The 55,283-nt window shown below is 52.3% G+C and carries 33 protein-coding genes; 8 read left to right on the top strand and 25 right to left on the bottom strand.

Annotation, left to right across the window (positions count from 1 at the left end; translation table 11 throughout):
- Positions 1-2,945, bottom strand: a 2,945-nt coding sequence (locus tag CRP01_RS38385) for an HYR-like domain-containing protein (RefSeq protein ID WP_222845923.1), incomplete at its 3' end; no start/stop codon positions are given.
- A gap of 1,157 nt (positions 2,946-4,102) precedes the next feature.
- The gene (locus tag CRP01_RS38380) at positions 4,103-9,838 is read right to left on the bottom strand and encodes a T9SS type A sorting domain-containing protein (protein WP_170110728.1); all 5,736 of its coding nucleotides are present in this window, start codon (positions 9,836-9,838) and stop codon (positions 4,103-4,105) included.
- 835 nt (positions 9,839-10,673) lie between these two features.
- On the opposite strand from CRP01_RS38380, the gene CRP01_RS38375 reads away from it, so the two are divergent.
- A complete protein-coding gene (locus CRP01_RS38375; protein ID WP_099155412.1) occupies positions 10,674-11,279 on the top strand; it encodes a DNA-3-methyladenine glycosylase in 606 nt (201 codons plus the stop codon).
- 58 nt (positions 11,280-11,337) lie between these two features.
- Positions 11,338-12,624: a type IX secretion system plug protein gene (locus tag CRP01_RS38370; RefSeq protein ID WP_099155411.1), complete on the top strand. Its 1,287-nt coding sequence runs from the start codon at positions 11,338-11,340 to the stop codon at positions 12,622-12,624.
- A 24-nt stretch (positions 12,625-12,648) separates the two neighbouring features.
- Here CRP01_RS38370 and CRP01_RS38365 read toward each other — a convergent pair whose 3' ends face one another.
- The gene (locus CRP01_RS38365; protein ID WP_099155410.1) at positions 12,649-13,581 is read right to left on the bottom strand and encodes a retropepsin-like aspartic protease; all 933 of its coding nucleotides are present in this window, start codon (positions 13,579-13,581) and stop codon (positions 12,649-12,651) included.
- Positions 13,582-13,818: 237 nt separating this feature from the next.
- Here CRP01_RS38365 and CRP01_RS38360 point away from each other — a divergent pair, with 237 nt between their 5' ends.
- Entirely contained in the window at positions 13,819-14,277 is a 459-nt protein-coding gene (locus CRP01_RS38360) for a hypothetical protein (RefSeq protein WP_099155409.1), read from the top strand.
- Between the two features lie 59 nt (positions 14,278-14,336).
- Here CRP01_RS38360 and CRP01_RS38355 read toward each other — a convergent pair whose 3' ends face one another.
- Positions 14,337-15,977 carry a S8 family serine peptidase gene (locus tag CRP01_RS38355; RefSeq protein WP_099155408.1) on the bottom strand — a complete coding sequence of 547 codons (1,641 nt, stop codon included), beginning with the start codon at positions 15,975-15,977 and terminating at the stop codon, positions 14,337-14,339.
- A gap of 28 nt (positions 15,978-16,005) precedes the next feature.
- Positions 16,006-16,842: an aminotransferase class IV gene (locus CRP01_RS38350; RefSeq protein WP_099155407.1), complete on the bottom strand. Its 837-nt coding sequence runs from the start codon at positions 16,840-16,842 to the stop codon at positions 16,006-16,008.
- 401 nt (positions 16,843-17,243) lie between these two features.
- On the opposite strand from CRP01_RS38350, the gene CRP01_RS38345 reads away from it, so the two are divergent.
- From CRP01_RS38345 to yaaA, 3 genes are all read left to right on the top strand, one after another.
- Positions 17,244-19,370, top strand: coding sequence for an elongation factor G (locus CRP01_RS38345; protein WP_099155406.1), 2,127 nt, complete (start codon positions 17,244-17,246; stop codon positions 19,368-19,370).
- Positions 19,371-19,680: 310 nt separating this feature from the next.
- Positions 19,681-20,763 (top strand): zinc-binding metallopeptidase family protein, encoded by a 1,083-nt coding sequence (locus CRP01_RS38340; protein ID WP_099155405.1) that lies wholly within the window; start codon positions 19,681-19,683, stop codon positions 20,761-20,763.
- A gap of 143 nt (positions 20,764-20,906) precedes the next feature.
- Positions 20,907-21,668: a peroxide stress protein YaaA gene (gene yaaA, locus CRP01_RS38335; protein ID WP_099155404.1), complete on the top strand. Its 762-nt coding sequence runs from the start codon at positions 20,907-20,909 to the stop codon at positions 21,666-21,668.
- A gap of 14 nt (positions 21,669-21,682) precedes the next feature.
- Here the strand turns inward: yaaA and CRP01_RS38330 are convergent, their stop codons facing one another.
- From CRP01_RS38330 to CRP01_RS38295, 7 genes are all read right to left on the bottom strand, one after another.
- Positions 21,683-23,005, bottom strand: a complete 1,323-nt coding sequence (locus tag CRP01_RS38330) for a TlpA family protein disulfide reductase (protein WP_099155403.1) — start codon at positions 23,003-23,005, stop codon at positions 21,683-21,685.
- A 67-nt stretch (positions 23,006-23,072) separates the two neighbouring features.
- Positions 23,073-24,023 (bottom strand): magnesium/cobalt transporter CorA, encoded by a 951-nt coding sequence (corA, locus tag CRP01_RS38325; RefSeq protein WP_099155402.1) that lies wholly within the window; start codon positions 24,021-24,023, stop codon positions 23,073-23,075.
- Between the two features lie 50 nt (positions 24,024-24,073).
- Positions 24,074-24,805: a hypothetical protein gene (locus CRP01_RS38320; RefSeq protein WP_143473730.1), complete on the bottom strand. Its 732-nt coding sequence runs from the start codon at positions 24,803-24,805 to the stop codon at positions 24,074-24,076.
- 72 nt (positions 24,806-24,877) lie between these two features.
- A complete protein-coding gene (locus CRP01_RS38315; RefSeq protein ID WP_099155400.1) occupies positions 24,878-25,840 on the bottom strand; it encodes a nucleoside hydrolase in 963 nt (320 codons plus the stop codon).
- Positions 25,841-26,086: 246 nt separating this feature from the next.
- The gene (locus tag CRP01_RS38310; RefSeq protein ID WP_099155399.1) at positions 26,087-28,492 is read right to left on the bottom strand and encodes a TonB-dependent receptor; all 2,406 of its coding nucleotides are present in this window, start codon (positions 28,490-28,492) and stop codon (positions 26,087-26,089) included.
- 517 nt (positions 28,493-29,009) lie between these two features.
- A complete protein-coding gene (locus tag CRP01_RS38300; RefSeq protein ID WP_099155397.1) occupies positions 29,010-29,546 on the bottom strand; it encodes a hypothetical protein in 537 nt (178 codons plus the stop codon).
- Between the two features lie 960 nt (positions 29,547-30,506).
- Positions 30,507-32,141 carry a sodium/sugar symporter gene (locus CRP01_RS38295; RefSeq protein ID WP_099155396.1) on the bottom strand — a complete coding sequence of 545 codons (1,635 nt, stop codon included), beginning with the start codon at positions 32,139-32,141 and terminating at the stop codon, positions 30,507-30,509.
- Positions 32,142-32,272: 131 nt separating this feature from the next.
- Here CRP01_RS38295 and CRP01_RS38290 point away from each other — a divergent pair, with 131 nt between their 5' ends.
- Positions 32,273-32,848: a uracil-DNA glycosylase family protein gene (locus CRP01_RS38290; protein ID WP_099155395.1), complete on the top strand. Its 576-nt coding sequence runs from the start codon at positions 32,273-32,275 to the stop codon at positions 32,846-32,848.
- A gap of 50 nt (positions 32,849-32,898) precedes the next feature.
- Here the strand turns inward: CRP01_RS38290 and CRP01_RS38285 are convergent, their stop codons facing one another.
- The 13 genes from CRP01_RS38285 to CRP01_RS38230 form a co-directional block, all read right to left on the bottom strand.
- Positions 32,899-34,722 carry a metallophosphoesterase gene (locus CRP01_RS38285; RefSeq protein WP_099155394.1) on the bottom strand — a complete coding sequence of 608 codons (1,824 nt, stop codon included), beginning with the start codon at positions 34,720-34,722 and terminating at the stop codon, positions 32,899-32,901.
- Positions 34,723-34,910: 188 nt separating this feature from the next.
- Entirely contained in the window at positions 34,911-36,404 is a 1,494-nt protein-coding gene (locus tag CRP01_RS38280; RefSeq protein ID WP_099155393.1) for a Do family serine endopeptidase, read from the bottom strand.
- A gap of 360 nt (positions 36,405-36,764) precedes the next feature.
- On the bottom strand, positions 36,765-39,884 hold the full coding sequence (locus CRP01_RS38275; protein ID WP_099155392.1) for a caspase family protein: 3,120 nt from the start codon (positions 39,882-39,884) through the stop codon (positions 36,765-36,767).
- 44 nt (positions 39,885-39,928) lie between these two features.
- Positions 39,929-41,128: a hypothetical protein gene (locus CRP01_RS38270; protein WP_099155391.1), complete on the bottom strand. Its 1,200-nt coding sequence runs from the start codon at positions 41,126-41,128 to the stop codon at positions 39,929-39,931.
- Positions 41,125-42,258: an AAA family ATPase gene (locus tag CRP01_RS38265; protein WP_222845922.1), complete on the bottom strand. Its 1,134-nt coding sequence runs from the start codon at positions 42,256-42,258 to the stop codon at positions 41,125-41,127. The genes CRP01_RS38270 and CRP01_RS38265 overlap by 4 nt, the downstream gene beginning before the upstream one ends.
- Entirely contained in the window at positions 42,251-43,885 is a 1,635-nt protein-coding gene (locus tag CRP01_RS38260) for a caspase family protein (protein WP_099155390.1), read from the bottom strand. The genes CRP01_RS38265 and CRP01_RS38260 overlap by 8 nt, the downstream gene beginning before the upstream one ends.
- Complete coding sequence (locus tag CRP01_RS43250) at positions 43,886-44,020, bottom strand: hypothetical protein (protein ID WP_262510349.1); 135 nt, start codon at positions 44,018-44,020, stop codon at positions 43,886-43,888.
- Positions 44,021-44,089: 69 nt separating this feature from the next.
- Positions 44,090-47,704 carry a caspase family protein gene (locus CRP01_RS38255; protein ID WP_099155389.1) on the bottom strand — a complete coding sequence of 1,205 codons (3,615 nt, stop codon included), beginning with the start codon at positions 47,702-47,704 and terminating at the stop codon, positions 44,090-44,092.
- A 182-nt stretch (positions 47,705-47,886) separates the two neighbouring features.
- Complete coding sequence (locus CRP01_RS38250; protein WP_099155388.1) at positions 47,887-48,477, bottom strand: hypothetical protein; 591 nt, start codon at positions 48,475-48,477, stop codon at positions 47,887-47,889.
- 44 nt (positions 48,478-48,521) lie between these two features.
- Positions 48,522-49,736 (bottom strand): TCR/Tet family MFS transporter, encoded by a 1,215-nt coding sequence (locus CRP01_RS38245; protein WP_099155387.1) that lies wholly within the window; start codon positions 49,734-49,736, stop codon positions 48,522-48,524.
- A 28-nt stretch (positions 49,737-49,764) separates the two neighbouring features.
- The gene (locus CRP01_RS38240; protein WP_099155386.1) at positions 49,765-50,607 is read right to left on the bottom strand and encodes a hypothetical protein; all 843 of its coding nucleotides are present in this window, start codon (positions 50,605-50,607) and stop codon (positions 49,765-49,767) included.
- Positions 50,591-51,391 carry a UDP-2,3-diacylglucosamine diphosphatase gene (locus tag CRP01_RS38235; protein WP_099155385.1) on the bottom strand — a complete coding sequence of 267 codons (801 nt, stop codon included), beginning with the start codon at positions 51,389-51,391 and terminating at the stop codon, positions 50,591-50,593. Before CRP01_RS38235 ends, CRP01_RS38240 begins: the two co-directional genes overlap by 17 nt.
- Before the next feature lie 261 nt (positions 51,392-51,652).
- Positions 51,653-52,165, bottom strand: coding sequence for a DUF1573 domain-containing protein (locus tag CRP01_RS38230; protein ID WP_099155384.1), 513 nt, complete (start codon positions 52,163-52,165; stop codon positions 51,653-51,655).
- Positions 52,166-52,696: 531 nt separating this feature from the next.
- Between CRP01_RS38230 and CRP01_RS38220 the strand changes: the two genes are divergently transcribed.
- On the top strand, positions 52,697-55,111 hold the full coding sequence (locus CRP01_RS38220; RefSeq protein WP_099155382.1) for an alpha-ketoacid dehydrogenase subunit alpha/beta: 2,415 nt from the start codon (positions 52,697-52,699) through the stop codon (positions 55,109-55,111).
- Positions 55,112-55,283 lie beyond the last annotated feature (172 nt).

Here is a 55,283-nt window from a genome sequence, read left to right as displayed (position 1 = left end):
GGTGCTACCGGAGCAATCTCATCTTTTACCTTAATGGTTTGAGAAACACTGGAGGTGTTACCACAGATATCGACAAAGGTCCACGTGCGCACAATCGTGAAGTCGTTGGCACAGGCCCCTTCCGTAGTCACGGAGGTCGGACCAACCGTAATATCGCCGTCGCAGTTATCCGTAGCCGTCAGTTCAACTTCCGCCGGAACATCAGATGCACAAGAAACTCTTACATCTGCCGGAGGATTCGGCGCTACGGGAGCAATCTCATCTTTGACCGTAATGGTTTGAGAAACACTGGAAGTGTTACCACAGATATCGACAAAGGTCCAGGTGCGGACGATCGTGAAGTCATTGGCGCAGGCTCCTTCCGTAGTTACCGAAGTGGGATCAACGGTAATGTCCCCATCGCAGTTATCTGTAGCCGTCAATTCGACTTCCGCCGGTACATCTGAGGCGCAGGAAACCGTCACGTCGACCGGAGGATTGGGTGCTACCGGAGCCGTCTCGTCTTTTACCGTAATGGTTTGCGAGACACTGGAGGTGTTGCCGCAGATATCCACAAAGGTCCAGGTCCGTACGATCGTGAAGTCGTTGGCGCACGCGCCTTCCGTAGTTACCGAAGTCGGACCAACGGTAATATCGCCGTCGCAGTTATCTGTAGCAGTCAGTTCCACTTCCGCCGGTACGTCTGATGCACAAGAAACTCTTACATCCGCCGGAGGATTCGGCGCTACGGGAGCAATCTCATCTTTGACCGTAATGGTTTGAGAAACGCTGGAAGTGTTTCCGCAAATATCCACAAAGGTCCACGTGCGAACGATCGTGAAGTCGTTGGCACACGCTCCTTCCGTAGTCACAGAGGTCGGGCCAACCGTAATATCGCCGTCGCAGTTATCTGTAGCCGTCAGTTCAACTTCCGCTGGAACATCTGATGCACAAGAAACTCTTACATCCGCCGGTGGATTCGGTGCTACCGGAGCTGTCTCGTCTTTCACCGTAATGGTTTGGGAAACACTGGAGGTGTTGCCGCAGATATCAACGAAGGTCCACGTGCGTACGATCGTGAAGTCGTTGGCACACTCCCCTTCCGTAGTTACCGAAGTCGGGCCGACCGTGATGTCGCCATCGCAATTGTCTGTAGCCGTCAGTTCAACTTCCACTGGTACATCCGAGGCGCAAGAAACCGTCACATTGGCCGGAGGATTGGGTGCTACCGGAGCCGTCTCATCTTTTACCGTAATGGTTTGTGAGACACTGGACACATTTCCACAGGCGTCCTCGAAGGTCCAGGTACGCAGGATCACAAAATCATTGATACACTCACCCGGCGTTACCGCATCTTCGGGGCTGACCGTGATCGTTCCTTCACAACCGTCGTCAGCGGTAAGATCCATGCCCGGAGGCACTTCGGACAGACAATCGACGGTTACATCTTCCGGCGGTTCGGGCACCAGGGGAGCCGTCTCGTCCACTACAGTGATCAATTGCGAAATGCTGGAGGTATTTCCACAATCATCCACAAAGGTCCAGACCCGCTCGATCGTAAAATTATTCACGCAAGTTTCGCCGGTGATACTCGAACTGGGCAAAGCTGCAACTTCTCCCATGCAGTTGTCCATCGCTACCAGGTCCGGCATCTCCGGGATCAGGGCAGCACAGGAAACCGTTACATTTTCGGGGGCCTGAGGCGCCAGGGGTGCCGTCAGGTCCTGCACGGTGATCGTTTGTTCACAGATCGTTTCATTGCCGGCTTCGTCAGTAGCCGTCCAGGTCCGAACGATCACGCTTTCCGAAGCGCACAGCCCACCGGTAACCACATCCGAATGGCTCAGGCTCACTTCGCCGCATCCGTCGGTGACTTCCGGCGTACCGACCAGAGCCGGATCGATGGACGATTCGCAGGAGATCGTCAGATCCCCCGGACAGGTCAGCTGCGGCGCTTCGCAGCAAACCGGCGCATCACCCGTGATCGTCGCCCCGCAGTTTTCCGGAACAATCGGATCAGGACAATCATCGTCCGGATCGGCATCGATTGCGATCTGAATATTATAGGTGGCAACGTCTTTTGGGTAAGTCATGAGAATGGTGCCGGAGGTAACGTCCGTAGTACCGGAATTGGTCAGACATACGGGATCGGAATAAGGCGGTGTAGCATTGGGATCATAACCGACATAATTACCGTTGATCCCCATAATGGGCACGGCTACGGTGTAGGTTTCAGTCTGGCATTCGGTCGTTTCGGGGCCGGTCTCCAGATTACAAACTAAAATATCGGCGTCTCCACAGCCAAAGCGGGCTTTGAAGTTATTGACCGACAGGTCGCCGTCCGCATCCTGGTCCCAGATCGCCAGATAATAGTTCGTCGGTTGCGAAAAACTGGGAACCGGCAGGGTATTCCAGGTATTGGAGCTTTCCACTCCACAGGCGGCCAGCACCAGGGTATTACAATCTCCACTGATCCCGTTTTCGTTCAGGCCGGCCTCAAAGCTCAGGGAATAGTACAGTGCCCAGGCGATCTTATCGCCGGAGTTGTCATTGATCTGCACCTGAAAAGATCCAGCGTTAGGCCGGACATCGAGATTCAGCCAGATAATAGGCTCTCCCGCGGTTGGATTGACCGCGGCTACCTCCTTCTGGGTACTGGGATCAATACACGGATACAGTTCCACATCGATGGTAAACTCATCCGGATTATAGACACAATTTCCCGGTTTGATATTGGACTGTGTTTCGGCAGAGCTTCCGCACCGGATGATACCCAATGGATTGGGAGCGTTCGGAGCATCGTTAATGGTACCGTCCTCATTCCAGTGGGCACCTCCCTGCCAGCGCTGAACGCATTCGCAGGGACTGTCATTTTGTGCGAGGAGGGGAGAAAAAGATATGGCAAATAGCAGAGAAAGAACAGAGAAAGATCGTGACAATACGCTGGCCGGTAAATGCCAATGCATTTTCATTTGATTGGAATTATTCATGTGATTAAAGACTTTTGGATTTAGTATGTGATAAGCCAGACCCCTCCCGGCCCAGACGAACTGAGACAGCAGGCCCCATCCCTATGCAACAGCATAGGAATAGCGATCATGGATCAACACGCTTTCGTCCGTTGACCGGACCAAAGCCGTAAGCATTACTTAACTTAAAGACGGGAAGGTAAGCGTGTGGTAACGGCGACAGGAGGCATAATCCTCTGAAAGTCAGCAGAACGCACCGGGAGCATAATCCGTAGGTTGAAACGCATTAGCACCGGATGAACGCAACAATGGTTACCTAAATAATTGTTTTTCAGAAAATTAGCGCCCGAGATGGCCGCGGCTTTTACCTTGCCCTGTACCGTGTTCAGGGCGAAAAGCCGCTTGTGTTCAATTTTCTCATAGTAAAGTTTTTTTTAGTATGTAGTATGTTTAAATCCAATTCAGTCACGATTCCGAAGGGAACCGCCAATAGTTGCTATAAGAATATCCAGGGCATCTAGTGCCATTAGAGGGGGGATCGGTCGTGAAGTAGTGTGTGGATGATGTAGTTAATGATAGCAAGCAGGAGCCGTGTGGCTAACGCTAGTATAGGACATTTAGTAACGAAGGGACTTTTATATATCTCTGTATCGTCTTCCAAAGATAAGCCGAAATCACTTAAAAATCAAAAGTTTACCTGCCGACGGATGATATATTTATTTTTTCCATTCAATTCTTTCACACTTTTGATCAGCACTTTTTCAACTGGATCCCGGGGTTCCGGAAGTGCCGTGAAATGCATAATCCTATCCGGATTTGTGGATCAGTGCGGCGCCGGGATCGTAGTTTGTCACGGACTTCATCCGGAGCGCTATCTACCAATATCCCCTATATCCTTCCAACTAAGCCAACATTACGTACGTTAATCACCTCCAAAGTATTCATCGGAGCTGCCTATCCGGAGGACCAAACCGCTCAAATCCCTCTCCTATTCGGCCACAGTGATATGCTGTGCTGCTCCTTCAAAAGATCGAGGATGTAGACCTCCCCCTGCTCGGAAGCGACCACTGCTTTGCCGGGACAAAAAAAGGCTCCCCGGCAAACCGGGAAGCCCTCTCTTATTTCGAAATCGAATTTACAAATTATTCATAGCGTCATTTTTCCATGATCACGATCCGGTCCTGGAGCATTACTTTGTCCTTTTGGGTGACAATGTAATACATTCCTGAACTCAGTCTTTCCGTGATCAATTCCAGGTAATTCAGACCTTTGACCACCTCGAATTCTCTGAACTTGATCAATTGACCATTAGCGTCCATGATCCGAACCATCAAAGTGCCGTCTTCCTGGGCTTCGTACTGTAATTCTGCGTGGTCGGTAGCAGGATTGGGATAGACCCGGAACTGATCCGGCGCCGTAGCATCCGTTTCCGGAAGTACCGAATAAGCAGCACCGCAGTTATTGAATTCCTCGTTGATCTCAGCAATGGCTTCCGTCAGTTTACCCGCTACACTTTTATCGGAACCGATCTGACCGCTCAGATAAAGATTCGCAAAATCCAACAGGTCCTGAACCAGCAAAAGTTGATGATCATCCATGGAGTGTCCCAGATCAATATCCAGACATTTTCCATCGAGTTCCAGACCACCGAGATTAATGCCTTTCAGTGCGAGGTTGTACCAGAGGTTCAACTGGAGCGCAACAGTCTGGGTAGCCAGATTATTGAGCTTGTCGTCACCGTAAGGTTTACAGTTGCCTCCGTCAGCTACCATATCTCCTTCCGGCAGGACACCCGGTTGACCACCGCCCGGCAACAGATCGATCACACACTGTGCATTCTGGATAGAGAGGGAGTTACCCTCCGGATCTCCGAGCAGAATGTCCCCGTAGGTAGTCATCAGGGCACTGATGATATCCAGAGTACCGGCCTTGCCGTTATCGTTGGACCACGGATACTTTCCGCCGGCATTACCCCAGCCACCCTGCGTCAGGGTACAGAAATCTTCGCAATCCGGATCCGGCACTTCACCTTCGCATTCGTAAACCGGCGTCATTTCACACCCGGTGAAATACTGGTTTACCTTGGTCAGCGCTTCGGCAATAGCGTACATGCTGTTGTAGCTGGAGCCACCCGCACCGGCCAACTGGAGGTTGGCGTAAGTCAGCAGATCATCTACCGTCTTAATGATAGAAGGCAGATCCTTGATCTTCAGGTCAAGCCCTTTGTCGCCGATCCGCAGTTCACCAATACTCTTTCCGTGCATCTTCATACCGTACCACAGGTTGAGCTGCAGTGCAATGGTCTGGGTAGCCATGCTGTTATTCAGGCGACCGTCCGGTGAGAGTGCGTCTCCACCGTAAGGGGCACATCCTTCCTCAGACTTGGATACTTTATCGCCGGACGGCAGGCGTCCCGGTTTGCCAGTACCCGGCAACAAGGCCATCACACAGTCGGCACTCTGGATGGTCAGTGAACTACCGCCGTATTGTCTACCGATAACGATATTACCGTAGGTAGCGATCAGTTCGGCAATAATATCCTTACTGCTGGCCATACCGTCGTAATTGTTCCATGGCAGGTAAGTTCCCTGATTGCCCCAGCCACCCTGGGTAGTGGTGCAATAGGAAGTCATTCCACTACAGGTACCGGAATAGGTGATATCCACTTCCTTACAGTTGCCGCAGGCATCACAGAGGCGAACGGTGAACGTCCGGCTGAAACTACCGTATTCACAGGTCGGTTCACCCGTATCTTTGATAATTTCCGCCGTCGGATTATCATCACAGTTATCGGTTACGCCTTCTTTGATCAGCCACATGAGTTCGTCGAGATCCGGGATCTCATCGTAGCAGGTCAGGTCATCCGCTCCGAGCACCGGTAATTCGGGTGCTTTGTTGTCCTTACGGGTTACCTTGGTTGTTTCCAGGTCGTACTTACCGCAGGCATTGGTAAACTTGAAAGTATAGATCCGGTACTCAATACACGGATTGTAACCGTCGTACTGGACTGGTCCCGGTACACCAACTACCTGGCCTTCGCCCTGGCAGTCGTCCCACCAGTTGGTTTTCAGTTCCGGCCAGTTGTCACCGCAATCGATCATCATATCCGGCAGGTCTTTCACTTCCGGTTTCGCGCTGCCGTTGTAGCGCGTTACTTTGGTCGTTTCCTCGTCAGATTTACCACAAGCGTTGGTGAATTTGAAGGTATAGATCCGGTATTCAATACACGGATTGTAGCCATCGTATTTCACTTCACCCGGTACACCAACTACTTTGCCTTCGCCCTGGCAGTCATCCCACCAGTTGGTTTTCAGCTCCGGCCAGTCGTCACCGCAGTCGATCGTCATGTCCGGCAGGTCTTTTACTTCCGGCTTCGCGCTGCCGTTGTAGCGGGTTACCTTGGTCGTTTCCGTATCGGATTTTCCACAGGCGTTCGTGAATTTGAAGGTATAGATCCGGTATTCAATACATGGGTTGTAGCCATCGTATTTCACTTCACCCGGTACACCGACTACTTTGCCTTCGCCCTGGCAGTCATCCCACCAGTTGGTTTTCAGTTCCGGCCAGTCGTCACCGCAGTCGATCGTCATATCCGGCAGGTCTTTTACTTCCGGTTTCGCACTGCCGTTGTAGCGCGTTACTTTGGTCGTTTCCGTATCGGATTTACCACAAGCATTGGTGAATTTGAAGGTATAGATCCGGTATTCAATACATGGGTTGTAACCATCGTATTTCACTTCACCCGGTACACCGACTACTTTTCCTTCGCCCTGGCAGTCATCCCACCAGTTGGTCTTCAGCTCCGGCCAGTCATCACCGCAATCGATCGTCATGTCCGGCAGGTCTTTTACTTCCGGTTTCGCACTGCCGTTGTAGCGCGTTACTTTGGTCGTCTCCGTATCGGATTTACCACAAGCATTGGTGAATTTGAAGGTATAGATCCGGTATTCTATACATGGATTGTAGCCATCGTATTTCACTTCACCCGGTACACCGACTACTTTGCCTTCACCCTGGCAGTCGTCCCACCAGTTGGTTTTCAGCTCCGGCCAGTCGTCACCGCAATCGATCGTCATGTCCGGCAGGTCTTTCACTTCCGGTTTCGCACTGCCGTTGTAGCGGGTTACTTTGGTCGTTTCCGTATCGGATTTACCACAGGCGTTCGTGAACTTGAAGGTATAGATCCGGTATTCTACGCATGGGTTGTATCCGTCGTATTTCACTTCACCCGGTACGCCGACTACTTTGCCTTCACCCTGGCAGTCATCCCACCAGTTGGTTTTCAGCTCCGGCCAGTCGTCACCGCAGTCGATCGTCATGTCCGGCAGGTCTTTTACTTCCGGTTTCGCGCTGCCGTTGTAGCGAGTCACTTTGGTCGTCTCCGTATCGGATTTACCACAAGCGTTGGTGAATTTGAAGGTATAGATCCGGTATTCAATACATGGATTGTAGCCATCGTATTTCACTTCACCCGGTACACCGACCACTTTGCCTTCGCCCTGGCAGTCGTCCCACCAGTTGGTTTTCAGCTCCGGCCAGTCGTCACCGCAATCGATCGTCATGTCCGGTAGGTCTTTCACTTCCGGTTTGGCGCTGCCGTTGTAGCGGGTTACCTTGGTCGTTTCCGTATCGAATTTTCCGCAAGCGTTGGAGAATTTGAAGGTATAGATCCGGTATTCTACACAAGGATTGTAGCCGTCGTATTTCACTTCACCCGGTACACCGACCACTTTGCCTTCGCCCTGGCAGTCGTCCCACCAGTTGGTTTTCAGCTCCGGCCAGTCGTCACCACAGTCGATCGTCATGTCCGGCAGGTCTTTTACTTCCGGTTTGGAGCTGCCGTTGTAGCGCGTTACCTTGGTCGTCTCCGTATCGGATTTACCGCAAGCGTTCGTGAATTTGAAGGTATAGATCCGGTATTCTACGCAAGGATTGTAACCGTCGTATTTCACTTCACCCGGTACGCCAACCACTTTGCCTTCGCCCTGGCAGTCGTCCCACCAGTTGGTTTTCAGTTCCGGCCAGTCGTCACCGCAGTCGATCGTCATATCCGGCAGGTCTTTTACTTCCGGTTTGGAGCTGCCGTTATAGCGCGTCACCTTAGTTGTCTCTGTATCGGACTTTCCACAGGCGTTGGTGAATTTAAAGGTATAGATCCGGTATTCAACACACGGATTGTAACCGTCGTATTTCACTTCACCCGGTACGCCAACCACTTTGCCTTCGCCCTGGCAGTCGTCCCACCAGTTTGTTTTCAGCTCCGGCCAGTCGTCACCGCAATCGATCGTCATATCCGGCAGGTCTTTCACTTCCGGTTTGGCGCTGCCGTTGTAGCGCGTTACCTTGGTCGTTTCCGTATCGGATTTACCACATGCGTTGGTGAACTTGAAGGTATAGATCCGGTATTCCACACATGGATTGTAACCATCGTATTTCACTTCACCCGGTACACCGACTACTTTGCCTTCTCCCTGGCAGTCGTCCCACCAGTTGGTTTTCAGTTCCGGCCAGTCGTCACCGCAGTCGATCGTCATGTCCGGCAGGTCTTTCACTTCCGGTTTCGCGCTGCCGTTGTAGCGGGTTACTTTGGTCGTTTCCGTATCAGATTTACCACAGGCGTTGGTGAATTTGAAGGTATAGATCCGGTATTCAACACACGGATTGTAACCATCGTATTTCACTTCACCCGGTACACCGACCACTTTGCCTTCGCCCTGGCAGTCATCCCACCAGTTGGTTTTCAGCTCCGGCCAGTCGTCACCGCAGTCGATCGTCATGTCCGGCAGGTCTTTTACTTCCGGTTTCGCACTGCCGTTCAAACGGGTAACGGTAGTGGTTTCTACGTCAAGTTTACCGCAGGCATTGGTAAATTTGAAGGTATACGTCCGGTACTCCTGGCAGGGATTGTAACTATTGGTCATCACCGGACCGGGAACACCTACGATCTTTCCTTCACCCAGGCAGTCATCCCACCAGGTGGTTTCCAGTTCGGGCCAGTCGTCACCACAATCAATGGTGAAGTTGGGCAGGTCTTTTACTTCCGGCTGAGCACTGCCGTTCAGACGAGTCACCTTAGTGGTTTCTTCGTCGTATTTGCCGCAACCATTGACGTATTTAAAGGTATAGATGCGGTATTCTTTGCAAAGGTCATACCCATCCGTTTTCACCGGACCGGGCACACCCGCTACTTTACCTTCGCCATCACAATCATCCCACCAGTTCGTTTCCAGGTCGGGCCAGTCATCACCACACTCTATGGTGAAATTCGGCAGGTCTTTTACCTCGGGTTTCGTTGTACTGTTGTCACGGGTAATTTTTGTTGTTTCCGTCGCGGAATTTCCACAAGCATCGGTAATTGTGAACGTGTAGATCCGGAATTGAATGCAATCATCATCTTCCGAAGTCTCAATGGGGCCCATTTCGGCAGTGATCTCTCCACCATCGGCACAGTTATCGCTCCAGGTGGTTTTCAGAGTTGGCCATTCGGTAGCACAACCGTCGATGGAATCATCCGGCAGATCGACGATCACCGGATCGCTTTCATCCACGATCTCAATGGACTGTTTACAGGTGGTAGCATTACCTGCGGTGTCGGTTACCGTCCAGGTCCGGACGATCACTATGGTTTGGGAGCAGGCCCCGCCGCCGAGCGCATCGGAATACGTCACCGTTGCTTCCTCACAGTCGTCGCCGATCAGTTCGGGTTCGCCGAGTGCGGTGGGATCAAGTAGTTCACCGCAGGAAACCTTAACGGAAGGTGGACAGGTTTCAATGGTGCAGGGAACCAGTTCGTCGGGCTCTTCCTGCCCGAAACCCGATGGCAGTGCAGCCAGCAGGCAGTAAAAGAGAAGCCCCAGCATGCGCGAATACCGATAGGCATAGTGCTGCATGCGGCTGCTCCTGGTTTGAGCTTGATGTCGAGATAGCATCATAATTTGTTAGAGTTTGATTAGAAAGATGGTATAAAAAATCTGTTTCCATATCCCGTACAGGAGTGGATTACATACAATATTAGGGTGGTCTTATCCGGAAAAATCCTCCGAACATATAGACCGCACGGGGCCCTCCAAAGGGTTGGGGGGGCTAAGGAAAATACGAGGGAAAAGGCCGTCGTGAACAGTATCTAATGTTGTGAACTAGCAATACTTTTCAGTTCATGACAGGGACAATACCTTGCATGAGCAAATCTCATAGTTCGAAGTAGATAGTCAGAGCAGTCACAGGTCTATCAACCGCGTGCTGTAGTTGGGTAGAGATAGATATAAGATGTAGAAATGCGTTAATTCCGGAACTGGGGTCTTGCGGAGGCTATTTGTGGATTATTAAGCAAAGGTATACCGCTATTGGCGGCCCGGAATTTAATTTGTTTGGGTTTGAAATGGCTACCAAATATAGTAGTTTGAGTTAATATTATAAAATTCTTTCCGTTTTTTAATTACCAAAGTTGAAATGCCGTCACATAAAGTACAAAATCCGGGTGCTGACTTTCCGGGTCTCAGCTTCGGTTCGGTCAATTCTTTCCAATTTCGCCCTGCGCCAGGCAGATCACGAACTTTGGCATCTTCAGTAATAAAATTGGGGACAATACGAGGAGAAGGGGCGGCTTGGTAGTGCATCGGACCGATCGTGAATTACCGGCCTTCCACTTTCTACAGACTACTTTGGCGAAATTCTGGAATGTTGCCTAAGTTTGTAGTCCGCTTTATAACATCGATAACATTTTTCATGTTCAGACTTCCGGATCATTTTTTTCAAAGTACTGATGTAGTCGGCATCAGTCGGGCATTATTGGGTAAGTTCCTGGTAACCAATTTCGAAGATCGGCTTACCGCCGGGCGGATCGTGGAGACCGAAGCCTACCGCGGCCCCGATGATAAAGCCTGCCACGCCCACCTGAACCGCTTCACCAAACGCACCCAAGTAATGTTCGAAGCCGGAGGCGTGGCCTATATCTATCTGTGCTACGGCATCCACCATCTGTTCAACGTGGTCACGGCGGAGGCCGGCATGCCGCACGCTATCCTCATCCGGGCCATCGAGCCGACCGACGGCATCGAGATCATGCAGGAAAGGCGGGGAATGAATACCCTAAAACCACAATTAACCGCAGGCCCCGGCGTTATGTCTAAGGCCCTGGGCATTGATAAAGCCTACACGGGTATCAGCATTACCGATCCGGGAAGCCCCATCTGGATTGAAGACCGGCAGGAAGTGTTGCCGCCGGAGGACATTTGCAGCGGCCCGCGCATCGGCATCGATTACGCCGAAGAATGTAAGGACTGGTCCTGGCGATTCTGGATCAAAGGGAACCGCTGGGTAAGTAAAAAGTAATCCGACACGGCCGGCGCCGCCGGGTTTTGACAAACGACTTTCGACTAAACTAACATACATGAGATTTATAGTTGCTACGCTCTTCGCCACGATCCTGACGGCAGGAACCGTTTTCGCCCAGGATTTGGAAGATGTGGTTTTCGACAATTACGTATACCAGGAAAATATCGCCTCGGTCACCTTTCGGGTAGAAGACCTTTACCTCAGTTTACCGGTGATCAATCTCGGTTCCGATCTGCCACTCCTGCTGGAATTTGACGATCTGGACGGAGACGTCAAGGATTATACCTACACCTTTGTGCACTGTGATCAGGACTGGAAACCCTCCAATATCGCCCAGCTCGAATACCTGGACGGCTTCAGTGAAGACCGCATCACGGATTACAACTATTCTTTTAAGACACTGAAGGAGTTCACGCACTACCAGGTGGAACTTCCTTCCCGCAATATGCGCTGGACCAAATCCGGCAATTACCTGCTGATCATTTACGAAGACGAATCCTACAAAGTGCCGGTGATCACCCGCCGTTTTGTAGTGGTGGATCCGCGGGTCCGGGTGGACGGCAAACTGGTATCGCCGGCCAAGGTGAGTAAAACCCGTACCCACCAGGAGATCGACTTTGAGGTGGATTACGATAAATTCCCGATCCGCAGCCCCCAGCAGGAAGTAAAGGCCACCATTCTGCAAAACGGACGTTGGGACAATGCCATTATCGGCCTTACGCCCAATTTCACCCGCCTCAACGCCATTGCCTTCGATTATCAGGATAAGATCGTTTTCCCGGCCGGGAAGGAATACCGCTACGCGGACCTGCGCAGTTTCCGGCTGGCCGGTCCCGGTATCGGTGAGATCGAACTGAGCGAGCAATTTTACGAGGTGTATCTGCTGCCGGAAAATACCCGGGACAGCAAGGTGTATATCACCCGCCGGGATGCCAACGGTAAATTCGTGATCGAAACCCAGGACCAAAACGACTGGCAACTATCTTCGGAATACGCCTACGTCCGCTTCTTCCTGAAAACCACTCAGCCCTTTTACGACGATGAAGTTTATATTTTTGGAGCGCTTACCGACTGGCAGATCCGTCCGGAATTCCGGATGGAGTACAATGCCGCTATCAACTCCTACGTCGGAATGGCCTTATTGAAGCAGGGGTACTACGAGTACGAATACGTCACCGTTGCCCGCAATGCCAAGGGATTGAATCCGCCTGTGTCCCGCGAGAATACCGAAGGTAACTGGTACGAAACGGAAAATGAATACACGGTGTTGATCTACTACCGCCCGTTCGGCGAGCGCTACGATCAGGTGATCGGTTCCTATACCTTCAGCACCGTAAACTGATCCGGTACTGCGCCGAAGTCCTGCTCACCGCGGCTCCAGGTGAATGAGTCTGCGGTGATAATCGTAGATAATATTAAAATTCAGCAGTACTTCCTGACCGATCAGCCCCTGGCTCAGATTTTTTTCCGCGGCCCTGATGTTGCGTTGGTCTACCGTCAGTACGCTTGGGATATTGCGCAGGGTCTTACCGGCCAGCGTGATCCTTTTCAATTTCTTTTTGTAATTGATGTTGATGGTAGAATCGGCGGAAAAACTTTCCACCTCGTGGTACCTCCGGTTCTCACGGATCAGTTCGTAACGTTTGACGATATTGTTATCCAGCAACAGATGCCCGGAGTATCCGGTATCGAACTTCAGCGCCAGGCTAACATCCCGGTACCGGGGGCCCAGATCCAGCGAGACCATCGCCCCAAAATGCCCGTACTCCATCTCTAGTAATTCCAGTGTTTCGCCCGGGCCCTGATAAAAGTGTTTTTCCCGGTCGTACAAATTGAACGTTTGCCCGTCTATATCGGTTTCTAACACGAACTGCCGCAACAGATCCACGCCGATGATCCCGTCTACCGGGTAGGAGAGTAATTCTGACAAGTGATCGAGCCGAATGATCTCCAGAGAAATATTTTCCAAAGTGAGATCTCCAAAATGTAGCGTATTGGCCGCGGAAGTTGCGGCCAGGAGGGTTTTCCCGGCGGTTTTTATACGGGACCTGGCGCTTATATCCAGTTCCAGCCGATCGGCGGTGGTTTCATTGATAACGGTGACGCCCGCCCCGGTATCCAGTAGAAAGTTCAGCGGGCGCGAGTCATTCACCCGTAGCTTAATAAACATCAGCTGTTCAACCAGAGCCAGTGGTGCCGAATACAGTGGGGTTTGCGCCTGAGTTTGCGGTATAGTGGTAAGGCCAGCCCAGAAAATCAGCAGGATTAGGCGGCTCCGGATTATTTGTTTTTGTTGCATACACCTCGGTTTTTCACTACGCGGTAAACTTAGAGCGTGTTTGGGAATTATTAATCGGGCTGCAAACGCCACTTTTTCGTTTATACTTCAGTTATTTTTCAGTCCGTACCTACCCTGGTACGGGCCCGTATGGGCAGGTATGCACTTCAAAATGACCTTCGTCTAAACAAAAAATTGACTGTTTTCGCCGCAAAGAAAAAATCCCAAACACACTCTTAAACACCCTAAATTATTCATATGGATTTTCAGATTCACCAACCTACCCAAAGTACCAATCCGACCCGTACCCGGAGCATCGGAGCCCCAACAACGGCCGAAAAGGATTCCTACCTGTCCCGATTACTGAAGCTGATCCCGACGGAAACCATTGCGCTGTACATGTTTATCGACGGGATCGTCAAATCCGGATTACAGGATGACCCGAGTCTGCAGGTGTGGCTTTGGATCATTTTCGGCATTATCCTGATCCTCAATATACTATATTTGAAACGGGTTAAGCAGATCCACCACATCCCACAGTTATTTTATCTGACGCTGGCCTACGTGATCTGGGTATTTACCTTCGGTGGGCCTTTTGAGTTTCAGCCCTGGTACCGGGAGTTCATGGCGTCCATTCTGTTGGCCCTGTATACCTTCACGATACCGATCGTCTACACGGGAGATTCCGTCAACCAGGAACAGGAACTGGAACAGTAAGCAGCCTAATGGCCGGCGGATATGTCTGGCAGGGACTTTGCCCCAGCGCCGGTGGGCTTTCAGTTCGCTCCCGGCTGGAGTAGTTTGTTGAGGGTTTCCTGCGGATTGATGATGAGTATGCCTTCGGCAGTTTGATTGGCATTATCAAGGATCAGTCGTTTGACAACGCGTAGCGGCAATTCGGGCTGAATAGACCATAATTTAGCGGCCAGATTGGCAACCGCCGGTGCGGCGTAGGAAGTGCCGGAACAGTACATCCGGACGCCACCCGGTGCCGTGCAGGCGACTTGCTCTCCGTTGGCGTAGACCGCCACCCGTTTACCGGTAGAGGTGAATTGGGTCCTTTTACCTTCCCGGTTCAGGGCGCCGACCGCCAACAGATTAGGCAGATCGATGCCACAGGGGATGATATGATCGTCATCCAGACGGTTGTTGCTGTTGCCCGCCCCCGCCAGGAACAGGGTTTCCGGACAGTTTTTGATCCCCTGGTACAGCCCGGTCCGCAGTTGCTGAAACAATTCTTCGCACACCCGGCTCCTTTCCTTTTTATCGGTAAGTCCGTTATTGATCAGTGAAGTTTCGATCTCTTCCCGATTGTAGGTCCAGCTCATGTTGACGATCCGGATGCGTTGACTCCGGATCAGGTCAAATACCTCCCGGTACATCAACAATTCGTTATCGATGCGTTCGCGGGTGTAGATATCCGGAAACTGCATTTTATGGTCGAAAGTGATCCGTACCGGCACGATCTCCAGATGCGGATGTCCCTGTTTGAGAATGCTGGCCACCTGGGTGCCGTGGGCGTAGTTCGTATAGAAATTCATGTAGCCGGCAAAATCCCGGATCTGGACCTTATCGGCCTGATCCAGATAGGTCAGCAGCGCCCTGGTCGTTTCGTTCTCCAATCCCAGGCTCAGGTCTTTTAGTCCTTTATTCAGCAGTCCGATATTTGCCGGATACGGCTCGGTAGACAGGAGGGCTTCGCTGGTCCGCCGGCTGCACTGATCGTAATACAATCCGATCTCCGTATTGATATCCGACAGACAGGAGGCATCCACCCCCGTATCCCAAACCATAGCCCGGACCTTTTGCAGGGGAATTCCCAGCCGGTCCAGATCGATGGGCTGCATCTGCCGGAGTGTATCTTTCCGCTGCATGGAGGCGATCCGTTTTTTCAGGGCCGGTAAAACAACGGGCCGCAGGTGAGAGCGGTGCTGCCAGTCTACGATCAGGTCCAGCAACTGGTACAGCCGGACCGGAGTTAGCCGCCAGTGAGATCGTTCGGAGAATTGAAAGATCCGGTCGTATTTGAAAGCGATCATACTTTTCATTAGCAATTGCCAGCGGATAAATTCCCGCATGGTCTGCTCATCATCGAGTATGGATTCCAATTGATCGAGGACCGCATCTGCGGCGTCGGAGGCGTTTATTTCCAGGTCGTAGAACCGGCCGGTCGTTTCTCCAAATTTGACATCTGTATGGGCCAGGCGGGCAAAGGTTTGCCGGCAGGCAGGTCGGTCTCCCTGCAGGAAATACACCAGCAGCAGGCAGGATAACAGGCTTTTTTCGAGATCGGCGGGATAACCGGCCTGACTTAAGCTCGAGCGGATCGAGATTTCCGCATCTTTCAGGAATTTTGTCAGGCCGACCGACTTCAATTGCCCCGGATCACTCGTCAACGGTCGGATCTCAATCTTCATTTGGATAAATTATATACAATCTGCCGGGCTAAACCATCCGGTAAGCGCCTACCAGTTCCTGGAACAATTCTCCCAATTTATAGGTCAGATCACCGGGGCGTCCGTCGCCGATAGGTTGATCGTCGATCTGCACAACCGGCATCACGCCTTTGGTCGAACTGGTCAGGAAAGCTTCTTTCAAGCGGGGGATCTCATCCATGCCCATTTCCCGTTCCTCCACCGGTACAATATCTGCGGCCAGTTGCAGGATCTGTTTACGGGTGATGCCCCGCAGGATCTTATCGTCCGGGGTCACCAGAATTCCGTCATCGGTAAGCCCGAAAAAGTTGGAGCGATCGGATTCGCGGATAACGCCCTGATCGTGGTAAAGCAGATAATCCGCCTGCTGCGCCTTCAGCGTGGGTTGCAAACGGATGCCGGTGAGGTAATTGATGCTTTTGATCTCCGGCAGTTCGCGCTGGTGATCGTAGGCCATCAGCCGGATCCCCTGATCGTACTGCCAGGCCGGTGGGGCCTTGAACTCATGCTGCATGATGATCAGGTTGGGCGCTACGGGCGTGTAGCTGTCCGCGGCGTAACCGCCCGTCATCACCAGCCGGATCCCGGCATCTTCCAGGCCGTTGGCCGCAATCAGTTCCCGGATCAGACGCGTCATTTCACTCCGCTCCACGGGCACGGACAGGCCGAGTTTTTCGGCCGAATTATAGAACCGATCCAGGTAATCCGCCAGGAATAACGGCTGGTGTTTTTTCACCAGAAAGTAATCGAAAATACCGAAGCCGCGAAGGATCGCCAGATCGGAGACCTGCAGGCTGGCCCGGGCCACTTCCGTCAGTTTTCCGTTCAAGTTATAATACCGGATCATGTGCTTTATTTTTTGCTCTGCAATATGCGGAAAAATTAACAGATAAGCCGCCTCTCAGCAATAATTTGACATACGCAATAAAAAGGCAGTTTTTTTTGCTTTTATCCCTAATTTTTATAACTTCATACCATACTTGTTGGCGGATCAAAACCTACCCGCTACCGGGTAATTGAACAGAGCGCAAGGAGCCCTAACAACAAGAATTTCCGGCGCGCATGCGCCCACTTACTACCAAACTTAAACCTGAGAACGCTCTTCGCTCTTCCCGCTACCGGTTGCTCCGGCAACCCAGCCCATTAGATTGCATAATAACCAGACAGTTTGCCTGTTCCGGCGCCTCTGCTATTGACGCAGCGTGGCAGGCCATTGTATTATTATTTCTTAACCAAAATTGCCAACATATGAGCTTTGACACCAAAAACATCAGAAACCTTGCCCTCTTAGGTCATCCTGGCAGTGGGAAAACCCTGTTTTCGGAGTGTATGCTCTTCGAAGCAAAGGAAATTTCTCGCATCGGGAAGATCGAAGAGGGCAACACCAGTTCGGATTACACCAACATTGAGAAAGAGCGGGGCAATTCGCTCTTCAGTACTTTGATGCACGCTAACTGGAAAGACTCCAAGATCAATATTCTGGACACACCGGGTTTTGACGATTTCGTCGGGGAAGTGATCTGCTCGCTGAAAGTGGCCGACCTCGGCGTCATGATGCTCAACGCCAAGAACGGGGTGGAAGTAGGTACAGAATTGATCTGGGAATACATTGAAAGATTTAAGTCACCGGCACTGTTCGTGATCAATCATATGGATCACGATAAAGCCGACTACGAACAGACACTGGAACAGGCGAAAGCTCGATTTGGCAATAAGGTTATCCCTATTCAATATCCAATTACATCCGGAGCAGGTTTTAATAAGATCGTCGACGCCCTGACGATGGTGATGTATGTGTTCCCGGACGGTGGCGGCCGACCGGAAAAGCAAGATATCCCAGCTTCCGAAATGGAACGCGCCCAGGAAATGCACAATGCCCTGGTGGAAGCTGCTGCGGAAAATGACGAAGGGCTAATGGAGAAGTTCTTCGAAGACGGCACGCTGACGGAGGAGGAACTGGCGGAAGGCCTGCGTATCGCCATCGCCAACCAACAGATCTTCCCGGTCTTCATCGCATCCGCCGAACGCAATATGGGAAGTGGCCGCATTATGGGCTTTATCAACGATATCTGTCCGTCACCGGCCGATCGTCCGGCCGCCGAGCTCGCCGACGAAGGCACCCTCGCCTGTGATGCCAACGATGACACCACCGTATTGATCTACAAAACTATTTCCGAACCGAGAGTCGGTATGGTCTCTTACTTCAAAGTTTATTCCGGCAAGCTGAAAGCCGGGGATGAACTGGTTAACCAGACCAATCGCAACTCCGAACGCTTCGGTCAGCTCTTTGTAGCCAACGGCCACGAACGCACGCAGGTGGATGAACTCCAGGCCGGAGACATCGGCGTTACCGTCAAACTCAAAAGTTCGCATACCAATAACACCCTCAACGATAAAAATGCCGACCGGCAGATCTCGCCCATCGTATTCCCCGAGCCGCGCATCCGCACGGCCGTGGATCCGCCCAGCAAGAACGAGATGGAAAAACTCATGCGGGCGCTCCATCAGATCGAGGAAGAAGATCCGACGCTGATCGTCGAACAATCGCCGGTATTGAAGCAAACGCTCATCCACGGTCAGGGCCAGTTGCACCTGGATCTGATCAAATACCGGATCGAAAAAGTGAATGGTATCAAAATGGACTTCATCCGTCCGCGGATACCATACCGGGAAACCATTACCAAATCTGCGGATACGATGTACCGGCACAAAAAACAGACCGGTGGCGCCGGCCAGTTTGCCGAAGTCCACATGCGGATCGAGCCTTATTACGAAGGCATGCCCGATCCTACCGGGCTCAGTGTGCGGAATACCGAGATCGAAGATCTGCCCTGGGGTGGTAAGCTGGCTTTCTACTGGTGTATTGTCGGTGGTTCCATCGATGCCAAATACAGCAATGCCATCAAAAAGGGTATCATGCAGAAAATGGAGGAAGGTCCGCTGACCGGCTCCCGCTGTCAGGATATCCGGGTATCTATCTACGACGGTAAGATGCACGCCGTGGATTCTAACGATATGGCCTTTATGCTGGCCTCCACGCAGGCGTTCAAGGACGGGTTCCGGCAGGCTGCTCCGCAGATCCTCGAACCGATCTACGACCTGGAAGTGCTCTGTGCAGACGACGTCATGGGCGATGTCATGGGCGATCTTCAAACCCGCCGGGCCATCATCATGGGCATGGGAACCGACGGCCATTACCAGAAGATCACGGCCAGAGTACCGCAATCAGAAATGTATCAGTATTCTTCCTCGCTGCGTTCCCTGACTCAGGGACGGGCTAAGTTCAACCGCCGTTTTGCGGAGTTCAGCCCGATGCCGCCCGATCTGCAAAAACAGCTGATCGACGAGCATAAAACGGAATTGGCGGAAGCCTGATCAAGTATACAAGCTACACAATTTGTGATGCAGCCGGTTGTCGGTGGGGTGGGTTCCGTCCAAAGGGGTCTACAAATTCCATCAGACGGTTAGGAGTAAGCACCCCTACTCTATCGGCAGAAGGTTGCATCGCAATTTGTGCGAGCCACTACCAACCAATAGCCACCTCCGTAAGCGGGGGTGGCTATTCTATTTCCTCCCGGAAGTATTCGCCTCGTCCGACAAAAAATATCTTCTTCACAATTTCAGCAACTATCCGGAAAATGAAGTAATCTTGCGTTCTCAACCAGAGTCCCGCAAAGATCACCGAATGAAAGTATTTCAATGTCAGAATTGTCAGGCACCCGTATTCTTTGAAAATACCTCCTGCCTGAACTGTGGCCACCATCTGGGCTATCACAGCGGCTATGCGCAACTTCTGCCTTTACGGGCTCAGGGTAATGGCTGGAACGTCATTCCGGAAGACGGACAATTGTACCAGTACTGTGCCAACTTTGCGCACAAAGTATGCAACTGGCTGGTACCGGACGACGGGCAGGCCGGTTTCTGCGAAGCATGTCAGCTCAATAAAACCATTCCGAACCTGGAGGTGCAGGACAACGTACTGGCCTGGTACCAACTGGAAAAAGCCAAACACCGATTGGTGTACGGTTTACAAAGGCTGGGGCTCCCGATTATCAGTAAAACGGAAGACCCCGAGCGCGGGCTCGCCTTTGATTTCCTATCCCCGGATGCCGATGACACCCAACAGGTGCAGACCGGCCACCTGAACGGCCTGATCACTATCAATCTGGCCGAGGCCGATTCCGTACACCGGGAGTGGATCCGCCGGAAAATGTCGGAACCCTACCGGACCCTGATCGGTCATTTCCGCCACGAAGTCGGACACTATTACTGGGATCTTTTGGTTTTTCCACAGGAAAACGCCCTGACTTCCTTCCGAAACTTATTCGGCGATGAAACCCGGGATTACGGGGAAGCGCTCGAAGCTTATTATCAGCAGGGAGCACCGTCTGACTGGCAGGAAAATTACATCAGCAGTTATGCCAGCGCCCACGCCTGGGAGGACTGGGCGGAAACCTGGGCTCACTACCTCCACATCATGGATACCGTAGAGACCGGATTTACCTTCGGACTCAGCCTGCACCCCCAAAAGGCAGGGCCGGAATTATTTGAGAAGCAGACCATGCTCGACCCCTACTCGGAAGCCGATTTCACGAACATCGTGGAAGCCTTCGTGCCGCTGACCTTTGCCATCAATAGTTTCAATCGCGGCATGGGCATTTCGGACATTTATCCCTTTGTGATCGCTCCCGGTGTGCAGCAAAAGCTTACATTTATCCACGATTTGGTATTTTCGCACAAAAATTCGTCGAACCAGCCGGCCGGATAATCCCAGACCGGAGCCTTTATAGTCTAAATTCCAGCTTTGGCTCCAGCCATCCGGCACCTGTATTGGCCTGAATTTACGGCCGATTTCGACAACTATCTGAATCCATCATTGTTGTTTTTTTTCACCAACACTTGCTTTTTTACATGTTGATCTTACTTTCTCCCGCCAAGTCATTGAATTTTGAACCTTCGGATATCGGGGAGCATACGGAAGCCAGATTACTGGACGATAGTGATCGATTGGTTAAAGAACTGAAGAAAAAATCCGTCAGAAGTCTCAAAAAGCTGATGAGCGTCAGCGATGCCATTGCCGAGCTGAATGTGCAGCGTTTCCAGGAATACGAACGACCGTTCGCAATCGGGAACGCCAAACAGGCCGTACTGGCTTTTGACGGTGACGTATACACCGGTATGCAGGCAGACACCTTTACGCGGGAGGATCTCGATTTTGCCCAGGAACACCTTCGCATTCTTTCCGGGCTGTACGGCTTGCTGCGACCGATGGACCTCATTCGGGCCTACCGTCTGGAAATGGGCACGAGGCTGCGCACCGGTCGCCGAAAAAACCTGTACGAATTCTGGGGCGATAAGATCACCGAACTCATCAATACGGACCTGGCCAAAACCGAAGGGAATGTGATCCTGAACCTCGCTTCTCAGGAATATTTCAAATCGGTAAACCAGAAAAAACTGGCAGGACGCCTGGTCGACGTGCATTTCAAGGAAAACCGGAACGGTGACCTTAAGGTAATCTCTTTCAATGCCAAAAAGGCCCGCGGGGCTATGGCCGGTCTGGCCATCAAACACCGCATCATTGATCCCGAAGAATTAAAGGAACTGACGCCCGAGGGCTATCACTTTTCACCGGAGCATTCGAGTGCGGATGAGTTGATGTTTATTAAGTAAAACCGGGTGGATGGTTAGCGGCCATTTTTTATCTCCAGCAGCAATGGTTCCAGTTCGTCGAGTTTTCCCCGGGCTACCACCATACCCTGCGGATCGATGATCATGTAGGTGGGATAGGCATTGACGTAGAATTGCTGGGTTAAAATGGAAGTGTTCCTAAAGGCATCGCGCCTTGTAAAAAAGATATTATCCCACTCCATGCCTTTCTTTTTGGTATAGGCGCTGATGGTAGTTTCATCTTTATCTACGGCCAGACCAATGAATTCCAGATTATCGCCGTGATAATTCCGGTACAGTCGGATGAGTTCATCGTGATCTCCGATACAGGGTCCGCACCAGGTGCCCCAGGCGTGCAGAAATTGATAGTGTTCTTTGGCACCACCGACCCGGATACTATCCTCTTTTCCGACAACTTTAGCTGTATAGCTCGGCGCTTTCATTCCGACTCGTCCTCCGAATATCATCTGATCGGTGGGTAGGGGGAATTGGGTAAAGGTCACGCTATTACTTTCCCGGTCGAAGGCTGTTAGTTCCAGTTGGGTATTATTGATAAAGATCTTTTGGCCGAAATTAATAGGGTAGAAAATATCTTCCTGCTCATCCGGGTACAAGCCGTAATTAAAAAAAAGAAGATCATCGGGGAAGCCACTGGCGGCACCACGATCCATCAGGAAGTTGTATTTTTTATCCCCGAGCGAAAGGGTCCCCCGGTAATTTTCAAAAGTATAGAAACTGAATTTGAGGTCTTCTTCCAGGGTACCGCGAGCCGCCATTAACATCACGAAAGGATCGATGCGGCCGGTACTCGAAATGGTATGGACTTTGCCGTTCTCGTAATAATCCAGCGTGATATTCATCCAGGGGCAAAGCCGGTAGTCATCCGCCAATCGCTCTTCCAGAGTCAGGGTGGTATCCAGTTCCAACACTCGTTCGTCACTGAAATCGAGATTGTGATTGGTATCCATCACGATGATCTTTTTCCCGTTTCGAAAACCGCTCAGGCCGTAGATCTTGAAATTGATCTCTTCATCCGTATAGCTTTCCGGAGAGATCTTCTTTTCCAGAAACGCCTCTTCCGATATCCGGCCTTTTTTGTACTGATCGTAGATATTCTGGCTACCGGAGGATACAAATGACCAGTAAAGCAGGGTATCCAGTCCTTTGGGAATTCCGACCAATACGGGAGGATCCGTTTCAGCTATGGAAACGATCTTACCGGTTGATTCTTCCTGTAGTGTAAGGGTTAGCGGTACCGATATGGTGATGGTGTCCTGGGCATCCAAACTTAAAAAGGAAAATAAAGCACTTAATGCCAGAGCGACGCATCGAATTTTCATAGGCTGTTTTCTTTACAACCAATAACGGTTAACGGGCAGTCCTAGTACCTCGCCCTTTGGTCGTAACTTACAGCCACTTCTTCCACCGGAAGAAAAACAAGGTCATCAGGGAAGACAAGACCATCAGTCCGAGCGCAAAGGGATAGCCGTATTTCCACTGGGTTTCGGGCATGAAATGGAAGTTCATGCCGTAGAGTGAAGCGATCAGTGTAGGCGGCATGAACACTACCGTCATAACCGTAAAGATCTTAATGATCTTATTCTGCTCCATATCGATCAGACCGAGAAAGGTATTCTGCAGGTATTCCAGGCGTTCGAACAGAAAGGAGGTGTGAGATACCAGTGAATCCACGTCCTTGATCATGACCCGCAGTTTTTCGTATTCTTCTTTCGGGAAATATTCACTCCGTAGAATGGAGGAGAACAGGCGTTTGAGTTCACTGGTGCTTTCCCGGAACAGGATGGTGACTTCCTGAAAGTTATAGATATCCAGCAGGGTATTTTCACCCACTTCCCGTTCCAGCGCCAGGCCTTTTCCCGCGGCGTAGATCCGCCGGGAAAGGTCTTCCAGGAAATCGGCTTCGATATCGACCCGGGCTTCGAAGAGCGCCAGGAAAACACTAAACCCGCTGAGGTGGGTCCGCCGGCTGTGCCGAAGCACGCGTTGGATATCGTCAAATGACTTCAGAGCGATGGCCCGCTGGGTGAACAAGCGGTCTTCCCTCAGAATGAAAGAGACCGGGTCCAGCGCGTAACTTTCCTCTTTTTTGTAAATGTAGTTCAGGTTGGCGTTGATCTCCTGCTCGTCTTCAAAATACTTCGAACTACTTTCGATCTCCTGGGCTTCCTGCCGGGTAAACAGCTCAATACCGAAGTTTTTCTCAACGAAGGCCCGTTCTTCGTAATCGGGATTAAACAGATCTATCCAGATCACATCTTCTATCGAGGCTTCCCGGCTCGCTTCTACTCCCTCTAACAATCGGATCCAGGTTCCTTCCCGGAAAAAACAACGCAACATATATTGATAATATGATGATTTGATGATTTGGTTATCGGATGATTTGATCTTTACCCGGCAACGGATACTTTACCCACATAGAAAACCTCTCGGCTTTCCGAGGCTTCGATCAGATAATAGTAAAGGCCCGGGTCCAGTTCTTCCGGATGGGAAAGTTGAAAGACGTAGAATTCCCCTTCTACCTGGAAGGTGATATCCTCGGTGAATACCGGCTGGAAATTTTCGTAATCCTGCGGGGCGTTGGTAAATAGATGTACGCGAAAGGTCGGAAGCATGACCTCATCCGTTTCTTCGTCGACCGGATTCGGAGCCGGACTTTCATTTTCTGCTGCCTCGTTGATGGACAGGCGGCCGGCCAGGCGGAACAAATGGGTCCCATCCGGCTGTTCGGTCAGGCGGGCTTCCTTATTCGGATAAGTGACTTCAATCTTATAGGGCCCCTCCCGCAGTTCCTGGTCAATATACACTTCGAGCAAAGGATTCGGAGCGACCGCTTCGGGCGGCAATTCCGTAAAACCTTCCTGCTCTCCCAAGCTGACGTCAGATCCCGGAATGGGTGTTTCGGTAATCGGGAATTCCCGGGTCCGGTCTTCGGGTGCGGAAGCGGAAGTATCTCCGGTAGGATGGGGCAGGAACAACCACACAATGACCAAAAGGGCCAGGATGGCGATCAGGACTTTCATCCGCGTCTGCCCTTTCTGATGGCGTTTTTTCCGTCGTTCTCCGTAGCTGGTAGAATAAAAGCTACTGGATTGTTTTTCTCTTTCTGGCGAATTAGACATAAGTAATAAGTTGGTATCCGGTGCCGGGTATCGGGCTTTCCGAGCGCGGTGTCCCGCTCCCCGCACGCTATTTTATGGTTTCCAATAATTCATTGTTTCCCAATAATCGGTCTGCATGGCCGAAAAATCCAGGTCCGAATACATCCAGATCCGGCGCTGTACATTTTCCGGCGGTGTCCTGACGGGCGTTTCCGGAGCCATGTCCGGGTCGAGGAAGGCGTGAACCAAAGCGACATCCCACATCACCCAGCTGTCATTATCCGGGAAGCGCTCCAGCCATTTTTGCTTCAGATAAGCGCCCATAGCCCCTAATTGGTCCAGCCGGCCAAAAGTATCCTCCCGCGGCCAGGTATACTTGACGGCAACGCTGGTCGGCATAATGTGCAGTTCCAGATCCTCCCGGTTCAGCAGGAAATTGGCGGCATTGAGATCCCGACGAATATTAAATTCATCCTTATCCCAGACGCCCCGCTCGTGGTCGTATTGAAACCCTAAGGTATAAGCTACGATTTTTGGAGCAATTTCCGGGGCCAGGGCAATGGCCGATGCCAGATTTGTAGTGGCCCCGATACTCATCACCACCAGTTTTTCTCCCTCCGGCAGGGCCTTTACCTGGTCGATAATAAAAGTTGTCGCCTCACTCTCCCGCGCTTCGTCACCACCCCAGGGCATGCCCATGATCATATCCGCCCCCAGCGGATGCGGCAGATCCATCCGATCGGCAATGCCCAGCATTTCTTCGTTTAGTCGCTGACTTTGATACACCGTACTATCGCCGGATAAAACGTGAAACCACTGGGCCGAAGTAATGCCCAGGAGATTGATCCGGTCTTCCGGCAATAGCCGCGCAATGGCGTAAAGGTCGTCAATTTCGTTGGCGGTATCGGTATCCAGGATCAGTTTTACCGGATCACCGAATGCTCCTTCGGCTTCCGCCAGAGCCAGGGACGGCGTAGCCTCTTCTTCCGGTTCGGCCGGTGTACAGGCGTGGTGGGTAATAAAAAGGCAAATGAGCAAAATGGTCCGGTACCGCATGGATGCAGATTTTGCTCGAAAGATAAGGAAAAAGTTGGTCAGTCGGCTGTCAGCCGGAAGGCACGTGTGTAGGACAAACGGCACAGCTTGTATCGACTATAGCCCAGACGGATTGGGAAAATCCGTCAGTTCGGGCCAGCGAGCAAACGGATCTCTCCAATCCGTCAGGTTTAAAAAGTCTACTTGCTGTGCAATTTGCCCTACACTCGGAAAGCGTACCGGCTGAGCACCAACTGACCGTACTTTCTAAAACTGCAGACGGGCGGAAACGATCAGGTTTCTCCCTGGTGCCGTGATCCCGGAAGAATACGGACGGTAGCGCTTGTCCAGGATATTTTCCAGTCCCAGCCCCAGCAGCAATCCGTCACCGATCCCGTAATTCATTTTCAGGTTCAGCGTCGTCCAGGCCGGAGAATAGGGATTCCCGTTTTCGTCCGCAGTGTAGAGATCCGTTTTCTCCTGCTCGCTGGGAGCCAGTTCGTCGTTGGCCACCTCTCCGTTGTAGATCGCGTAGAGATCGGCCTTCAATCGCTTGTACTTATAGGTCAGATGGGTAACTCCGAACCAGGGTGCCGCGTGCCGCAGCGGAGCAGTATCACCATTATCCAGTTCTTCCTCTCCATGCTGGTAGTTGAAGCGCGAATTCAAACCAAAACCACCCGGTAGCTTCAGTTCGATACCGGCCTGGATCCCCCAGACGGTAGCTTCCGCTGCATTCTGAATGGCCAGTACCCGGCTCTGCACGCCGTCGTATTCGATACTGTCCTGACCGTTGAGTCGAAATTCCCGGCGTACCAGTGCATCCCGCAGTTGGGTATAATACGCGGTGACATCCACTTTCACTTTTTCGTCGATGGTTTTGATAAAGCCCAGTTCCGTATTGACCGCGTATTCCGGCCGCAGGTCCGGGTTGGGAACGATCACCGCGCCCGGCTCCGAATCGAAGATCTTACCCAGGTCATCGATATTGGGCGCCCGGAAACCGGTAGAGATATTTGCATTGATCTGCCAGGTCGGGTCCGGCTGGTAGGCCAGACCAATACTGCCGTTGAGCGCGTCCGGGCTCAGCTCGGCCGTAGGAAAGGGCAGCGGAAAGAAGGTATCGTCAAAAGTGGCCGCTACTTTGACCAGGTTGTAACGTGCCCCGGTCAGCACACTTAGTTTTGGGTGCAGGCGGTACCGCCAGTTCATATAGGCCGCATAAGAATTCCAGGTGGAGCCGTCCGGATAGCGGGTACTCACGGCCTGAGTGGCACCGGTTTCAATATCCTCGCTCTGTCCGGTGGAGCCAACCGTGTTCAGTAGCATTTCCAGACCATAGAACAACTGGCTTTTTTCGCTGAAGCTTTTTTCCAGGTCCAGATTGGCTGAGATCACTTCGACCGCTTCGTAGCGGTGCCTCAGTTGGGTGCGTCCCCAGCGCCGGTCGTGGCGACTTTCTTCGAAATGCTGCTGCGCCAGTGTCAGACGCAGGTGGTCGTAAATGCCCGAGCCGGTATGGCTGATATTCAGATTGTTCATCATCCATTCCTGCGGGCCGTAGTACCACTCGGCCGAGCGGAGGCCCCCGCCGCTGTATTCGATCAGACGATCGTAACGCGGTACATTGCTGGAAGCGGAGTAGTGAAAGCTGTAATTGAGGTCCCAATTGCTGTTGGGCTGGAACCGGACTTTCTGCATCAGGTTATACTGGCTGTATCCGGTAGGCACTTGGACCAGCGGATCGGGATTATCAACTACCTGATCACCGCCGGCACTCACCTTGACGTATTCCGGGCGCAGGTACTTATCGGGGCCATTACTGCCCATGCGAAGATCTCCGAAATCACTGTAAGTAAAACTACTCAATAAAGCCCATTTCTCCCATCCGATATTGACGTCGGCGTGGGCCGTTTTTTCATTGTTGGCCGTAGCGTAACGCAAGGCTGCTGATCCCTTAATAAAAGTCTCATTGCTCTTGCCAAACTTCGGGGCCATACTACTGAAACTCAGTACGCCACCGATAGCGTCACTACCGTAGATCACCGAGCCGGGCCCAAAGATCACTTCGGTCTGTTCGGTAGCAAAAGGATCCAGAGAAATGACGTTCTGCAGATTACCGCTGCGAAAAATGGCGGTATTCATCCGCACGCCGTCTACCACCAGCAGGATGCGGTTGGTGGCAAAACCCCGCAGCATGGGGCTACCGCCGCCGAGCTGGCTTTTCTGCACGTAGATCTCGCCGGAAGTTTCCAGCAGGTCGGCCATCGTCTGTGGGTTTTGCAGGGCCACATCCAACGGTCGGATCGTTGTCACTTTGTGGGGTACATCGCGTCTTTCCTGGGCCCAGCGTACCGCCGAAACGACTACTTCGTCCAGTGACAGGCCGGCCGGCTCCATCAGTACCTCAAAACCCTGCTGCTCCAGTTCCTCGTAAGAGGTGTGGATGTGCTTATAGCCGATAAGCTGGATCTCGATCTCTTCGGAATTGATGAAATCCCGCATTTCCGCCCGGCCTTTGCCGTCGGTATTGGTTACGGTATTGGATTTAGCATCAAAAATTGTGGCAAACGCCAGTGGTTCCCGGGTTTCCTGATCCCGGATCGTGATCTCCTGGGCCGTTACTGCCAGTTGCAGCAATAATAGACAGCCCATTAGTATATGTTTTTTCATACGAATAGTTAACTACTTTTAAGTAGGAAGCTACCTGAAGGTATGGATCAGGAACGGGATCTGGCTATCGATCCTACTCCTGCGAATCGTCCATTTCAGCATCCTGCCCAGATGGAAGACACAGCGTTCCTGCCACCAAATCCTACGTTGGATTTCCGATGGCTACGATCCGCTGATCAATCTTCAGGTCACTTCCGGTTGTACAGGTATCCTCCGGCCGGACCGTGATCTTCCGGACTATTCACGGGTGACCCTTTGTTCCCTTATCCGGAAACGGTCATGTGCAGTCCCGATGATCAGTGCCGGTATGGGAATGAATCTTACACCACTTCGCTGCGCCGGCAATGGTCTGCATGCCAGCGCAATGCGTCCGGTATCGACCGAACCGGCGGTTAAGATCAATGCCCCCATACCGGTTTTACGGTACGCAAACGAAATGGTCTGCGACCGGCTACCGACAGGAGAATTATTTAAAACAGGAAATGTTGCTATTATCCGGCTACAGACCGAATGACGATCAGGCTTCCGGAGGTGGGTGGATGGCCTCCCGCTCCCAGGGTGAACAAGAGAAGCGGTACGGAGGCCGGAGAAATGGTCCCGACGGAGCGTCGGCGATGCCGGGAGTAGCAATGAGAGAAGGAAATAAACTGTCCAGGAGCCGTTCCCACTGCAGGGTCTGTCCCCGCTGAAAGGGGTCCTTGGAATGCTGTTGTTTTACCCATTCGTCGAGCCGGGTAAAGAGCAGCGTTTCCGCCTTATCCGCCAGACAGTATAACAAGAGGGTGTCGGCTCTGGCTTCCCGGTGAACGATATCGAACATTTCGCCGTGGAGGCGAAATTCATTTGGTTTGGTACGCTGAAAATAAGCCGGAGGATGTTCCATCCATTCCGCAGGAATGGAGATAAGCTCCAATTCTCCCCGGGGAACGCTGTGTTCCAGTTTTTCTTTCAGTTCGTGACGAAGCTGTCCCCTCCGAATCTTGAACAGGACAATGTGCCCAAGCAGCGGAAAAAGAAAACAGGTGAGTAATAATATGGCGATGGATCGGCTCACGCCATAAAATTAGGAAAATAAAATTTGCGGAGCCAGCGGAAGTTCTAGGAGGGGATATCCCCAATTACCCACATAGGTGCGGTACAACTTACAATTTTCAAATCCAGGAAATGACAATACCTAGAGGACGGTGCGCTGCACCTCGAAACATCTATACCGTTTTTTTGGAGCTATAACGGTGCGCTGCACCTATCATCGAGTAATGGTTGGTGCAAGTTGGGATAAAAACGTCAAAAGGGGAAAGGTATAATCGTTGGACGTTGAGAAGTCCGGGCGGGTATCCCGAAACCACAGGTGCAGCGCACCGAACTATTTCCAGCCCAAAGGAATGGAAATAAATAGAGCTACAGCGTAGCGACCTGATCAACCAAATGGAAAATCAGCAGGACGGTGCGCTGCACCTATCATTGAGTAATGGATGGTGCAAGTTGGGATACATATGTTACCAGAGGAAAGGAAGAATGGTTGAAGGTTGAGGTTCCCGTGTGAATGTCCGGAACCACAGGTGCAGCGCACCGAACTATTTCCAACCCAAAGGAATGAAAATAAATAGAGCTACAGCGTAGCGACCTGATCAACCGATAGGGAAAATTATAAGGACGATGCGCTGCATCTATCCCGGGGTAATGGCCGGTGCAAGTTGAGATACAAACGTTAAAAGGGAAAAGGTATAATCGTTGGACGTTGAGAAGTCCGGGCGGGTATCCCGGAACCACAGGTGCTGCGCACCGAACTATTTCCAGCCCAAAGGAATGGAAATAAATAGAGCTACAGCGTAGCGACCTGATCAACCAACATTGAAAATCAGCAGAACGATGCGCTGCATCTATCCCGGGGTAATGGCCGGTGCAAGTTGGGATACAAACGCTAGAAGAGAGAATGGAAGAATAGTTGGACGTTGAGATGTCCGGGCGGGCACCCGTGACCATCTCAACGTCCCAAGATCAGCAAGGGGCCGGTCTACCAGAAAATGGCATAGATCATAGCCGTAAGCAGCAGGATCACAAAAGCGCCGATATTAAAAGTCTGACTGGTTTTAAACAAACCGGCTGTCAGTGGAATACCTTTCGGATCATCCGCGCCTTTGGTTTCCAGGTAACTGATCAGGATCATCAGACCGCAGGTCAGCAGGAAGACGAGTCCCATCTGGTTCATCCAGGGCATATCCATTCCGGAGAATTTAAAGATCAGGGCCATAGCGATAGACCCGATCGCCCCGAGAATAGCCGCCCGGTTGGTGGTTTTCTTCCAGAAGAGCCCCAGAATAAATATGGCGAGAATACCCGGGCTCACCAGTCCGGTGTATTCCTGAATAACGTTGAAAATACCGCGACCGCTACTCAGCAGCGGGGCCATGATGATGGCAATGACCAAGGCAGTAGCTGCTGCGATCCGGCCTACTTTAACCGTCTGGCTTTCGCTGGCCGTAGGGTTGAAGTGCTCCCGGTAAATGTCCATCGTAAAGATCGTGGAGATGGAGTTCATCATCGAGGCCAGAGAGGAAACGATAGCCGCAGCCAACGCGGCCACTACTAATCCCTTGATACCCGACGGGATGAACGTACTGATCAACCAGGGATAGGCATTATCATTCGCCGCGAAGGGGGAATCCACCGCCAGCGCCACCTGTGCGCCGTCTACCACCGCCGTGCCGTCAGGCTGCATGTAGTATACGTAAGCGACGATACCGGGGATCACTACGATCAGCGGGATCAGTAACTTCAGGAAACCGGCAAATACCAGACCTTTTTGCGCTTCGCCGATATCCTTGGCGGCCAGTGCCCGTTGAATGATGTACTGGTTGAATCCCCAATAATACAGGTTAGCGATCCACATCCCACCGACCAGCACGGCTATCCCGGGCAACTCATTGAAGGAAGGATGCTCACTATCGAGGATCATGTGAAATTTCTCGGGTACCGTATCCAAAACGTGGTTGAGGCCATTTACCACACCCCCTTCCGGCGTAACATTATCCAGTGCCAGATAGGTCGTGATCAAACCACCGAGGATCAGCAGGCTGACCTGCAGCACGTCTGTCCAGGCTACCGCAGCCAGACCGCCGTAAAGCGAATAGGCAGCTGCCACAAAGGCCAGTCCCAGAATACCGTACATTAGATAGCTGCCGTCACCGGTGCCGATAATGGTATCCAGCGCCATGGAACCCAGCAGTAGTACGGTAGTCAGGTTGATGAAGGTAAATAGGGCGATCCAGAAAATGGCCAGAATGGTCTTTAACTGCACGCTGAAGCGTTGCTCCACGAAATCCGGAATGGTATACAGGCCTTTCTTGATAAAGATCGGCATGAAATACTTGGCGACGATGATCAGCGTGACTGCTGCCATAAATTCGTAGGAAGCGATCGCCAGACCGATGCCCCCGAATCCCTGACCGGACATACCGATCATTTGCTCGGCGGAGATGTTGGCTGCGATCAAAGAAGCTCCGATGGCCCACCAGGGAAGTGATTTACCGGCCAGGAAGTAATCTTCCGCCGTTTTTTCCTCCCCCGCTTTGGTTCGAGACATATACAAACCCAGGCTGATGATCACCAGGGCGTACACGATAAATACAATAATGTCAAGAGTACCCATATTCTGTAAAAGGTTTTACGATGCTAATAAATCGAGGCTAAAATCTATAAAATATCCTATATCTCGACTTTTTATCTGCATTTTTTCCAAATCCTGTATCTTATCCCTCCCCAAAAACCTAATTTTATTCTATGAATGATCCCATCGCCGCCGCCCGGTCCTGCGACATCTGTGCCCCCCATCTGCCGCACGGCACCCGTCCGGTTTTCAATATTCACCCGCACTCCAGAGTCCTGATCATCGGTCAGGCACCGGGGCGCAAGGTGCACGAGACGGGGATTCCCTGGGATGATCCGAGCGGTAAAAGACTCCGGACATGGCTGGGCGTAGACGAGGCGACCTTCTACGATCCCGAATATTTCGGCATCCTGCCGATGGGCTTTTGTTATCCGGGAAAAGGGCGTTCGGGCGATCTGCCCCCGCGACCGGAATGCGCGCCCCAATGGCACGAGCCCCTGCTCCGCCTGATGCCCAACGTACAACTGACCTTACTATTCGGCCAGTACGCTCTGGAGCGTTACCTCGGTGCCGATCGACGGAAAAATCTGACGGAAACGGTAAGGAATTGGGAAGCCTACCAACCGAACTATCTGCCCCTGCCCCACCCTTCCCCGCGCAACCAGATCTGGGAGCGCAAAAATTCATGGTTTGGAGAAGAGGTATTGCCTTATTTACAGGAAATGGTCAGCAGGATCTTGGAAAAGTAAAAAAGATATTTAAATGGCTACCCAAAGCGGATAGCCATTTAACTACAGGATCATTTTTTGAAGAACATGCCGGAGCCAACCTCATTCATCGATCCCCGCCAGTCGGGCTGCCAGTGATAGATCGGCTTTTCATCCGAACCTTCATCCCAGTCCAGCACAGTGACGTTAACCCGCAGATGACGCCAGTTGTCGCCCTGAATTTCCCGCACATAAGACAGCGGCAGGGCCATTTCCAGCACGTATCCGTCTTCGGTTGTCCGGCTTTTATACGGCACCTTGAACTCGTAGCGATCTTCGTACTGGGTTTTCATTTTCACCTCATCGGTCTCCGGAGAAACCGCCAGGATAAAGGAGTTGCGATACCAGCCTTCTCCCTTCCGCATGGCCGCGGTAGCCATGGGTTCGGCATTGAGCACTACCGCCACGTAGTCCTGCTGGTAAGTCGCCAGATCTTCGCGGACGCGAATGGAATTATCGGTGACTTTGGCCGCCACGTAAATATTCTCTGCGTCCTGACGAATGCCCCAATCCACCTGCAGGCTATTTGGATCCGCCCCACTAAATGAATAGGGCAGGTCCGCCCAGTCCGTAAGTTCTCCGTCAATCCGGGGAGCTTTTTCGGCAGTAGGTATAGTGCGACGTTTATCCGGGGCCAGGTAGTAGCTGAAAGGCAGGGTCATTTGGGAGCCATCCTGGCTGTAGGTCAGATCTACTGATAGTGGCTGGGCGGCCAATTCTTCCACTTTGCGTTCTCCCCGGCGGCTTTCCAGTTCCCATTCGATCACCTCCACACTATTGGGTGCTACCGTGATGGTGTCGCGCGGCACGTAAAAGCCGTAGTCGAAATTAAAGGCAGGCTTCAACTGCACGAAAACCGGCTGGTCCTCCGGGTTGCGGATCTCGGCCCGAACCCTTCCTTTTTCAAAAGTATCCCCGTCCACGATCAGCGGATCGATACGGAGTGGGTAGCTGTTCGAAAGTCGACTGATGAAATCATACCCGGCTTCCGTTACCAGATCTTCCGAATAGATGCCGTCCAGCGCCAGATTGGCCATGATGGGCCCTTCTTCGGTCATGGTTACCCAGGTGATGTGGTCAAATTCTCCGAGAGCCGGCCCCCGCAAACGGCTGCCGCCCCCGGTAGTGGCCAGGGTATAATACCGGCCGTTGTTGCGCATGTAGCGAACGTAGTGGTGCACATGTCCTACGAAAACGGTATGATCCCGTTCGGCCAGCAGGGCTTCCACATCCGGCCAGCGTTTCGGATCGTTCTGCAGCCAGAGCGGCTGGTGCATGAACAGCATTGTCCAGCGCACCCCCTCGTTCTCGGCCAGGGTTTGCTTGATGTATTCGTACTGCTCGTCGGAAATGGTACCACGACCGGCACCGCGATACTGGTCTTCCGAGTTCAGACTGAGAAACAGTACGTTCTTGTAGACAAAATGATAAAAAGTAGGACCAACGCGGGCGCGATAGACACTGTCCATCACCGCATTGGTAATATCGTGATTGCCCGGCGTATAGAAAAAGGGCATCTGCAGGCTGTCAATAAACCCCTCGAACTCATCCCACTGACGATCCAGTTCGGGTACGTCCTGGGTGTAACCGTCGATGAGATCCCCCACCGTCATCACGAATTCCGGCTGGAGCAGGTTGATCTTTTTGACCCCGGTAAAAAACACACCCGGGCGGCGACCACCGGTACGGTCGGTCACAATAGCGAACTGAAACTGGTTTTCGGACCGGTTGATATCCAGGGAAGACCAGGGTTGTGGTCCGTCGGGAATATTAATGTTCAAGTCTTCTACCTGCGCGTTGAGCGTAGGTGCAAGGAGGGATAGAAAGAGTAAAAAGGCAATTAGGCGAATATTCATAGTATAGGACTGAAGTGATTTAAATGCCTGCTAAGTTGCCTATTTTTTTGCTCTTTGAAATGAATTGAAGTTTAAATTTATGTGAAACACAAAAAAAGAAGGGAAGAAATCTTACGATCTCTTCCCCCTTGAAATCACCCGACTGTAAAAGAAAGATATTTACATACCTTTCTTTTGCAGCAGTATCATTATTGCATGCCTATGGCATAGTATTCATTTCGGCGCTGGCCGGGATATTTTCCTTCCAGCAGAAGACCACCTTCCACATTTTCCAGTTTCTCGATCAGGTCTTCTTTGGTGGTTACCTTTTGTTTATCCACCCGGGTAATAATAAAACCCTCGCGGATCTCGGTTTGTTGGGCCAGTTTACCCGGACCTACTGCTTTTACGCGTACACCACCGTCAATTCCTTCGGCACGGGCTTCTTCTTTGGTGATCGTTTCAAAAGTGGCACCCATTGCGGCCAGTGCCTGAGCGGGTGTTCCCTTCTTAACGACATCAGTTGTACCCTCACGGTTGCGTAGAACAACGTCAATTTCGCGTTCATTACCGTTTCTCAGTACGGTCAGGGTCACTTCTTCACCCGGACGTTTACGTCCGATAGCTTCCAGCAGTGCGGAAGAAGTCTTGGTCTGCATTTCGTCTACATACAGTACTACATCACCCGGTTTGATACCGGCAGCGGCGGCAGCACCGTCTTCATTCAGTTCCTGGATGTATACCCCTTCGTTTACGGAAAGGTCATTTTCTTTGGCAAAGTTACCGTCGATACCACGGATAATGGCACCCAGATATCCACGTTGTACCACACCAAATTCTTTCAGGTCTTTGATCACTTTGGCAGCGATGTTACTCGGTACGGCAAAAGCGTAACCGGCGTATACTCCCGTCGGGGAAGCAATTGCGGTATTGATACCGATCAGGTCACCGTTCAGGTTCACCAGTGCACCACCGGAGTTACCCGGGTTGACCACGGCATCGGTCTGAATGAAGGATTCAATCGGAGCCTGGTCCTGCAGAATATTAATACTACGACCTTTGGCACTTACGATACCGGCAGTCACGGTAGACGCCAGGTTGAAGGGGTTACCAACAGCAACTACCCATTCACCGACCCGTACATCATCGGAATTGGCAAAATTAATGTGCGGCAGAGCGGCATCATCGATCTTGATCACCGCGATATCAGTAGAGGGGTCCGCACCAACCACTTCGGCATCGTATACCCGACCGTCGTGTAGCGTTACCTGTAGTTCGGATGCATCACCGGCAACGTGGTTGTTGGTGACGATATAACCATCGGAACTAATGATCACACCGGATCCGGTTCCCTGTTGCATCTGGTCACCACCCGGAGCCTGTCCTTGTGGTCCCTGCCGCTCAAAGAAATCACGGAAAGGTGCGGGAATATTTCTCAGGTCGAGCTGCCGTCCGCTGTTTTCAACCTGCTTGCTGGCTCTAATGTGCACCACCACGGGCAGTACTCTTTCGGCAGCGGTGGTAAATCCTTCGGACGGAACCGCCGTCGTATAGCTGGGGGATGTATAATTAGTAAATTTAGCCGTGGTTACGGGATTATCGTCAAAACGGCCCAAATCTTCTTCTTGCAGTAGTTTAGCGCCTCCGAGGGCAATCGCACCGCCTAGAACGGCTACGAATAGTAAATACAAATACTTTTTCATGGTCTCAATCTGGTTTTTATTGTATGGTCAATTGTAAAACAGAACTAGCGTAGTTCATGTTTGGTGTAGCGCCGGCCTCCAATTGGGGCTAAATACAACAGAAAACTGTCAATCTAGGTACATTTTCCGGAAGCCTGCCTACACTATCTATTGCTACAATTTTCATACAAAAAACACGCTGAAAGCCATAAGTCACGCCCGAGAGGCGGGCTTTAATAAAATATTAACGCAAGAAATTCAGGCTGTTAAAAAAATTAATTGTTTGCAGACATTAGCCTGACAGAAGATTGACGGCCAGATACTTACCTGTCATCTTGTACAAAAAGCTGACACACTTTCACTTTTCAGTGCGTCAGTCTGTCACACTTCATCCGACTCTTCGAGTAGGGAGATATTAGAAAGAAGGGCAAAGGAGATCCGGTTGCGGCTCAGTGCGTAATCATCCGACGTCAATACACCGATCCGGTTCTGGCGTTCCAGATCATTGAGGCGGTTGGCCAGGAGAATGATCTCATTTTCGGAATTGGTCCCTTTGGTAAGCGAAAGCATGGTATCCATGGCCCGCCGCATTTCGTTTTTAGCAACCATATCCCGTACCATTTGCAATTCTCCGGGATTGATCCGGGAGGCTGGGGCGGCTTCCTCGGGAGCCTCCGAGCCCGTATAATCTTGCCGGAAGAAATCCTCTTCGGGCATATTCTTTTCGGGAGAAGAAGTTTGTTGCTGCTGGTATGGATTACCGTAGCCCGAGCTGCTACCCGTATCCGGGCGGTAGATGATCCGGATGGGGATGGTAATGGCCGTCCAGTCCATTTCCTCGATCGTGAAGGTACCCCGCTCTTCCTGCTGCCGGATAATGGTGGTCCGGGCGGTATCCTGATCCAGTTCCAGCGATTCCTGTTGCAAAGGCTGGGTATCCAGCGGCTCCGTGGAAATGAAGATCTTGAGGTAATCGTGTACCTCGGATTTTCCCAGGTCCAGGTTTTTGGGATCGAAACGAAGCGGTATGGTCCGATGGTTGTTGCCCTGTACCATAAAAGGTACAGACACCAGGCCGCCTGGTTCCAGCGGCTGACGGACGGCATTCGGGCTGATCCCGTACTGACTGTCCAGGTATAAAGTGGTGACGTACAGCAATTGCTTGATCTCCGATCTCAGCTGCAACTGAACACCCGGGGTGTCGGCTCGCTCGCCGCCGGGATAATCCACGGAAACCATGGCGGGATCTTCCTCGATACGGGAGGGTTCGAGTTTATCCAGATTGGACGGCTCCAATCGCTGGTCCTCTACCAGACCGACCGCTACCATCAAATCGTCCCGGTTGATTCGGCTGTTGGGATTTTGGTATTCCAGCACCCCAGTCCACTGGGCGATGTATTCCATCTGTTTGATCAACTCAAACGGATTGGGTTCGAGATTGAACAGCGGGCGCAGACTCTCGGAACGCGCCTCCCGGGTACTGATCTGCCGGGACAGGAAATAGTCATTTTGCCAGGCGTGGATAAAATACCCGGCATCTTCCCAGTTATCCCGAATGTCGATGTAGTGAATGGCGTAAGACTGGATCACCGAACGCAACTGGGCTTCCATTTTTTCGTCGATCCCTGGGTCAAAAGCGACCTGGATCTTGGGCAGGGCCGCCTGCAGAAGCGTAGCCCGGTAGGTGGTATCGCTGCCGTCTCCGGTAAAGTCCCGGATACTGGCGTAGTCCCGGTAGACCGCATCCACTGTGAGCACGCGACCGTCCTCCAGCCGCACCAGAGTAGACATGAATTCCAGCGAAGGAGTGATCCCCTGCCGGGCCCCGGCCCCGAGTACATAGCGGCTGATCTCCGGTTCGAAGCGCACTTCGTATATTTTTTCTTCCGTTTGTACTTCGTGGGAAAAGATCAGGGCCTCCGCCATTTCGGCGGGAAAGGCCTCCATCGCCGGCGTTTGCTGATCGGTCAGCTGGGTCATCCGCAACCGGGTGGTCTCGATAAGATTTCGGAAACTTATGTTGAAACCTTTCTCCCGGAATACTTTGAGCAAGGCATAGGGAAAGATCCCCCGGGACTCCTGACCGAAAGTGCTTTCGTAGGTCACCTGGCCGTCTTCCCCGCCGTACAGAATGACCAGGGAGCCGTTCAGCTCCGGTGGGTAATCCCGCAGGGGGTCGGTCGCCGCTTTAGTCACCGGCTGTTCCCTGCTTTGGGGATGATCCAGCACGAGCAGGCAGTTTATTTTTCGCTCCCGGATGATATCGATCAACATTTCTTCGATTTCCCGCTGTCGGATACCGGACCAGCCTCCTTTCCCCGGTTCCGAATCGTACAGGTATAGCCTTCCGTCCTTCTCCCAGTCCATTCGGGCCAGAGAATTGGAAGAATTGCCGGCAAAGAAAAAGACAAAATGATCTCCTTGCTGCAATTCATTAACCAGGCCCCGCAGGCTGCTCCAAACCTGTTCCAGGTTTGCTTCCCGATCCACCAGCGGTTCCGCTTCCAGCGGCATACCGAGATAATCGGCGGCATTTTCCAGAAAGCGCCCGAAATCCTGTACATCATTCCCGCAACCTTTCAATTGGGGTAATTCCGGGTGGGCGTATTGGTCCACCCCGATGAGTAAGGCCATGATCCGTTCGGGTCGTTCCGGTTCGGGATTAGCAGCCTGCTGGATCTGGTCCAGCACTTCTTTCACTTTCACCGGCATACTTACGGCGATGCCGCCTTCCGGGTTATCATCGAGCATGGACTGATAGGCCGGATCCTGGGTAAAGGCCTCCGTAAATAATTGCGTATTGTGTTGCAACAGTGCTTTCCAGGCCTGGGCGAAGCGGGCATTTTGCCGCCACTGCTCCGGCACGGTATCCGCCGTACTGAGAGCAAGCTGGGTTTCGGTTTTACTCCAAAAATCGAGTACCCGCAGGGTTTCAGTCTCTTTTTTCCCGGCAACCGACTCCCGTAGTTTCTGCCACATTTTCTTCTGCAGCTGTTCCGGCCGGGTGAAGGCCAGCGTATTCCATTGCTGGAGTTCTTCGTACGCCTCTCCCCAGCGCTGACGGGCCGGATTGGGACGGGCGTGGTATTCTTCCAAAAATTCGGCAATGGACTTGACCGTCGCCAGGTGCCGGTCCTGCCAGAGTGGCTCGCCGGCGATCCGCTGTTGCCAGTCGAGAAAAGCCTGCCGAATACCGGCATCCATTTCGTATAGCTCAAAACCCACTTCCCGGCAGAGGGGAGAAAGCAGCAAATCCGATACCGCTACCCGGTGGATACGCTCGGTGCGCCCGGCCCAGCGGTACTGGTGAAAATTTTGCCAGAGTTTATACAAAAGATCGGGGGTCAGCAGGGCGGGCACGGCCGCGTAGGCCGTCAGTAAAAAATGTCCGAAACGATATTCCTGGTAGAACGCTTCCACATAACGCCGGTAGTACCATTCCAGCTTACGCCGGTTGGCAGCTCCCAGTTGTTCGGTAGGAAAATGTTTCGGTAAACTCATTTTATATGGTTGACGATGGATGGTCCAACCGGCAAAGCCGGTCCTCACTCATCCAGATTCAAACGTTTGTATTTGATAATGCGCCGGATCACATCCTGGTAATTAAACTCTCCTTCCTCCAATACCGGCACCATGGTGGTTACGGCCGGTTCGGCGGCGATTGCTTCCGCAGCGGTTCCCTTCCAGCGGTGGTACGGCATGGGATTCAGCCAGATCACATAGGCCATATGGGATTGCAACAATTGGAGAAACGGGCGTATGAGTCGCACTCGCCGCTCGATCTGCTCCCGGTTGTCATTACCCCGGGCGGCCCCCGCATCACTGATGATAAAGGCATAGCTGATATTGCGGTTAGCCCGCTGAACCGCCTGCTTCATCGGCACCGGATCGGTCAGGTTAGGTGCCCGGAACAGGTATTCCAGCGGCGCGTTCTGGAAAAAGAAGGTCGGCGCACGCCGGTGTCCTCCTTCGCCTTTGGCAGTCAGCACCAGCCGTTTGGTCAGTTCGTGAAAGGGCGTCATAGAACCCCGGGTATCCGCAAAAAGGAAAAGGATGTCCTGCCGGTTGACGAAGGTGTCTTCGTATTCCGGTTCGATGAAAACGCCTTCCTTTGCAATCCGTTGTACCGTTTTGACAATATTGATCCGGCTCGATGCCCCGGCGCGCTCCATGCGCCGCAGGTACTGCCAGGACTTCACCATCTCCCGCCGGTTGGCCGGAAAATATTCGTCCGTGTGCAGGTAATGATAACCGGTGCGTTTGGCTTCCGATTCCCCACCCTCTTCCGGCAACTGAATATCAAATTGCGGATGGAAAAATTTGGTCTCCGTAGCGGGTTCCGGGGGTGGCGGCGCCGTACGCTGCTGACTGGGTTGGGTCACCGGCGGCCGGGCCGATGGCCGGTCCTCTTCTTCTTTTTCCGGTATTTCTACATCCTGCTCCTCCGGAGTCCGGGGGCCAGTACCCGGCAACTGTTGCCACACGGCCAACAGTCGGTTTTTTTCTTCCGCGATCGCTTCGTCCAGCAATTCGTCGAAGCGGGCTTCATCGTTATGATCCTGAAGGTAAAGGAATTTACAGAACTGCCGGAAAGCCCGCCATTCCTCATCGTAGGGTACCGCTCCCGACATCAGCGCCTGCTGGAACAAACGGTATTTGTCCAGCCAGCGCTCGTAGCTCAGTTCTTTTTCCAGCCGTTCGAAAAACGGCCAGAAGATCAGTGGTTCCCCGATGCTCCCGTTCATGACTCTTCTTCTTTTTCCCGCTGGTAGGCGGCGTAAGTCTTCAGCAGGGCATGGTAGTAGAACGGCAGTTTTGCCAAACCTTCCTGACTCAGGTCCGCTGCGCTGATCCGACGTTTACTTTCCGGCAACATCAATTCATACAGATAGGGTTTGAGCCAGTCCAGCAACTCACTGGTTGAGACCCGTTTGTTATCGGCGGCATCCCGGACGGTAGCTTCCCGCAGTTCGTTGAAGCGGACAATGGCTGCATTGACAAATGCCTCCTGGGCTTCCATCAGGCCGGGCAACTGCGCCTTGATGATCATCCGAAGCTGATCGGGTTTCGGGAATTTGATGTACATGAACAGGCAGCGACGCAGGAAGGCTTCGGGCAGTTCGCGTTCGTCATTGCTCGTGATAAAAATGATGGGCGGATAGGCCGCTTCGATCAGTTCCCCGGTCTCGGGGATCGTGAACCGCAGTTCATCCAGTTCCAACAGCAGGTCATTGGGAAAGTCAATATCCGCTTTATCCACTTCATCGATCAGCAAAATGGAGGGACGCTCGGCCGTGGAGGTCAGAAATGCTTTGGCCAACGGCCCGAATTTGCGGTATTGTCGCGGATCTTCCTTGCCGTTTTCATCCCGGAATACTTCCGCTTTATCCCCGAGCTGGGAATTGCGCAGCCGGGCCACATGATCGAAGGTGTACAATCCATCTACCGCCTTGGAAGTGGACTTGATGTGCCATTCAAAAAAATGCTGGGGATATTCTGCTCCGTACCATTCGAAAGCAACCGCTTTGGCCAGTTGGGTCTTTCCGCTGCCCGGTTCCCCCTTCAGCAGTACCGGCCGTTGGATGATCTGCGCCAGCCGGACCAGTTCCATGAGTTCTTCACTCGGGATGTAGGGATTGAGCTGCTTGGTATAGGTGCCTCCATCGGGGGCTTTGACAAACTTACCCCGGGGTTTCGCATCCGCATCGTACACAAAATCCACTTCATCACAAATTAGTTTTACCGTAGCGAGCACGTCCCGGCGCGCACCGTCCGCCTCTTCCAAAGAATGGGCGAAGCGGGACCGGGAACCGGGAACCTCCGGATTAGGATGGGGATAAGGTTTGACATTTATTTTCGACAGATCATTAATCATATACTGCTTTATTTTGGAAGTCAAAGAGGAAGCCCATCAGTGCCTCGGCGGAAATACCGCAGTGATCGATGATCTTGTCGATAAAATCATCAATTTCAAAAGCGACATCATCGGCGAAGGGATCGAAGAAATCCGTGGGTTCCATCTGCTGGATGGCATTGGTCTGGATCAGGACTTTCGTATTGTCGACCCAGGCGTAAATATGGTTCTGATTGATCTTACCGATCTTATCCGGTGCGATAAAATTGAGGTTGGCCGGACCGAATTTCTGTAACAGGGCTTCCTGCTGATCGGGAGAGAAAGGCGTAAAATCCGCTTCCGGGCGCTCGTCGGAAAATAGAATAAAAACCCGTCCGATCTTCATCTTCTCTTCCTGACTGAGCCCCTGAAACAAGGGAATATAGTGGGTTTGAAAATCCAGATAAAACTGTTCCAGTTTCTGGAACAATTCCGTCGATCCTACTTCGAAATGGAAATGGATCACCAGGTGGCGGGACTGATCGGAGAGCGCTCCTTCCCGTACCTGATCAAATATCCATTCGACGCAATTTTCCGGTGTGAAATCCCGGATAGCCGCACGGGGAGCCAGCATCCGCACCAGATTGCCCCAGATATCGTCTCCACCCAGCTTGGTCAGGTGGATCTCCAGGTAGCGCAGACCGGCGTCGGACAGTGGGATACGTCCGCTGATCTTCTCATCGAACAGCCAGCGGAACAGCACCTTACCCAGCAACTTATGCGCATCGAACGGACTACCGAAAGTACTGATCAGATTGATCGGCCGGTAGCGGGATTTAAAATGCGTAGACAGTATACCCCGCTGCAGTTCAAAGTCCAGGTAGTCGAGAATGGATTTACCCAGCAGCGCTACGGGCGGAGCGTTCTGCTCGGCCAGCTCCAGCACAAACTCTCCCTGGCCGTTTTTCACATTCGGCAGCAGCCCGTAGTGGGCCTGTTGGTCCAGGCCGTTCATTGCAAAATAGACACTCAGGGCATTGGCGGCATTCAATTGCCCCATCGAAGCGAAGGGACGGGTATTGGCCGTCAGTATGTCCAGAAATTTATTGGCAAAGGGACCTCCTGCTCCGGGCGGACCGTCGCTGGCTTCATCCTGGCTGCCGGAAGCGGTCAGTACATAACGGGAATAATAATCCCGGTTACTGAATACCTGTCCGCGGGTAATGGTACCGGCGAAACAGCAGTCCAGCACCAATAGCAGGTCAGCACATTTTTTATCGGTCTCGTAATCCCCAAAGCGGGCGATGACCTCACCCCAGTTGACCCAATCGAAATCCTGTTCCTGGTTGACCCCGTAGGGCACCAGATAGGTCAGTCCGTTCCGGGAAACACCGTGGCCGGAAAAATAGATCAGCAGGGCATCCTGTTCCCCGATGCTGTTCTTGACGGCATTGATGTGCGTAAAGATATTGGCCCGGGTCGCCTGCTCGTTATAGAGGCAACGGGTACGGATAGAATTGTACTGCCGGATCTCCTGGCCGTTGATCGCCGCCAGGTTGTCCCAGTCATCCGGCCGGTGAAAGCGATAGCGTTCCAACAGCAATTCGGTAACCCGGGCGGCATCGTATACGGCATTATTGAGGGTGGCCCAGGGAATGCCGTTGGGCACTTAATCGTAGCGATCAACCGCGATGACCAGCAGATAATAGTTCTCCACTACCGGGTGATCCTTCAGGCCATCCGGCACGTCCAGTCCCTGCCCCCGCGTGAGGGCACCAATCGTTTTGTTATCTCCTGGCGGCATTATTTAGCGATAAGGAGTGATCGTTGAGCATTGCATAAGGATCGGATCTTCGCTCCGAACCTCACTGCTTCATCCCCCCCTTTGTTGTTCTAGAATTTCCTGCAGTTTCGCCATCGCTTCTGCGTAGCAAAAGTAGCTGATGTGGTCGCAGGCTACCGAGTGAAACGGCAACGTATCCTGCGTCGGCACCTTTTGCATACTTACCTGAGTGACGGCCATATCGTTGGGATCTTCACTTTTGAATACCAGTTTATTGAGCAATACGTAGGGCGCTTTTTGTTTGACGGCCAGCCAGAATTGCTTCAGCAGCGGCTGGTCATCCATTTTCTCCGGCTTGATCGCATTGGTATCTCCACCGATCACAGTGTAAGGTACTCCGGAATTGGGCGAACCGTCCTTATTCAGGGCCTTCAGGAAATCGGATTCCGTCGGGCTCATTTGGTTGAGGGTATGGAAGACCGCTTTGGTCACCCTTTTGCCGATGAACGACAGCACCGGCAGATACGGTTTGAGGAAAGCCGCTCCGTTCATGGCCATACTCATCATGCCGAATACCGACTTGCGGAAATCGGAAGTTTCCGAACCTCCGTTCGGGGTGCCCATCTGGATCAGTTGGTGCACCATTTCGTCGCCTCCCTCGTGCTCAATGAACCAGCGGGAAACCAGACCGCCCATGCTGTGGGCTACGATGGTCAGTCGTTTGCCGTCGGCGCCGGTAATGCCCGCTTTGGCCAGATCGGATTTCAGCAGTTTCGCGGTCTCTTCGATGGGTGTGTTCAGGTTCTCGTAATCGTAACTGATCACGGCATCGAAATACTCGTGTAATTTGCTGTCGTTCTCAAAGAACGCCTGGCGCTGCCCCTCCGTATCCCCAATAATTCCGTGGACCAGCAGGCAGATATTTTTCAGTTTCGGATCGGCCAGAGCCCCATCACCAACCGCAGTGGCGACGGAAACGCCGTCCTCACCCAGGCTGCACCGGGCCAGCTTGTTGTTATTGGTTTGCCCGGTAATACTACCGATCACTACTTTTTTGAAAAAGAGTTTGATCGAGCCCGAGAGGCTCCGCTCGTTGATGGACTCATCCCCGATGATCTTGCCGGGCGTGGCTTTGGGTAGATTTTCGATGTGCAACTGTCCTTCCTCATCGGAAAAACCCAGCGGCAGGTACATACCCGAATCCTCATCGTAAGCAAATGAGACCAGGACTTCATCTTCCGTCAATCCTCCTTCCGGTTCGAAAAGGATCGGATTTTCCTCACTGATGATGTTATCTCCGAGGGGTGCGGTAATTTCCAGCACGCTCAGTTGGGTATCCGGGGCCGCTGCACTCACGCTCCGACTGAAAACTGCGTTGCGGGACGGCGCTGCGCCCCAAACGATCGGTGGTGGCATCAGCGTGGTCCGCAGTTTATCCGCTCCGTCTACCGAACGCTCGGTAGCGGTGTTTACCATATCTTTAATTTCCGCTTCACTGGCCGCCGATACTCTGGCGCTAAACCCCTGGGGAACCGTCAGTCGGGCACCGCCGATCTGGGCCACATTTTTCCCCGCGCCACCGACGGACTGCTCCTGCTGCGGAAGCGGCCGGCTGATCCGGACCGGGATCGTAAAGCTCATCCAGTCGCTACTGCCCCGCCCGCTGGCATCTTCCATGAGGCCCATGCTCTTCTTCTTGATCCGGTCGATCTTGATCAGCTTATCATCCAGCTTCAGGCTTTCCTGTTCCCAGCTTTTAATCGGGAACTCTTCGGTGGAAACAAAGATCTTCAAGTAATCCGTGATCTCAGTGATGCCCAGCTTGTGGTAATTGTCATCTACATTGAGGGGAATGGTCCGGTACTCTTCACCCTTTACGGAAAATTTGATCCATTCGCCGTTACCGTCCGGATCAACTTCCGTAGAATCCAGATTGGAGGTCATACCGTACAGGCTGTCCATAAACAGGCAGGCGACATAGTAAGGCCGGTCTTTGGTTCTGATCCGTACGCGAATGCCGGGTTGCACGGCGTGCTTTCCGACACCCCGGCTGCCCGCGTCGATCCGTTTGTACGCCACCTTTATTTCCGAGGGGTCTTTCAGTAAGCTGGCAGCCGGTACAGAATTGAGGTTACTGTACGAAAGCTGTTCTCCTTCCACCACTTCCACCCGGACCTCAATCTCACCCCGGCTGATCTCGGTTTCCTGGTTATTCAGTTCCAGCACCCGCATCCACTGGCCCACATTTCCCACGGCGGCCAGGAATTTATCGGGATCGCTGTTTCTTTTAAAAACGGGGACCAGACTGTTCTTTTTGGCCAGGACATAATCTTCGCCCACCTGATAAGTAACAAAGGCCGCATCCTCCGCCGCACCAACAAATTCATAGGTAGGCACTTTTACCTTGGCCGCAGCATTTTCCAGATACTTCCGCTCCTTGTCACCTACCGATTCGTCAAAACTGACCTTTATCTTCGGAGCGGACATTAGAGTGATCCTGGCAATCCAGTCTTCGTGGGCTTCGTCCTCACCGGAGAAAACTGATCCGTCCAGTACCGCACTCGCCGGTTCTACAGCGACCACTTCCGTTTTCCGCACTTCGTCCGTTTTGCTTTTCCGCCACACTTTCACCACGGTCGGCTCTTTATCCGAGTTGGACGGAACGATACCCGCGTTGGCACCGGCATTGATCTTCCACTCTTCGGTATCCGGATCGAAGTAGGTGACATACTCGCGGGACGGTTCTTTAAGTTGTCGCCCCATGAAGGTCATTTGGGTATCTTTCGGTTCGGTAGCGAATACGAGCGGGATCTGGTCCTCCACCCGGTTGCGCACCATCACTTTGATCCGCTCGATCAGTTCCTGGTAAGAAAGCTGCATGCCACCGGAACGCAGGGTCTTCAACAGACTATACGTAAATACTCCACTGGAACGATCTTCCAGCATGGTCTCTTTCGCCGTTTCTTTATCGCGGGCCGCGGCCAGGTGTACATAGCGGGCCGACCGCCACATTTCCAGCGCTTTGAGGAAAGCCTTATCGGATTCGACCGCCCCGCTCTTTTCCAGCGACTCTTTGTAACCGGCGTAATCACTGATGGGCGTCCGGTTGGGGTTTGGTTGTTCCATGCGCGCCCGAACCCCGCCCCGGGTATTATCGCCGGAGTGGCAGCAATCCATGATCAGGACCGTATGGATGCCTGCTTTACCCGGTTGGTAAAAAGCCTTATCATTGATCGCATCCCAGAGCAGATAGGCCAGCTCCTTATCGATCAGGTCCCGGCCGCCGCGGACCCGGCTGTCTACGCAGACCAGAGATTCCACCTGCTTCCCGGATTTGAGATCCCAGAAAAGTTCGGGAGCCGGCTGGAAAGAACCGTGCCCGCTGTAATAGAACAGACAGATGTCTTCATTTTCGGCTTTCGCCTGCTTGAAATGGCTAAAGGCTTTAATGATGTTATTGCGGGTGGGTGACTGGTAATCACTTTTGCTCAGGTTGTATTCACGAAGTGCCGCGTCGTCTTCCCCTTCGTGGGGTGCCAGTAATAACAGCGGCTGGTAGTCTTTGATATCGTCGTTAGAGTCAGCCAACTGGCTGCAAAACTGGTGAACTGCTAAAGCGTCGTTGACACAACCGTATAAAGGACTTCGGGGATAAGCATTGATGCCGATGATTACGGCGTACAGGGTTTTGTTTGCTCCAGGCATGAATCAAGGGATTTTAGGTTATGGGCATTAAATTAAGGAAATCCTGATAAATAACGGAAGTCTAATTCCGTCTGGTGCGGAATACGCCATGCTTTTACGGGAGAATGGAGCAAATTGTTATAATGGCCGCAAAAATAGCCGGTAATCGGGGCTACCGGAACGAGAGTTGGATCCCGTTTTTTCTACTTTTTAACTTCGAGGAGCTGGATGACCGGCCGGTTCTTAATTTTAATAATCGTGGAAATAAGCCCGATACTGATCAGGCTCCCGAACAGCAGGATCACGTTCCGTACACCCAACCCGGCAAAAAAGAGCACAATAAAAAATTGAACGCCGTAAAAATCATCCCTTTCCAGGCGAATGGCCGTATCCAGAACGATGGCAAACAAGACAGAGACTACAAGGGTGGCGATAATCGCTTTCTTTGCGGATTTCCAGGCCGAATATTCCTCCCTACTATATACCGCTCCGGGTAAAGCGTCTTTTAGCGCGTCAAAAAATGCCTGTCGCTTTAGATCGTCTTTTATCCGGATGTGCTCTTCGGAATCTTTTCCGAAAAAGACCTGAACGTAATCTTTCCCTTCCTGCAAATGGACTTCCCGAATGTAAGTATAGGGAATGCGGAAAAAGCCTTTGGGAATACGTTGATTATTCACCGAAGTCAAAGCACCGTGCAGGGCTTCCGGTCGCGGATTACCTTTATGGATGGCCTGGTCGTCCAGAGCGATGATCTTGTCGCTTCCCGCCTCCTTATTGTTCCATACCTGGTACATACATTTTTATTTAAGGAAAAACATTAGTCTGCTCTTCTCCAGTATCAGGCAATCTTCTGCAGCGACCGGATCGCCCAAAGTAAGGCAATGAAGGTCAGAATGGCTCCCGCCAGGAACGGCATACCCGGAAAATAAAGATCCGTATCGTGACGGGTAAAATGCGCGAATAAATTTGTCATCAGCGGCGGCCCGACAATAGAGGTCAGACTGACCAGGCTGGTCAGCGCACCCTGTAATTCACCCTGAGAATTGTTCGGCACCTGATTGGACATGATCCCCTGCAGAGCGGGACCGGCAATACCGGCCAGTCCGTACGGGATCATTACGGCATACATCACCCAGCCCGCACCGGCAAAGGCAAAACCCAGGAAGCCCACCGTGTACAACAGTAAACCAATGTATACCGAACGGATCTGCCCGATCCGGGGAATGACCACCCGGGTAAGCCCGCCCTGTACCAAAGCGACGATCAAGCCGACAAAGCCCAGCGAATAGCCCACTGCGGCTTCGTTCCAGCTGAACTTTTCCATGGTGTAATAAGCCCAGGTACTCTGAGTGGCGTGGCCGGCAATATAAATGAACACAAGTACGCCCACCAGACTGACGATCACCGGATACTGGCGCAGCTGCATTAGGGTACCCAGCGGATTCGCCCGCTTCCAGCTGAACGGCCGCCGATTCTCAACGGATAAGGATTCCGGGATCACGAAATAGCCGTACAGGCAGTTGAGCAGGGTAATTGCGGCGGCGGCGAAAAAAGGTACGCGCGGCCCGAACTGCCCCAGTACGCCACCGATAACCGGCCCGATAATAAAACCCAGACCGAAAGCCGCTCCGATCAGACCGAAGTTCTGGGCCCGTTTTTCCGGTGCGCTGATGTCTGCGATGTACGCGCTGGCGGTCGTAAAACTCGCTCCGGTGATACCCGCCAGTATCCGGCCAATGAACAGCCACCCAATAGTAGGTGCCAGTCCCTGCAACACATAATCCAGCCCGAAACCCAGCAGTGAGGCCAGCAGAACCGGACGCCGGCCAAACTGGTCACTGAGTCCACCGATGACCGGTGCCGCCAGAAACTGTACGCTGGCATAGGAGAACATCAGCCATCCGCCGTAGCGGGAAGCCGCACTGAGTCCTTCTCCGCTCAGTTCCATGATCAGACTGGGCAAGACCGGGATGATGATCCCCAGGCCGATCACATCTACCAGTACCGTGATAAAGATGAAAATAAGGGCCGCCGGACGCGTTGGTTGAGACATAGCTCGTCGATTCAATTGAGCCCGAAAATTACGGGGATATCCGGAGAATTCGCTGTTGTACGCGGTCTTTTTCCAGCCAATAGATCTTTTCCTTACCGATCCGGAGCTGGCAGTCCTGCGCACAGGGGATCTCCAGGTCGACCGGAGACGCTTCAAACGCCCGTAGATCGTAGCTGTATACCCGGCCGTCTTGCATATACACCAATTGGTCTTCGTTCACCAACTGCAGACTTTCGGCCTGTAGTACCGGCAGGGTCGTTTCGTAGCGGCCAAACTGATCGAATACCAGTATACCCAATTCCGGATCGTTCAGGAAAAGGCGGGTATTCAACGCCAGCAACTGGTCCGGCCGGGGTATCCGCTGGAGCAGCTGGTTCAGGCGGTCCGAACGGAAGCTGATGTTGCCTTCCCGATCGAGTTTTTTGAGTTGAACATCCACCGCATCGTAGAGCCAGATAAAATTGTCGTTGCCCAGGGCCACCAGTTCGATGTCGATCAGGCCGAGGGTCGAAAGAGCGATCCGGCTTTGCTCATTGAGCGTACGATCCAGCAGAATGATGGTCTGAAAATCCGGATAGTAGGCCAGCATGGCGAAGGGATTAGTCGGGTCGAGGATCCCGAGACGGCCTAGGGTATTATTGTTGTAGCGGAAGCCCGCGCTGCCGTCGGCCCGGTACTGCAGGATCTCATTCCGCTCGTTTACCGTATACAATTGCCCCAACTGATCCAAAGCGATCTGTACAATGCGGCTGCTGTCACCTCCCGCTTCCGCTTCCGCCCGGTCCGCAGGGGCGGTTTTGGTACTTCCACAGGCCGCCAGCAGGCTGCCCGTTAGTAAGATCAACCACAGTATGTTATTGTTTCGAAACATAGGTTTCGGACTTGTTGCCGTATACCACCGGATTGGGTTGTTCAAAAAAGCGAAGTTCCAGTTCCTCTCCGTCAAAAACGGCGTAGGAGTTGTACTGCAGCCATTCCCCCAGATTGATATATCGGGACCGGCCGTTCTTTAGCGTGTGATCGATCGGCAAATGCCGGTGGCCGAAGATAAAATAATCGACTTCCCGTTCGTCCAGATGTTCATTCGAGTACTGCAGCAACCATTCCCGCTCTGCTCCCAGGAAACGCTCCTCACCGGGATTGGCCGAACGACTTCTGCCGGACCAGTACTGGGCCAGGAAAAAACCGAAATTGGGATGCAGGCGAGCGAACAGCCACTGGCAGACGGGATTGGCGAAAACCTTTTTTAGGAATTTATAGCCGTGGTCTCCCGGCCCCAGGCCGTCACCGTGACCGATCAGAAAGGTCCGGCCGTTAATTTCCCGGTAGATCGGTTCGCGGTAAGTGGGGATGCCCAGCTCTTTTTCAAAGTAGTCGAACACCCACATATCGTGATTGCCCGTAAAAAAGTATATCGGGATGCCCTGATCACGCAGGGTGGCCAGTTTCCCCAGCAGGCGGGTAAATCCCCGGGGTACCACCGTTCGGTACTCAAACCAAAAATCAAATACATCCCCCACCAGGTAGATCGCTTCCGCATCACCCTCGATATGCTCCAGCCAGCGTACGATCTGTTGCTCACGCTCCCGGCTGCTCAGTTTTCCATTGATCCCCAGATGAAAGTCTGAGGCAAAATAAGTTTTTCTTCGCTCCATACGGTTTTTCAAAATCCTGGGGCAAAGATATAATAATGATCTCAGGTTGCAGGACTGCCGACCTACCAAAGGCCGACAAAGCGCTGCTGCATCCTGCCGGGCACTACGGCCCGGATATTAAAACAGGCTTTCAATCCGAAGACTGAAAGCCTGTTTTAGGTGGAGGCCTCGCGTCGGAGGCCCGGTATTTTGAGTAGGTAGGCGGGCTGTTGCACACAGAAGATACGATCTTCTTTTGCAGAACAGGCTGCTACCAACCGATTATTTACCGCCGCCGAAAGTACCTTTTTCTTTGTTCTCAGGCAGACCTGGCTCTTCGGTTTTCTTCTCTACGAGTCCTTTGATGGTCAGTACACGAGTGTTCTCACCTTCGTTGGTAGTCAGGGTTACACGCTTGGTGAAAGGACCAACGCGGTTCGTGTCGTATCTTACCTTCACTTCAGCGGTTTCACCCGGCATGATGGGCTCTTTCGGATAAGTGGGTACAGTACATCCACAGCTACCTCTGGCGTTAGAGATGATCAGCGGCTCGGTTCCTTCGTTTACGAAAGAGAACATGCGATAAGGGTCAGAACCCTGCTCGATCGTACCGTAGTCGATCGTTTCATTTTCGAAAACCATTTTAGGACCTTTTACGGCTTTGGCCGGCATGTCCTTAGCATCAATTTTTTTCATCGCTACCTCTTTCTTCTCAGCGCTTTTCTGGGTGGCCTGAGCGAAAGTAAAAGAAGCGATACCAGTCATCAAGACAAGCAAAACAAGTAATCTCTTCATTACAAATATTTTTAGGTTTTTATGAGTAATCTAGATTTGCTACTAGTACTCCTACAAAAATAGGCTAATTGTTGATGCAAAGGAAAAGAATATCGGGCAAAAATGCGGTTAACGCGAAGTTAATCCCCGAATTTTCCCATTTACATTTTATTTACAAAATAGCCGATCTATTAAGTTTTCACCGAAAGCGATACGCTGTTTCCGGCCTCGCCGGGCCCGGAGCGGGAAACCATCTTCCGGGTGGCAGATTTGCCGATCCGTACGATAAAAGCGGCTCCTTTTGACGCCCTGGATTATAGACGTTGCTTTCGGGATAGGTAACGTTTTTCCCCGGCCGAGAATTGTGCAGATCTATTGAACCGGCAGCCGTATTCCTTTGTTTTGTTTATAGATAAAACCAAATAATTTTACTATTTTTGCGCAACATTGGAAGCAGAATAGAATTATATTCCGAAAAACCCCACTTATTCCTTATTCTCTTCCATTGGCCTAACCAAATAATATTACCAAATAATGCACGAGCTTTCGTTAATGAGCGAAGAAAAAAGCACGTCAGCAAAAACCTCCTCCCGCCCTTCCACCAAAGGAGGTCCCGATAAGTCTACCATTCTACGCGATTTTCGGATTTGCTGCATCAGCCGGGAGGTCAGTATCCTGGCCAGACGTGAAGTTTTAACCGGAAAAGCCAAGTTCGGTATTACCGGAGACGGTAAGGAAGTACCCCAGGTCGTCATGGCCCATTTCTTTCAAAAAGGCGACTTTCGTTCCGGCTACTACCGCGATCAAACTCTCATGCTGGCCCTTGAATTGTGCACCATTGAAGACCTCTTCGCCCAACTCTACGCCGATCCCCTCCACGATCCCTTTTCCGGCGGACGCCAGATGAACAGCCACTTTGCCACGCCCCTGCTGAATGAGCACGGGGAATGGCTCACCCATACCGACCGCAGAAATGTCAGTTCCGATATTTCCAGTACAGCCGGACAGATGGCCCGCGCTCTGGGGCTGGCCCATGCCTCCAAAAAGTACCGGGAGTTGCCGGATGTTGATCCGGAAGAACAATTTTCAAAACAGGGTCAGGAAGTAGTGTTTTGCACCATCGGTGATGCCAGTACTTCCGAAGGCGTATTCTGGGAAACGATCAATGCAGCGGGAGTGACGCAGGTGCCGCTGGCGGTTTCCGTCTGGGACGATGGTTACGGCATTTCCGTACCCAAACGCTACCAGACCACCAAGGAAAGTATCTCCACTATCCTGGAAGGTTTCCGCGCCGGTGAAGATTCCAACGGCTGGGACATCTATACCGCCCGGGGTTGGGACTATGCCGCCCTCTGGGAGATGTACGCCAAGGGCATCGAAAAGACCCGACGTACCCATCGGCCCGCTCTGTTCCACGTTGATGAGATCACCCAGCCGCAGGGGCATTCCACTTCCGGCTCGCACGAGCGCTACAAATCCAAGGAACGCCTCCAGTGGGAGAAAGAAAAAGACGGTATCCGTCAACTGGAACACTGGATCATCGCCTCCGAATGGGCTACCCAGGAAGAACTCGAACAGATCCGGAGAGAAGCGCGCAAGGAAGTACGTGCCGCCAGAGACCGGGCCTGGTCTACTTACAATCAGCCCAGCAAACAGGCGGTAACGGAGCTCAAAGCGCTCTACGAAAAAATACCCGATCTCCATCCGGAAGTTGAGCAACTGCGCAAGCAATTGCAGCGGCTGGCGCATCCGTTTATCAGCGAAGTGGTGAAGAATGCGCGGCAGTTATCTTTTCAACTGGCCGGACAGGATCTGCCCGTGGGCGAAGAGCTCAAAGCCTGGATTGAAAGTCAGCAACAAAAAAACCATCGCTTTTACAGCGATCACCTATACGATCAGACCGAAACTTCCGCCCTGCGGGTGCCGGTCGTTCCCGCCGTCTATTCCGACCAACCGGAACTGAAGAACGGCTACGAAATACTCAATCAGTTCTTTAAAGAGATTTTTGCCCGGGATACCCGGCTGCTGGCCTTCGGTGAGGATGTCGGCCAGATCGGCGATGTCAACCAGGGCTTTGCCGGCCTGCAGAAACGCTTCGGCAAGGAACGCGTATTCGATACCGGTATCCGGGAATGGACCATCGTCGGACAGGCTATCGGCCTGGCGATGCGCGGTTTCCGGCCGATTGCGGAGATCCAGTACCTGGATTATCTCGTTTACGGTCTGCAACCGCTGATGGATGATCTCGCTACCCTGCGCTGGCGGAGCAATGGCCGTCAGATGGCCCCGGCGATCATCCGTACCCGCGGACACCGCCTGGAAGGAGTCTGGCATACCGGTTCCCCACTGGGGATGATCCTGAATGCCCTGCGCGGTATGTATGTACTCGTGCCCCGGGACATGACCCGGGCCGCCGGCATGTACAATACCCTGCTGCAGTCTAATGATCCGGCATTGCTGATCGAATGCCTGAACGGCTACCGCCTGAAGGAAGAAGTACCCGAAAATCTCAGTGAATTCACCGTCCCTCTGGGCGTTCCGGAAGTTTTGGAAGATGGCACAGACCTTACGCTGGTCACCTACGGATCTTCGGTCCGAGTGGCGCGGGAAGGGATCCGTCTGCTGGAGAATAAAGGGATTTCGGTAGAATTGATCGATGTGCAGACCTTGCTGCCGTTTGATCTGGAACACCGCATTCTGAGTTCCCTGCAAAAGACCAACCGCATTTTATTTCTGGACGAAGATGTCCCGGGCGGCGCAACGGCCTACATGCTGCAACAGGTATTGGAAGTTCAGGGCGGCTATCGCTACCTGGATTCTCCGGCCAAAACGCTTACGGCCCGGGCCCACCGGAGCCCCTACGGTTCGGACGGGGATTACTACAGTAAACCTAATGCGGAAGATGTATTCGAGACCGTTTACAATATGATCCGGGAGGCCGATCCGCGGCGGTTGCCTGCACTGTAATGCCGACTTCCAGTCGGCGAGCAGCTTGGGATATCCGCGGCGGTTGCCTGTACTGTAGGCCGTCCCTGTAAATTCTCCAGGAGATAGTCTTCGATATAAAATTTGGCTATTGGCCGTTTCCCTTGTGGAGTTGTAAATCCGAAGATTGATGATTCTAGGTCTATACGGTCCC

The organism is Flavilitoribacter nigricans DSM 23189 = NBRC 102662 (assembly GCF_002646595.1).
Lineage (GTDB): Bacteria > Bacteroidota > Bacteroidia > Chitinophagales > Saprospiraceae > Flavilitoribacter > Flavilitoribacter nigricans.
This window is presented reverse-complemented; position numbering and strand designations above follow the sequence as displayed.

Excerpts from the sequence above, each read along its gene's own strand:
- CRP01_RS38380 (WP_170110728.1), bottom strand. The coding sequence starts at position 9,838 with ATGCAGCACTATGCCTATCGGTATTCGCGCATGCTGGGGCTTCTCTTT.
- CRP01_RS38375 (WP_099155412.1), top strand. The coding sequence starts at position 10,674 with ATGTTCAGACTTCCGGATCATTTTTTTCAAAGTACTGATGTAGTCGGC.
- CRP01_RS38370 (WP_099155411.1), top strand. The coding sequence starts at position 11,338 with ATGAGATTTATAGTTGCTACGCTCTTCGCCACGATCCTGACGGCAGGA.
- CRP01_RS38365 (WP_099155410.1), bottom strand. The coding sequence starts at position 13,581 with ATGCAACAAAAACAAATAATCCGGAGCCGCCTAATCCTGCTGATTTTC.
- CRP01_RS38360 (WP_099155409.1), top strand. The coding sequence starts at position 13,819 with ATGGATTTTCAGATTCACCAACCTACCCAAAGTACCAATCCGACCCGT.
- CRP01_RS38355 (WP_099155408.1), bottom strand. The coding sequence starts at position 15,977 with ATGAAGATTGAGATCCGACCGTTGACGAGTGATCCGGGGCAATTGAAG.
- CRP01_RS38350 (WP_099155407.1), bottom strand. The coding sequence starts at position 16,842 with ATGATCCGGTATTATAACTTGAACGGAAAACTGACGGAAGTGGCCCGG.
- CRP01_RS38345 (WP_099155406.1), top strand. The coding sequence starts at position 17,244 with ATGAGCTTTGACACCAAAAACATCAGAAACCTTGCCCTCTTAGGTCAT.
- CRP01_RS38340 (WP_099155405.1), top strand. The coding sequence starts at position 19,681 with ATGAAAGTATTTCAATGTCAGAATTGTCAGGCACCCGTATTCTTTGAA.
- yaaA (WP_099155404.1), top strand. The coding sequence starts at position 20,907 with ATGTTGATCTTACTTTCTCCCGCCAAGTCATTGAATTTTGAACCTTCG.
- CRP01_RS38330 (WP_099155403.1), bottom strand. The coding sequence starts at position 23,005 with ATGAAAATTCGATGCGTCGCTCTGGCATTAAGTGCTTTATTTTCCTTT.
- corA (WP_099155402.1), bottom strand. The coding sequence starts at position 24,023 with ATGTTGCGTTGTTTTTTCCGGGAAGGAACCTGGATCCGATTGTTAGAG.
- CRP01_RS38320 (WP_143473730.1), bottom strand. The coding sequence starts at position 24,805 with ATGTCTAATTCGCCAGAAAGAGAAAAACAATCCAGTAGCTTTTATTCT.
- CRP01_RS38315 (WP_099155400.1), bottom strand. The coding sequence starts at position 25,840 with ATGCGGTACCGGACCATTTTGCTCATTTGCCTTTTTATTACCCACCAC.
- CRP01_RS38310 (WP_099155399.1), bottom strand. The coding sequence starts at position 28,492 with ATGAAAAAACATATACTAATGGGCTGTCTATTATTGCTGCAACTGGCA.
- CRP01_RS38295 (WP_099155396.1), bottom strand. The coding sequence starts at position 32,141 with ATGGGTACTCTTGACATTATTGTATTTATCGTGTACGCCCTGGTGATC.
- CRP01_RS38290 (WP_099155395.1), top strand. The coding sequence starts at position 32,273 with ATGAATGATCCCATCGCCGCCGCCCGGTCCTGCGACATCTGTGCCCCC.
- CRP01_RS38285 (WP_099155394.1), bottom strand. The coding sequence starts at position 34,722 with ATGAATATTCGCCTAATTGCCTTTTTACTCTTTCTATCCCTCCTTGCA.
- CRP01_RS38280 (WP_099155393.1), bottom strand. The coding sequence starts at position 36,404 with ATGAAAAAGTATTTGTATTTACTATTCGTAGCCGTTCTAGGCGGTGCG.
- CRP01_RS38275 (WP_099155392.1), bottom strand. The coding sequence starts at position 39,884 with ATGAGTTTACCGAAACATTTTCCTACCGAACAACTGGGAGCTGCCAAC.
- CRP01_RS38270 (WP_099155391.1), bottom strand. The coding sequence starts at position 41,128 with ATGAACGGGAGCATCGGGGAACCACTGATCTTCTGGCCGTTTTTCGAA.
- CRP01_RS38265 (WP_222845922.1), bottom strand. The coding sequence starts at position 42,258 with ATGATTAATGATCTGTCGAAAATAAATGTCAAACCTTATCCCCATCCT.
- CRP01_RS43250 (WP_262510349.1), bottom strand. The coding sequence starts at position 44,020 with ATGCCGCCAGGAGATAACAAAACGATTGGTGCCCTCACGCGGGGGCAG.
- CRP01_RS38255 (WP_099155389.1), bottom strand. The coding sequence starts at position 47,704 with ATGCCTGGAGCAAACAAAACCCTGTACGCCGTAATCATCGGCATCAAT.
- CRP01_RS38250 (WP_099155388.1), bottom strand. The coding sequence starts at position 48,477 with ATGTACCAGGTATGGAACAATAAGGAGGCGGGAAGCGACAAGATCATC.
- CRP01_RS38245 (WP_099155387.1), bottom strand. The coding sequence starts at position 49,736 with ATGTCTCAACCAACGCGTCCGGCGGCCCTTATTTTCATCTTTATCACG.
- CRP01_RS38240 (WP_099155386.1), bottom strand. The coding sequence starts at position 50,607 with ATGTTTCGAAACAATAACATACTGTGGTTGATCTTACTAACGGGCAGC.
- CRP01_RS38235 (WP_099155385.1), bottom strand. The coding sequence starts at position 51,391 with ATGGAGCGAAGAAAAACTTATTTTGCCTCAGACTTTCATCTGGGGATC.
- CRP01_RS38230 (WP_099155384.1), bottom strand. The coding sequence starts at position 52,165 with ATGAAGAGATTACTTGTTTTGCTTGTCTTGATGACTGGTATCGCTTCT.
- CRP01_RS38220 (WP_099155382.1), top strand. The coding sequence starts at position 52,697 with ATGAGCGAAGAAAAAAGCACGTCAGCAAAAACCTCCTCCCGCCCTTCC.